The following is a 57,671-nucleotide window of genomic DNA, read 5'->3' on the forward strand; positions in this document are numbered from 1 at the left end:
ATTGCTGCTTTTGCTGTGATTTTATATGTATGTAAAAACAGAGACAACGAGGATATTACAAACTTTCATGGTCTTGGAAAAACAAATCCTTTATTGGCGGCTGTTTTGACTGGAGCTTTGCTTTCTATGGGTGGTATTCCGATCTTTTCTGGATTCTTTGCTAAATTGTTCTTGTTTAATCAGACGATTGAAGCGGGTTATTTGGTTTTAGTGATTGTGGCTGTTGTAAACTCTATCATCAGTATTGGTTACTACTTCAAATTGATTTTGGCAATGTATGGTAAAGAACCAAATGAGGAAAAAACAGGTACTCCAATCCTTTATTATTCGGTTGCTGTAGTTGCAATTGTGATTAATATTGTAATTGGTCTTTTCCCTTCATTAGTTTTGGATTTAATGTAAACATCTACACTTTTATATAAAAACAAGAGCCATTCGAAAGAGTGGCTTTTTTTTTTATGGTCTATAATGGGATAGAACTTCGCAATATCAAGAAGTTCTTTCGGAGCCTCAGAAACTCTTTCGGAACCTCAGAAACATCTCCGGAGCACCAAGAAGTTCTTTCGGAGCATCAGAAACTCTTTCGGAACATCTTGAAACCTTTTCGTAGAGTTAAGAAGCATTTTCGGAGTATTTGGAGGTTCTTCCAAAGCTTTAAGAAATGGTTTTTCATAAAAAAAATCCCAACGACTTTGATACTGTTGGGATCTTTTATTTGGTATTACTTATTATCTATGTTTTAATTGACAACCAGCTTTTTAGTTTGCTTGAAATTATTTTCTGTGGTAATTTCAACCATATAAACCCCTTTTGCTAACGAACCAACATTTAGGTTTGATTGTTTTGAAGAAAGGTTTTTTGTAGAAAGAATCATTTTTCCCAAAACATCATACAAATTAATTTCCTTCAGATTTTCGGTTGTATTTTGAGTGTTGATGTACACCATTCCGTTTGAAGGATTTGGATACATCAAGAGGTTTCCTGAAGTAAACTCTGGAGTTGACAATTGTTCTTCGAATGTTGATGTAAAAGTATTGGTGATGATGGCCGGATTGGTATCAAAATAGATTTCGGCAAAATTAGGGATGATATCGCCAACTTCGAAGCCTGGTTTTACTTTAATTTTGAACGTTAAATATCCATTGCTTAGTTCTTCGTTTTCAAGTATACTTGGCAAATAGATATAATCAAATTTCCACACTAGCACATTCCCTACTCGTTCCATCACATAGTTATGACTTGCACTAATCATCCTGATGCTTTCTTCATCCAATTGAGCATCTAACACATCTTCTATCCTAATGTTTATGGCATTGGCAGTACCTGTGTTTTGGAAACGGATGGTATAAAACAAGTAATCATCCTGGCTAAAGTTATTGATGTCCAATTTCTCGCCATGGGCTTCCATCTTGTCATTTGGATCATAGGAAGCTACTACGATTTGAGAATTCACATATGTATTATTGTTGAGATTGATATCGTCTGAAGGAGCTGAAATTGCTACACTACCCTCTAAAACATCATCGATATTTACAACCGGAATCGATGGAACATTTATCGAAATATTGAAAGAGCGGGTTTCATAGGGTGCCAAATTTGAAAAATCAAAAGTAAAACCCTCAGTAGTAGCAACCACTCCTAGCTGATCACTGCTGATTGTTACTGCGTCATCTTTGGTATAAGTAATGGTTCCAGAAGTTGCTGCAGTACCCAGATTGGTATAGAAAATTTTATTGGTGTAGCTGAAACCGGCAGTTGGCTGACCCACTGGAACGATGGAAACCGTCACATCATTGTATCCTTGAATTTGCGTTATTGGAAAATACAAGGTTTGTGTTCCGCTTCCAACGGCGATACTGATGTCGTTATGGTTAATGGTTCCTGCAGAAAAATAAGTAGCATATTCTGGATGCACTTCATAACTGAAGTCATAACTGTTCAATGGATTTTCATCATAAATGGTGTAGTTTCCGATTGGCGAAGAAATATTGTTAATATCTCCTCCATTATTGAGCTTATATACAAATGATCCATACGTAAAACTGCTTTCGGTGTCTTCCTTTGTTCCATTATTGTTTGCATCAATAAAAGCTACAAGCTGTACTTTATCCGTGCATTGAGGTGGACCTGAAGAGAAACTTCCGGCTTGGATGAAAACAGCGGAGTCGTAGGCAGAATCTGATCTATCTGCTATAACCATCTTGATATGGTAGGGATTATTTGAAACAATGGCAGAAGAAGCCGACATTAATTCGGTTTGACCATTAAAATTTGTTGCTGCAGTTTGAGCCAAAAGATCATCAAAATAAGTATCAAAAAAAGCCTCATTAACAGAACTACAATCTGGATTGTTTTCTGAATTACGAATTGTAATAACCGAAACTGGACTGGCTGTTCCTGGAACAACCGCTAAATTTGTAGTAATACCTGTGGTTAAATCGGTCAATAAAAAAGCGAATGCATCGGCATAACTACACTGAAAAGTGCCATATTCTTCTGAAGCAAACAAAAAGTTAAAGCTCATAAATTCATTTTGACTTGTAAAGTCGAATTCTAGTTTTGTAGCATTATATAAATTTCCACTAATTGGTGGTATTTGGGTAGCTTGAATGGCTGACAAATCATCATCACCAAGCCATGTGTTTATTCCATCACCTAAAATAGTAAGATTAGGTCCTCCAACATTAGAGGCATTCCCCGTTGAAAGTACAACACCAGAAGTTATTGGAAAGAAAGGATTCGTATTTGTAAAATAACCAATACCATTCACATTATTAAAATTAGACCCTGTACTAGAGGTAATATTAGATATATCAACACATGGATTATTCACCAGCACATTGGTGACTAATTGTTCATTTGTAAATTGAGTAGTTGTGGCAACTAATGGAGGATAAATGTTGGATACTGAAATCTCAAAACTTACTTCAACTTGTGTATTTGATACTGACCAAACTCTAATTTTATAGTCCTGTCCTAAAGTTAGGTTCTCAAGAATGGCTGAAGTATCTGAATAGCAATTTATTAAAGCCAAATTATTGCAGTCAGTATTTGAAAATACGGCAAAATTTAAATCTATGGAAGATAATTGAATGTTATTAATAGAAATTAAATGTCGTGGTCCTGTTGCTACAAACTGAAACCAAACATCATCATCTTCCATACCAGGACAAGTACTTGGTTGAATAGAAGCTGTAGCTCTAGTCAATTCTCCTTCAACTGAAGTTTGATTCAGAATAGATTGACTTATTGGGATAACGGTAGCGATAGAACATTCGTCATTTGTTAGAGGTGATGGCGTTTTGATACACAAATCAAAGGTTGCATTTTTAGGATTACTACCATTTGCTGGTGCTACTTCTCTTGTAAAAACCCTAATCAAATAGGTTTGCCCTATAGTTAAATTTTTTGCAATGCTACTATTCGGATCACTGCAATAGAGCTGTTCCATAGTTCCGCAATCGAAACCTTCGTATACTGCGTGATCAATGTTTGTTGAAGTTCCAACTATATTACTAAAAGAAATTATATGTACATCAGAACTCGAAACAAAACTGTACCAAATATCATCGTCTTTTCCGCCTGTACAGGATGTTATCTCGACCGATCCTGTAGCTCCAAACGTACTTCCTGAGATAAAATTCGTGCAATCATTTACAGCATTTACAGGCACTGGAATTGCCGCACTACAATCATCATTTAAAGGTTTTGTGATAAATTTTTTAGGACTCAATATTGTCCAAGTGCCAATTTCATTTGGAGAACAAATTGATCTTACATAATAAACGTATTCCACTCCAGGTTGTAATCCTGTAACTGTAAATGGATTTGCAGTTGCTAGATAATAACCTTCAACACCAATATTTAATGGCGTTTCATTAACTGGTAGTGTTGATTCTACAGGAACTGCATATACTTCCCATTGTGTTGCATCTCCTGTTTCTGTCCAAGATAATTCTGCAGAAACTTGTGTAATCAAATCTGCTGTTACCGAAAGTAATGTTGGTTTAGGACAAGCCGGTGGTGTGCAGTCTCCCTCAGATTGATATAAAATGGTTGATGGATTACTTTGACCTGGAAGCATTGTATACAAAATGTCTTGAAATGGACTTTGAATTTGCACTCCAATAGTTTCCGGACTAAACCCTCCTTCACTCCAATATAAATCAAATGGGACTTCATCACATAAATTAACGAGGATTCCGTTAGAATTATTAATATAGTTAGCTCCTAAATTTGCTACAACAATTCCGTTTTGCCGGACTTGCATTGTAGCACCATTCCAAGTATTTTGATTCGTAGTACTTAAAACAAATCTATAGGTGCATTTATCTTCTTCATTGCAAATTGAAGTATAAAATAGATATGGAGTTGTCCAAGCACTTTTATCTGTATCAGAACAAACGGTTCTTATATAGCATATATAAACTGTTGCTTGAACTAAATCTGTAAAATTTTTAAAAGTAGTATTTCCTGTAACCGTTGTTAAAGTAGCTCCATTTTCCAAAACAGGATTTTCTGAAGGAACAGTCGTAGGGATTTCTGATGTTAGTGATGGAATCATTAAAATCTCCCAAGAATTGTCTGTTGGCATTCCTTTTGTCCAATTTAATTTTGCCGATGTAGTAGTGACTTGGTCAACACTTAGATTTGTTGGTTCATAACATGTAATAAAAACTGAAAAATAGCCAACCGAAGACCAAGGTGTTTTTAAATACGAAGTACAGTTTGACCTAACATATATTTGGTAACTCGTATTAGGACTTAAATCATAAAAAGTAAACGGTTTTTGAACATTTGCATAGGTTGGCACAGAATCAGCATTTGGGCTTGACTCGTCCAACGGAACTAAAAAAATATCCCAAGATTCTGCAGTAGCACTTGTCCAATCTGCAACTGCACTAGTAGAACTTAACTGGGTAACGCTAATGTTCGAAGGAGACACTTGACAAATTGGAGCCACACAAGTTACCGCACCTCCTGTAAAAATAGTCTCACCTGGCATATCGCTAGGTTGCTTTACATATAAAGTTTGCCCAAAAGAATTTTTTATCGTTAATCCGCATTCTTCGGGAGCTGTTCCTGGAACTGTCCAAACTACTTCGAAGGGAATATTTTTGCATAGTTGCACTTGGCTTTGATTCCAAGAATTTTCAGAAGTATAATTCGTACCGATTGTACCTCTTAGGTATCCATTTTGCCTCACTTCCATTACCGCACCGTTCCAACCATTATTCTGTTCACTAGAAAAGACAAAAGTATAAGCACATGTATTTGGATAATCACAAAGTCCAGTTCGGAAAACATAAGGGCCTGACCATTGCGAAAAAGCTCCATTTCCTGATGGACAAAGACCTCTAACCCAAAACTGATAAGAAGTATCTGCACTCAAACCGGTCTTAACTAAAAAAGGGTTTGTAACGGTTACTCCATCTTCAACAGGAATTGTAGCACCTTCGTCTTGAAACGCAACTTGCCACGAAGCATAGTTTCCAGTGTTTGCCCAAGTTAATTTAGCTCCTACACTAGTAATATTTGACACGCCTAAACCAGTAGGTTTTGGTGAACAATCTTCTTTTTGGATGATTAAATCATATGCTATGGTTTGCGTTTGAGAACTTGAAGAAATTACAATTGTATAAGTCTGCCCTTCAAAAACTAAAAGATTTAATTCTCGCAAATCAGTGGTAGTATTAGCAACTCCTGATAAACACGCTGTTCCCACATTAGAACAACCTTCATAAATAAATAATGAAGAATTGGTAGATGAATCATCCAAAGGGTTCATTGTAATTGTGATATTCGATGTAAATGGAGCTGTAAAGTTGTAAAACACCTCATTTCCTTCTAGGTAATTTGTTCCCGACCAATCACCACAAGATACTCCTTGTGAAAAATCAATTATGTCACCATAATTTGCAGTATTATCGATGGATTGATAAGGTAAAGATGGGATTTGAATGGGATTATCACAAGTAAAACCAACTTGTGCATTAGCTGAAAAACTTAGAAAAGAAAGAATAAAAAAAGTAAAAAGTAGTTGTTTTTTCATGTTTTGGGTTTTTGCTTCCCAAATATACATTGATTTATAATCAATTAACTTAAAATAGTAAGATTTTTTTTCAAAAAAAACCGATTATTTATGATAATCGGTTTTTTGAAAAAATGTAGATATCTATTGTTTTTTAATTCACCACAAGTTTTTTGATTTGCTTGAAATTATTTTCTGTGGTAATTTCAACCATATAAACCCCTTTTGCTAACGAACCAACATTTAGGCTTGATTGTTTTGAAGAAAGGTTTTTTGTAGAAAGAATGATTTTTCCCAAAACATCATGCACATTAATTTCCTTCAGATTTTCGGTTGTATTTTGAGTGTTAATGTACACCATCCCGTTTGAAGGATTTGGATAGACAAGCAAATCAGCGGCATTAAATTGTTGCGTTTCTAAAGTTTCTGTAAACTCAGTATTGAACGTATTGGTAATAATTGCCGGATTATAATCAAAATAAATTTCGGCTGTATTTGGAATAATATCCCCAATAACAAAGCCCGGTTTTGGCTTTATTTTAAATTGAACAAAACCGTTACTCCCTGCTGCATCATTCATTTCTGGAGGAAGATTGATGGCATCAAATTTCCAAACCAAATTTGCTTCATTCCGTGTCAAGGCATATTCATGGCTTGCATTGATCATTCGCAAAGTGGTTTCATCTAATTGGGCATCTAAATTATCAACAAGTCGAACAAATTGTGCATTTGCCGTTCCCGTGTTTTGAAAACGGATGGTATAAAACAGATAATCATTTTCATCAAATGTATCAAATTCAATTGCTCCACCATGTGCTTCTAATTTATCGTTTGGATCATAAGACCCAACTACAGTTTGACTAAGCTCGAAAATATTATTATCTGACTCGATATCACTTGAATTTATAGACTGGGCGGTATTTGAAAGCACTTGACCTAAACTAACCGTTGGTATCGTAGCCACTGTTAAATCTACTACAATGGACCTAATTTCATTCGGCAGAAGATCCGTGTATGAATACGTAAATCCATTTGGCGTTGATGTTGTTCCTTCTTGTGAAATATTGGAAAGCGTTAAAGCAGTGTCATGAGTAAATTCCAGTGTTCCCGAAGCGGCAGTAACGCCATTATTTTTATAGCTAATCGTATTGCTATAGGTAAATCCGGGAACTGGATCCTGAGAAGGAACTATGGAAACCTCAACATCTGTATAAGGTTGGATATTGGCAATTGGAAAATAATAGATATTCGTGCTTTCACTATCATAGACAACATTACCAAATCCAGTGCCAGAGCTAAAATATTCTTGCAGTTCAGGAAAGACAACGAAGCTTAGGATATAGCTATCACTCAAATTTTCGGGGAAAATATAAAAATTGCCATTTGAAGTTTGGCTTACGACCTCTACTTCCGAATCATTGACGATATAATTAAAGGTACCTTTATTGTAATTGATCTCATTTGCCTCTTTTATGCCATTATTGTTTTCATCCACAAAAGCTACTAATTGAATACTCTGGCATTGATTCGTAAAAGAAAAACTTCCTCCTTCAATAAAAACTGCCGAATCAAATTGAGTATCTTGATAATCTCCAACAGCAAACTTCAAAGAATACTCTTTGTTAGGAATTAATGTAGCAGAGGCTGTCATAGGAACGGTTTGACCAATAAAATTGATACGACTGTCGGCATTCTCCACATTATAGCTTCCAAAATATTCTGGATTTACCGAAGTACAAGACGGATTGTAAAGTGAATTTCGAATAGTTGTGGTAGAAACTGGCATTGAAGTATTTGGGACTATTGCAATATTTTGTTTTTGTCCTGTTTCTAAATCTGTTAGAATAAATCCAAAAACATCAGAATAATTACATTGAAATTGCCCATATTCATTAGATGCAAAAAGAAAATTAAAACTCAATTCATTGCTTAAAGCAGTAAAATTAAATTTGATAAACGAAACATCATTTACAGTTCCTATTTGACCCGATGAAGCAATGATAGTGTTTAAATCAGCATCACCCAGTTGTGAACACACAGAAGAATTATTGTTTCCCGTATAAGTTCCTGCTGCTAAATGAACTTGTCCCGAACGAATAACCAAACCTTGTTCGAATGGAAAACTTCCATTGTTACTATCAAAAGCACCAATACCGCAAATTCCTTGAGTAGTAATGTTGCTGACATTTACACAGGCATTGTTAAGCAAAACATCAGTAACAAGTTCAGTTGGTGTAAAATCTGTATCAACCGAAACGGCAGTGCTGCAACTTGCTGTTTGAAAAAAAAAGGGTCCAACCCAATCCGATAGTTCCATTCCGCAAATAGATCTTATGTAAAAAACATAACTTGTACTACATTCAAGATCATTAACCAGAAGTGATTCGGTTTCACTAATAACTCCCGTTGAAGTTAAAGTTGGAGGCTGACTTCCTGCTTCAGCCAAAAAAATTTCTGCTCCTATGAAAGGATTATAGTTTGACCAATAAATTTCTACAGAAGTACCAGTTATATTAGCGGCTTCTAAGTTTGCTGGATTTAAACATTGCCCGAAACCATTAAACACGCTAAAGAATAGAAAAAGTTGTAGTAAAGTTTTTTTCATATTTGTAGATATTTACACCAAATATAATTGAATTTTAAACAATTAGCTTAAAATCGTAAGATTTTTTCTAAACTATAGCATTTGCTACAATAAACCCACTTGTCCAAGCATTTTGAAAATTGAAACCTCCTGTGATCGCATCAATGTTTACAATCTCTCCGGCAAAATATAAATTTTCATGCTTCTTACTTTCCATCGTTTTGAAATTTATTTCTTTTAAATCGATTCCGCCAGCGGTTACAAATTCCTCTTTGAAGGTGCTTTTTCCGTTCACTTGAAATTGTCCGTTTGTGAGTTGATTTGATAAATTTTGAAGTTGTGCTTTTGACAAATCAGCCCATTTTGTTTCTTCTGAAATTCCTGAAGCCAAAACTAAACTTTCCCAAAGACGATTCGGAAATTCAAAAGGCGATTTTTTGGAGACGGTTTTCTTGGAATGTTCTTGTTTTAATTCTTTCAGGATTTTTTCGGCATCTTCCGAGTCAATATCGTTGAGCCAGTTTACGAAAATGGTGAATTGATAATTTTTTTCGAATAGAATCCTAGCTCCCCAAGCCGATAGTTTTAAAATAGCAGGTCCGCTCATTCCCCAATGCGTCACCAACAAAGGTCCTGTTGAAGCTAATTTCGTGTCTTTTACCTTTACAGAAACTTGTGCAGAAACACCTGGCAATTCTTTTATTCGAGAATCTTTGATGTTGAAGGTAAATAATGACGGAACGGGACTCACAATTGTATGTCCAAAATCCTGAATCATTTCCCACATTTTTGGATTACTTCCAGTTGCCAAAACCAACTTTTCACAATTGTATTGCCCATTTTGGGTTTCAATTTTCCAGAAATTTCCATCAGGAGTTTCCGATTTATAAATCGATTGAACGCTTTGTCCTGTCAAGACCTGAATTCCAAGTTTTTTTGTAGCCGATGTAAAACAATCGATTATGGTTTGGGAAGAATTTGAAACTGGAAACATCCTTCCATCTTCTTCAATTTTCAATTCAACGCCATGTTTTTCGAACCATTCGATCGTATCGCCCGAACAGAATTGATGAAACGGCCCTCGAAGTTCTTTTTCGCCTCGCGGATAAAACTTGACCAACTCGTTAGGTTCGAAACACGCATGCGTGACATTGCATCTTCCGCCTCCAGAAATTCTGACTTTCGTCAAAACTTCCTTGCCTCGTTCCAAAATGGCGATTTTCAATTTTGGATTCTTTTCTGCAATGTTGATGGCAGTAAAAAAACCTCCGGCTCCTCCGCCAACGATGATGATGTCAAAATTCTGGCTCATATTCTTTCTGGGAAATCGGTGATGATTCCGTTTACGTTATAGGTTTTTATTCGTTCAATGTCTTCGGTTTCATTTATTGTCCAAGTGTAAACTTTGAAACCTTGTTCTTGTGCTTTTTTGACATTTTCTTCGGTCAAAAGACTGAAATGCGGATGTATGGCTTTCGCCGAAAAAGTACTAGCCCATTCCAAAGCTTGCGTCACGCTTGCCTGTGTCAGGATGCCAAGATGGATATTTGGATTTATGGCAAACATCATTTCTAATTCTTCTCGTTGGAAACTTGAAACGATAAAATCATCATAGGAATAGTCGCCTTCAAGAATGTATTTTTCTATCAGATGTGAAACTGGTTTTGCGGTATGTCTTCCCTTTAATTCGATGTTGAGGAAACACTTTCTTCCAATCAAATCTAAAACTTCTTCCAACGTTGGGACTTGAATTTCATCGTTGATTCGTAATGCTTTTATCTCGGAAAGTGATAATTCTGAAACAGCTCCCGAACCGTTTGTGGTTCTATCGACTGTGAAATCGTGAATGACAATTAATTCTCCGGTTTTGCAAACATGTACATCGAACTCGATTCCATCAACATTGTAGTCCAATGCTTTTTGGAAGGAAGGAAGTGTGTTTTCGGGTTCGTGACCTTTGGCTCCTCGGTGTCCGATGTTGAGTATTTTTTTCAATGGAAGAATTTTAGCAAAAGTAATGTTTTTATTTTTTTGCCACAGATTAAACAGACTATAGGAATTTTGATGGATTTTTAGACAAAGATTGGTAGAAAGATTAAAAGAAGCCTAAAGATTGTTTTTCTAACCCTGACTGGAGGGAAAATTCTTTTATTTTTTTTCTTTAAAAAAATAAAAGATTTGGAAGGAAGGCAGGAACATGGATTAAAAAACTCCTTTTGTTTTGTTTCAAAATAAAAAAGCACAAACCAAGAAGATTTGTGCTTTCTACTTTTTGAACCATTAAGAGATTAAATTCAATCTTAACTTTTCTTAATCTCTTAATGGTTCAAATGTTTTTCTATCTCAATTCCAAAATCAAAACCGATTTTCCTTCCAATGAAATTTCATTTGAAACCTCAACGATTTTTCCTGAAAGCACATCTTTTCCTGATTTGAAATTTTTGATGTTTTCCTGAAAACGATTGGTTTTGATGGTTTTCGCTTCCGCAGAATTGTTCATCACGACCATAACAGTTTCCTTTTCGTCGTGTCTGAAATAGACATAGACGTTTTCTTGCGGAATGTAATGCGTCATTTTCCCGAAGTGGACTACGTTTTTATTTTTTCTCCATTGGAATAATTTTGACGTCACCTCAAAGAATTTATTTTGCTCTTCGGTTCTGCCCGATTTGGTGAAAGCATTATTTTTGTCACCTTCCCAACCTCCAGGAAAATCCTGACGGATATCGGCATCACCTTTTCCTTTGTCGCCCGCCATTCCGATTTCTGAACCATAATACAACTGCGGAATTCCACGAACGGTAGCCAACAACGCCATTGCCATTGTGTATTTCTTGAGGTCATTTTTATAGTTTTGGTTGAAACGTCCCGTGTCATGATTTTCAGCAAAAATCAGCAGATTGTTCACGTTTGGATACAGAAAATCGTTGGTAAAATTGTCATATACTTTAATCATTCCGTCGTTCCAGCCGTCTTTGTCTTCGTTGAAAACATTTCCGAAAGCGTCGTGCAAGGTAAAATCCATCACACTCGGGCAATAGGAATTATAACTTTGAATTTCTGCGATTTTGCTATCTTTTTGCCAATAGGACATTTGGGCTTGGTCGTGCATCCAAACTTCTCCAACAATGTTAAAATGTGGATATTCATCGGTGATTGCTTTTGTCCATTTTGCGATTCCAACCTTGTCGTTATACGAATAGGTATCAACTCTAAAACCATCCAAATCAGCATATTCAATCCACCAAATGGCATTTTGCGTGATGTAATTCAACACCAAAGGATTCGATTGATTCAAATCGGGCATTGAAGGAACGAACCATCCGTCCATGCAATTTTTAGCATCAATTGCAGAAGCATTCGGGTCGAATTGTGTCGTCATTCTGTAATTGGATTGTGAATAACCTGGAAATTGATGTACCCAATCATAGGTTGGCAAATCTTTATACATCCAGTGTTCGGCACCCCAATGGTTGGTTACATAATCCTTGATGAGTTTCATTCCTCGTTTTTTCAGTTCTGCCGAAAGGCGAACATACTCTTCGTTGGTTCCATAACGTGGGTCGATTTTATAAACGTCCGATTGTCCGTAACCGTGATAGGAATAACCTTTGTCGTTGTCTTCGCAAAGTGGCGTACTCCAAAGTGCCGTTACACCCAATTCTGAGAGATAATCTAGGTTTTTAATGATTCCTGCGATGTCACCACCGTGACGACCTCCAGGCAAACTTCTGTTGGCTTTTTCGGTCGTAGCCGAATGGCTGTCGTTGTTTGGATTTCCATTGGCAAAACGGTCGGGCATAATGAGATACATCATATCCGAGGAATCGTAACTTTTACGTTCTGCGGAATTGGCTCGTCTTTGTTTTAGGGAATAATTTTTAGTAAATGCTACCTTGTTTTTGTTCTTGAAAGAGAAAACAAAATCAGAAGCAGGAAGATTTTTCGTGTCGATGGTGATGAAAATGTAGTTAGGATTTTCGGTTTTGACTACGTTTTTGATCACGACATTATTGGAAACCGAAGCTTCGTATTGTGCGATATTTTTTCCGTAGAACATGATTTGTAATTCTGGATTGTGCATTCCCGCATACCAGAAAGGAGGCTCTACTTTATCAATTTGGGCGAAAGCTGAAATGGATAGAAGTAAAAGTAGGATTGTTTTTTTCATTGTTGTTGTAGTTTTTGAACCATTAAGATATTAAGTTTCATTAAGCATTGTCTTAACTTTTCTTAATACCTTAATGGTTTAAATTTTAATATAGCCGAGCAAAATATTCATTGACAAAAGGTTTCATCGATTTGGTAATATTTGTGGTAAAGAAATTGATAAGCAGACCCTGTGGTTTTCTAAGCAATTTCATATAAGTTAATAATTGTGCTTCGTGAATGGGTAGAATACTTTCTACCGTTTTTAGTTCCACGACTACGCAATCATTAACAAGTAAATCAATTTTCATATCGGTTTCAAATTCAATATCTTCATAATTTACTTTTACAATCAATTGTTGTTTCACGTCATAACCATTAGATTCTAACTCGTACTGTAGACAGCGTTCGTAAACACTTTCTAAAAGTCCAGGACCTAAAATTTTATGAACTTTGATTGCTAATCCTGTTATCTCATATGATAATTGCGTAACTTCTTTTTGGGTCATATTTTTATTTTTTGGCTTTATTTTTTTTAAACCATTAAGAGATTAAGAAAAGTCAAGGCAATTATCGAATTACTTAATGAAACTTAATATCTTAATGGTTTAAATTTAATTAGAACTTCTTATACCGTAACCAAAGTATTCGGTTCGACCAAAACAGCTTTCCCATTCACAAAAACCGTAAGCTCTTTTGCACCTTCGAGATTGAAATTTGTTTCGTTGGCTTTAACCGAAACTTGTAAAATCTGGTTTCTGAAATTGATCTTGAACGAATAACCCGTCCATTGTTCTGGGATTCTTGGTTCGAAATGTAACGCATCGTTTTTTACACGCATTCCGCCGAAACCTTCTACAATACTCATCCAAGTTCCCGCCATTGAAGTGATGTGTAAACCTTCTTCAACTTCTTTGTTGTAATCATCCAAATCCAATCGGGAAGTTCTCAAATAAAACGTGTAAGCTTGCTCCATTCTTCCCAAACCTGCCGCTTGAATAGAGTGAACACAAGGTGACAGTGATGATTCATGAACGGTAAATGGCTCATAAAAATCAAAATGTTTCTCCAATTGCTCTTTCGAAAAATGATCTTCAAAGAAATAAAACCCTTGTAAAACATCAGCTTGCTTGATATATGGCGAACGAAGGATTCTGTCCCAAGACCATTTTTGGTTGATTGGTCGTTGGCTTTTGTCTAAATCGTGTACTTTTACCAATTCCTTGTCCAAGAAACCGTCCTGTTGCAAATAAACATCATGCTCTTCTGAAAAAGGAAGGTACATTTTGTCGGCCACTTTCTTCCATTGACTCATTTCGCCTTTGTCTAAATTGACTTTTGACATGATTCTCGAGTGGTCAGAAGCATATTCTTTTTCTACTTTTTCGATTTGTTCCAACGTGTAGTCGATACACCATTTGGCCAAATAATTCGTATAGAAATTATTATTTACATTGTTTTCATATTCATTCGGACCCGTAACACCAAGAATTACAAACTGGTCTTTTTGAGCAGAAAAAGTCGCTCTTTGGTGCCAAAAACGTGCAATTCCGATCAAGACTTCCAATCCTTTTTCTGGAATATAGCTATAATCGCCCGTGAATCTGAAATAGTTGAAAATCGCAAAAGCAATCGCACCATTTCTGTGGATTTCCTCAAACGTAATTTCCCATTCGTTGTGGCATTCTTCACCGTTCATTGTTACCATCGGATATAAAGCGGCACCATTTGTAAAACCTAATTTACCAGCATTTTCAATGGCTTTATCCAATTGATTATATCTGTAAGTCAACAAATTTCTCGCAACTTGCTGATCTTTTGTAGCCATATAAAACGGAATGCAATAGGCTTCGGTGTCCCAATAAGTTGAACCGCCATATTTTTCGCCTGTGAAACCTTTTGGTCCAATATTCAAGCGAGAATCTTTACCCAAATAAGTTTGATTTAATTGAAAAATATTGAAACGGATTCCTTGTTGTGCCTTAACATCGCCATCGATTGTGATGTCTGACATTTCCCAGATTTTTGACCAAGCTTGCTTTTGATTTTCCAATAGAGTTGAATATCCTATTTTCAAACCTTCAGCAATCACATTTTGAGCTGCATTTTGCGTATTTTCGTGGTTTAAAGAAACCGTGTAACCTCCTAATTTTTGGAATGAAACCGTTTCTTTATTTCCAACTTTTACTTCGTAAGAAAACTGGATTTTATCCGAAGTTATTTGAACTTCCGAAGGATTTAGCTTCTCTGCAATTCCATTCAACAAAATGGCATTTTGCATAAATGTAGTAGCCGTAAAATGCGTCTTGAATGTTCTTGCCGTTACAAAAGCTTGATTTTCTGAATAGTTTACATCAAGTGGTTCCCAGAATTTCTCTTCCCAGTTGGCATCTTCGTTGTGAACTCCGGCGTCAACATAAGGTTTGAAAACTATTACTGCATCTCCATTTAAAGGTGTGATTTCATAATTGATAACACCCAATTCGTCATTATCTAATGAAAGAAAACGGATGATTTTGGCTGAAATTTCAATTCCATTTTGCAAAGTGGCTTCAAAAGAACGGTAGTAAACACCTTCTTTCATATTCAATTCCCGCTTGAAATTAGAAACCGATCTACATTTTGCCAAATCAAAATTTTCACCGTTGATTTCAATTTCAATTCCAATCCAATTTGGAGCGTTCAATACCTTTGCAAAATATTCAGGATAGCCGTTTTTCCACCAGCCTACTTTTGTCTTATCGGGATAATAGATTCCTGCAATGTAACTTCCTTGAAAGGTTTCGCCTGAATAATTTTCTTCAAAATTGGCACGCTGTCCCATAGCTCCGTTTCCGATGCTGAACAAACTCTCGGATGATTTTACTCGCTCTGCATCAAATCCTTCTTCTATGACGGACCAATTATTTGGTATGATATAATCTTGGTTCATTTTGTTTTTTTGTTTAAAGTTTAATGTTTAAAGTGGAAGGTTACGTAACTTGAAACCTTAAACTTTAAACCTTTAACAGTGATTTATTTGATTAATGATTCTATGAATTGCTCATCAATATGGGTAAAATCGGGGAAGATAAATTTTGCTTCATGCAAAATTGTGGCATCGCCAATTCCAACACTTGTCATGTTAGCAATGTTTGCTGCTTGAACTCCTGCAACAGAATCTTCAAAAACGATTGCTTCTTCTGGTGCAACATTCAAAAGCTTAGCTGCTCTTAAAAAAACTTCGGGGTCTGGTTTTGCATTTGTAACATCATTTCCGTCCACAATCGCATCGAAATAGCTGATTATTCCTGTTTTTTCTAAAATTGGTCGCGCATTTTTACTGGCAGAACCTAAGGCAATCAACTGATTATTTTCTTTTAAAAATTTTAGAACTGGAACAACTCCGCTTAAAATTTCGCTCTCATCCATATCCACCAAATAGGATAGATAATCTTCATTTTTTTGAACCAGCCATTTGTCTTTATGTTCTTGGTCGGCTTCGATTTTTCCTAATTCGAGGATGATGTCGAGCGAACGAACGCGACTGACACCTTTTAATTCTTCGTTGTGTTCTGGGGTAAACTCGATTCCAAGCTGGTTGGCAATTTTTTGCCAGGCCAGATAATGGTATTTTGCGGTGTCAACGATTACACCGTCAAGGTCGAATATGAATGCTTTTTTATTCATTAATTGTAATTTTTGTTCTTTCGTTTACACGTAAAGTAAGTAGTCCGGCGATTATCATTGAGATTCCACCAATAATTAAGGCGTAAATAGGTTCGTCATCAAAAAATTGTTTTACTATAAACCCTAAAATTGTTGCAGCAACAATTTGAGGAATTACTACGAAGAAATTAAAAACCCCCATGTAATAGCCCATTTTTGCTGCAGGAAGTGATCCTGATAGCATAGCGTAAGGCATTGATAAAATACTTGCCCAAGCGATCCCGACACCAATCATTGGCAACAATAAAACACCTTTGTCTCCGATAAAATAAATTGAAATTAGACCGATTCCACCAGCAACTAAGGCTAACAAATGCGTCATTCTGATTCCGACTTTTTTGGCAATTACGGGAAGTAAAAATGCTACCGCTGCTGCAACTCCGTTATAAACAGTAAATAACACAGAAACCCAATCGGCAGCATCGTTGTATAACTTTGAGGTCGTATCTGTGGTTCCAAAAACATGTCCAGTAACAGCTTGAGTGGTATAAATCCACATTGAAAACAAGGCAAACCAAGAGAAAAATTGCACTAAGGCCAGTTTTTTCATAGTGGTTGGCATATTCAATAAATCGGTCATGATAATGGTAAAACCATTTTTTAGTTTTTTATTTCTCATCACGGAACTCATCATAAACAAAAGTCCAATAACAATTAATCCGATAAAGAGAATGTAAAGCTCTTTGGTAAGGTTTTCTTCATAAATATAAAAGGACACCAATGCTCCAAGAACCGTCATCAAAACACCAAAATTCAATTGCTTGCTGATGTTTTTCTTGGTTTCAAAATCCTCAACTTCTACTTTTCCCAACGCTTCTTTTTCTTGTTGTTCAAATGCATGAAGTTCTTCGGGAGAATATTCTTTCGATTTAAAAACGGTCCATAGAACGGCTAGTAAAAAAACTACTCCACCGATATAAAACGACCATTTTACAGAATCAGGAATAATTCCAGCTTCGGCAGTATTGCTAACGCCAAAAAGATTGGTAAATAAATAAGGAAGTAGAGAACCAACAACAGCACCCGTTCCGATAAAGAAACTTTGCATAGCAAAACCAAGAGTTCGTTGTTTTGTTGGCAAATTATCTCCCACGAAAGCCCTGAAAGGTTCCATCGAAACGTTGATGGAGGCATCCATAATCCATAAGGTTCCAGCTGCAATCCAAAGAGTTGGTGAATTTGGCATGATGAACAATGCAATTGAGGAAAGAATAGCACCTATTAAAAAATAAGGTCTTCTTCTTCCTAATCGGGTCCAAGTTCGATCGCTGAAATAACCAATAATAGGTTGAATAACTAAACCTGTAACCGGAGCTGCAATCCATAAGATTGGAATTTCATCGACCTTAGCACCTAATGTTTCGAATATTCGGGAAGTATTTGCATTCTGCAGAGCAAAACCAAACTGTATTCCTAAGAAACCGAAACTCATGTTCCAAATTTCCCAGAAACTTAATTTACGCTTTTCCATTATCGTAATGTGTTGATTTATTTACGATAAGCGATGTGCTTATCAAAACTTTATTTTGTTTTCGAAGTAAAAGTATAAGCTTTGATAATTGCTGTAAATATATAAAAGATTTTAGATTCTAGATTTTAGATTTTAGATTTTTTGCATTTTAACATTTACATTAGATTAAAAAACATTATTTTAAATACCTGAATTTAAGAATATTACAAAAAACTACAACGTTGGCGTAGATTCTCTAATTACCAAGTGTGTTTCGATGACTTCTGTTTTGTAATGTTCCTCTTCTTCCTCTTCAGATTCTAACCGTTCAATAAGCATTTTTGCAGCCTTTCCCCCCATTTTGATTCCGTTTTGGCTTACGGTTGTAATACTTGGAGAGGAATACTTAGATATGATTCCGTCTGTAAAACCGATAACAGATATTTCTTCTGGAACATTTCGTCCTAATTTTTTAGCAGCTTTAATGGCTGTTACCGCAAAAAGTTCGTTTACAGCAAAAACGGCATCCACTTCATTATTGTCCAGTAATTCTTCTATTTGAAGATCACACAAATCGATGTCCTCAATTTTCAGAATCAAGTTAGGATTCACCTCAATCGAATTGGTTTTTAATGCTTTGACATATCCATCAGTCCTTAATTTACCAACACTTACATAGTCAACAGTAGTAATCAAAGCAATTTTTCTAAACCCTTTATCAATTAAGGTCTGAACCGCTTCATAGGCAGCCAAGTTATCGTCGATAATCACTTTGTCACACAAAACATCATTTGTGACCCTGTCAAACATTACCACCGGCATTCCTTGATTCATTACCTCAGTAATGTGGTGAAAATCTTTTTTATGTTGGGTTTCTTTTGACAAGGACATAATAAAACCGTCGATTGTTCCATTGGCCAACATTTCCATATTAATCACCTCTTTATCAAAAGATTCATCCGAAAGCGTAACGATAACATTATAGCCGTGTTCATTGGCAACATGTTCAATTCCGCTGATTACGGTTGCAAAAAAATGATGCACGATTTCAGGAATTATAATCCCGATGGTTTTCGTTTTTTTGTTCTTTAAACTTAGAGCGATAAGGTTCGGCTTGTAGTTGTATAATTTTGCAAAAGCTTGCACTTTTTGACGTGTATCTTCACTTATTTCTGGACTGTCTCTTAACGATTTTGAAACAGTGGAAATGGACACATCTAATTCTTTTGCAATTTGTTTAAGGGTAACTTTTCTTCTCATGGTTTTTATAGTAATATGGTGTTTTCTGAATAAAGATAAATTTATTTTTTATTAATCTGATTTAAATGCCTGAAAATCTACATTTTCATTAAAGTTTTCAACACGAAAACGTTTTCGGTAGGTCGTTTCGCGAAAACGATTTTTTAGTTCAAAATATTTACATAAATTTAACATTCGAAGTAAAGATATAGGCGATTTTAACTAACAAAACTCAATTTTTAACCTAAACAAAATGTATGAAAACAATTTATAAAAAGTTGTTACTTTTATTACTGCTACTCCCTTTTAGCGTTCTGGCACAGAGCACGTTAAGCGGAACGGTTTTGGAAAAAACTTCCAACCTACCTCTCCCTGGAGTAAATGTAACAGTTGAAGGCTCTCAAAATGGCACTTCAACAGATTTTGATGGTAAATTTAATTTATCGAATGTAAAGAAAGGCGACAAAATCGTTTTTTCTTATATTGGATATAAAGATTTTTCTATCGTTTATGAAGCCCAAACCAATATTACGGTTTCCCTGGAAGAAGATGCTTCTGAATTGGATGAAGTAGTGGTAATTGGTTATGGATCTGTGAAAAAGAAAGACAACACAGGTGCTGTTTCAAAAGTTTCTGCAGAAAACTTGAATCAAGGAACTTTAGTAGATCCTATTCAGGGTCTTCAAGGGAAAGCAGCAGGTGTAACCATTACTAAACAAGGAGGTGATCCTAATGCTGGATTTAATGTCAGAATTCGTGGTGCAGCTGGATTTGCAGCTGGCGGAGGACCACTTTATGTTGTAGATGGAGTTAGAGGTGTTGATATTACTGCTATAGCTCCAGAGGACATTATATCTTATGACATCCTAAAAGATGCCGCTTCAACCGCTATTTATGGTGCAGATGGAGCAAATGGTGTGATTTTTATCACAACAAAAAGAGGAAGAGATGGAAAAACCAATATCGAATACAACACTTATGTTGCTATTGATGAAGTTGCTAATAAATTAGATTTACTTTCTGCTAGTCAATACAGAAAGGCTATTGCAGATAAAGGAGTAGCTTTTACAGATAATGGTGGAAATACTGATTGGCAAGACCAAATTTACAGAAGTGGAATTACGACCAACCATCAATTTGCGATTTCAGGCGGTAATGAATCTAGCAATTATAGAGCTTCTATAGCTCATACTGACTTTGAAGGTGTTATATCAGGTTCTGGAAAAACAAGAACTATTGGTAGATTAAATGTTACTCAAAAATCATTTAATGACAAATTAGTAGTTGATATGGGAATTTCAGGAACTATAGAAGGAAACTCTTATGTAAATTATGGTGGCAACGGACAAAATGATGTATTGTTCCAATCATTCCAAAGAGTTCCGACTGATCCTGTTTATAATGAAAATGGATCTCTTTTTGAAACAAATAGTGTTTTCAATTATTATAATCCTTTGGCATCTTTACAACAAATCGAAAACAATAGAGATGCTAAAAGATATACTGGAAACTTAAGTTTAGACTATGAACTAACAAAAGGATTGAATGCTAAAGTTGCTTTAACCTATTTAAGAAATGATGATGAATCAACTTATTTTGAGCCAACTTATGCTACAGTATATTCAGGACAAACTCTTTCAACTGAATTAAGAAGAGGATTTGGAAGAAGAACTTACAACAATTGGGAACAAAGTATGCTGGAAGCTACTTTAACTTACAAGAAAACGTTTGGTGAATCTCATAATCTTACATTATTAGGTGGTTACTCTTTCAGAGGAACAAATTGGAACGGTTTTAGTGCACAAGGTAGAAATCCTATTTCTAATCAATTAGGATCGGATGACTTACAGAATTTCGAAGATGTTTTATTAGGCGACATTGACTCTAACAAAGGAGAAAGAAAAGACATTGGTATGTTTGCGAGAGCAATGTATGATTATGATTCTAAATATTACCTGACGGGTATGATTAGAAGAGATGGTTCATCTGTATTTGGTAGAAATAATCAATGGGGTTATTTCCCATCTGTTCAGGCAGCTTGGAATGTTGCCAATGAAAGTTTTATAGCAGATAACTTAGAAAGCCTAAACCTTTTGAAATTTAGAGCGACTTGGGGTATTTCTGGAAACAGTAACATTCCTGCTGGAGTTCAAGATTTTCGTGTTGGTTATGTTGGAACTGGTATTGATACTGAAACAGGAAATCCTATCGTAAATTTAGGATATTACAACAATCCTAATCCAGATTTGAAATGGGATGAAAACCAAGAGATAAATTTAGGTTTAGATTTTGGATTATTTAAAAATAAAGTGAATGGTTCTGTAGAGTATTACAAAAAGACTTTAGATCAATTACTTATTGCAAATAATAATATTCCGATTGAAACTAACTTTTCGAATACTACGTATATAAATGGTGGTAAGATTGAGAATGAAGGTATCGAAGCAACTTTGAATATTAATTTAGTTGAAAGTAAGAATTTCACTTGGAATACTACATTAGTATATTCTACAAATAAACAAACTGTTGAAGCTTTAGGTAATGGTTATTATGACTATGATTTTATAGATGTAGACTTTATTTCTGGGCCGGGGTTAGTTGGAGTATCAACACAAAGAATGCAAGTAGGTTATGAACTAGGAACCTTTTTTGGTTTTGAATATGCAGGAGTTTCCGAAGGAAAATGGTTGATTAGAGGAAATGATGGGGAAATACATTACTTAGACGATGTGGGTCAATCTGATGAGCATAAAAAAGTAATTGGTAATGCACTTCCTGATTTTGAAGCTGGATGGAGTAACTATTTTACCTTTAAAAATTGGGATATGAGTATGTCCTTTAGAGCTGTTGTTGGTCATGATATCTATAACGCAACTAACATGGTTTTTGGAAATCCTGACTATTTAGGATCAAGAAATGTTAATAACGAAGCGGTATTGTTGAATGGAACTGTTGGAGGTGCCTATCAAACAATGGACTACTATATTGAAGATGGAAGTTTCATTCGTTTAGACAATATCAACTTAGGATATAGTTTTAACAATCCATCTTTTGCAAAAGGCATCAGCAAGTTGCGTCTTTATGCCTCTATGAATAACGTTTTTACACTAACAAATTATGGAGGAATTGATCCTGAAATTAATTTTTCTGGAGGAAATGGAAGTAATGAGATCTTTTTTGGAACAGATAAATACAACATCTATCCAAAAACTAGGACATTTACATTTGGTTTAAATATTGCATTTTAATTAAAAAGTTATGAAAATAAAAAACAAATTAGGGATATTAGCAATAAGCTTTTTAGCATTCGCCTGTACTGATTTAGAAACAGAAAACAGCGATTATTTATTAGCTGATCAATACCCGGAAAATCAAGAACAGGCTATTCGAGTTGCGAATCCTGTTTTCGCTAGAACACAAGGTCATGCCGATTGGGGCGGATGGTGGTTTCTTCAAGAAATAACTTCGGATGAAGCAACAGCACCGACAAGAGGTGGCGACTGGGATGATGGTGGAAAATGGAGAGCACTTCACCAACACAGTTGGGGACCTACAACCGAAGCGGTAGAACAAATGTATCGTTTTGTTTATGAAACAATGCCTCGTGCCAACAGAGCTATCGAATTACTTGAATTGGGTGCAGAATCAGACCCTGCTGTTCAAAGAGTACTATCTCAAACAATCGTTGCGAGAGCCTATTTTTATTACTTAGCAATTGACAACTTTGGAGATGTAGCCTTCCCTAGAACTTTTACGGGAGCTGATGAATTTCCTTCAAGAACACCAAGAGAAGAAGTTTTTGCAGCTATTGTTCAAGACATTAATGATAATATAGAATTTTTGCCAAATCCAGTACCCGGAGTTTCTTCAAGCTCTATCAATAAAGGTACAGCTTACGCATTATTAGCAAAACTATATCTTAATGCAGAAGTTTACACTGGAACTCCAATGTGGCAAGAAGCAATAGATGCATGTGATATGGTAATGTCTTTTGGCTACGCTTTAGAAGCAGATCCAAAAACACCATTTTTATCAGATAATGCAGCTACAAAAGAAAACATTTATACAGTTCCTTATGATGAAGATACATTTACAGGTTTTAACCTCCATATGAGAACCTTAAATTATCAGAATCAATTAACATTTGGAATGGGAATTCAGCCTTGGAACGGTTTTGCAACATTAGAAGACCATTACAATACATTTACTACAAATGACGCTAGAAAATATGCTTTATTAGAAGGTCAACAATTTGACATAAATGGAGTAGCTTTAACTGATGCTGATGCTGATGGTGCCAATGTAGTCTTAACGCCAAATATTCCAGCTTTATTAATGCCTGCGAATGTTTTCAACAAACAACAAATCAGAATGTCTGGAGTTAGAGTTGTAAAATGGGAAATTCCTGTTGGAGCTAGAGAAAATTTGAGTACAGATTTTCCAATATTTAGACTTGCCGATTTTATGCTTATGAAAGCTGAGGCACTAGTAAGGCTAAGTGGTCCTGGTGCTGGAGACGCATTAGTTAATCAAATTAAAGGAAGAGCTAACGCTCCAATCACTGGAGGATACAATTTGGATGACATTCTTGCTGAAAGAGGAAGAGAAATGATGTGGGAAGGACACAGACGCCAGGATTTAATTCGTTTTGGAAAATTCCAAAACCAATGGTGGGAGAAAACAAACACAGATCCAACCAGAAAATTATTCCCAATTCCACAATTTGCTATAAACGCAAACGACAATTTATTACCACAAAACGACGGATATTAAAAATATAAAAATATAAAGAAAATGAAAAAATTAACTTTTTTATTAGTTGGATTACTAGCATTTACGATAACATCTTGTAGTGATGAAGATCCAGATATTAATGTTTTAGGAAGTGAACAAATGACTGTCGCTCCTGTTTTAGAAATGCCTGCAACAATGGATTACGTTGTTACAAAAACAATTGATGATATAGTTGGAAATGAAACTATGGAAGCAGGAATTTTTACATGGTCGGCTGCTGACTCAGAATATAACGGTGAAATTCAATATTTTGTTCAATTAGCTCCGGCCGGTTCAAACTTTGTTGACTCATCTCGTTTATTTACTGCAGGCGTGACTGACTTATCAAAAGCATTCACTTTTGGAGATCTAAATAATGCTATTAACAGACTAGATGATCTTCTTGTAGCTAATGGCGCAGAGGGTTTTTCTTTTGGAGAATCAAATGCTGTTGATGTAAGAATTGTAGCAGTAGCAGGAGTATCACAAGCTACAATTTATTCTGAACCAATTACAATTAATGTAACTCCTTATGAACTTATTGTTGCAGAAACACCAAAATTATTTTTAGTTGGTGCTCCTCAAGCTTATTATGGTTTGGGTGCATGGGATAACACAACAGCTATAGAAATGAGATATATTGGATCTGGTGGGACTTTAGTTTTTGAAGCTTACGTGAAAGTTGGTACTGATGAAGGTTTTAAATTTATTGGACAACAAGGTTCTTGGGACAATGGTAATTATGGAACAATTGGTGGATCTCAAGATGGAAATCTAGAAAATTCTGGAGGAAGTGGTGACATAAAAGTTTCTGGAACAGATGGACCTGGTTTATACTACGTTCAAGTAGATATTGATGCTCTTACTTACAAAGCTGTAAAAATGGATTGGGGTATCATCGGTTCTGCTACTGCTGGCGGATGGGACAATGAAACTTCTATGACCTACGATTTTGCATCTAATAAATATTCCATTTCAGCTTCATTAGCAGATGGAGAATTAAAATTCAGATCAGCAAACACTGGTAATTTTATTTATAATGATGCTTGGAAATTTAACGTAGGTGTTAGTGATCCAAATGTTACCTACAATCCTGCTGCTACTAACTTCCCAATAACAGGAGGAACTTACAACCTCGAACTAACAATAAACTTCGACGGTACCGCAGTTGTAGGTGGCCTATAATAAACAATTAATTTCAAAGGCTGTTTCTTAAATGAAACAGCCTTTTTTAAATAAAATGCAATGAGAAAAATTACACTTTTATTATTTTTCCTTTACAGTGCTTTAGGATTGGCACAGATAACAACTGTACCATCTCCTCCCGAAGCAGGTGGAGCAGTAACAATCAAATTCAACAAGACAGGTACTCCTTTGGCAAGTTACACCGGAACTATTTATGCCCATATCGGACTAACTGTTAATGGTGTTATTTGGCAAAATGTTATTGGAAACTGGGGAAATAATGCTACACAGCCCGCCTTAGTTCTAGAATCGGGAACTACTTACAAGTTAGACATAACTCCAGATTTATATACTTATTTTGGCGTACCCACAACCAGTACAATTACCCAAATCTGTGTTGTTTTTAGAGGTGCAGCAGGTAGCCCACAAACTACTGATAACTTTATCAATGTTGGTGCCTTTCAAGTAAACTTGACAGCTCCAGTTGAAAACAGTACTGCGATTTTAGCATCAGGCAGCAACATTACAGTTTCTGCAACTAACACGGGTGGAAACGCCAGTTACACCTTGAAATCAAATGGTGTGACGATCAATACAAACGCTAGTACTTCGAACTATTCTTATACGCATTCTGGGCTAACCGCGAACCAAAGTTATACTCTGGAAGTGGTGCAGGGAACATCAACTATTACGAAGAAATTTTCTGCAATTGTGAATCCGGGAATAATAAGTCAAGCCCTTCCTGCTGGAGTGGTAGATGGAATTAATTATAATCCTACGGATGACACCAAAGCAACATTGGTACTGAATGCTCCTTTTAAGGATTTCGTATATGTTGCAGGTAGCTTCAACAATTGGCAGCCAGTTGGTACTCATGCCATGAAAAAAGATCCTACTTCAGGTAAATTTTGGTTGGAATTAACTGGATTAACCTCTGGAACTTCCTATTCGTATCAATATTGGATTGGAGATCAAACGAATCTTCCAGCCAATTCACCTGCTTTGGTAAAAACTGCTGACCCTTTTTCTACTTTGGTATTGAGTCCTTTTGATGATCCTGAAATTCAAACTTTAGGGGTTTATCCAAATTTACCACAATATCCAGAAGGTCAAGAAAGAGAAGTTACGGTTTTGCAAACTGGTCCAAATGCACATCACGCTTATACTTGGAGTGAAGCTACTACCAATTTCGTAAAACCTAGCAAAAAAGACTTGGTAATTTATGAGGTATTGGTTAGGGATTTTGATGCAAACAGAACGTATCAAAACTTGATTGACAGAATTGATTATTTCAAAAATCTGAATATCAATGCGATTCAGTTAATGCCTGTTATGGAATTTGAAGGCAACGAAAGCTGGGGATACAATACCGTTTTTCACATGGCTCTTGACAAAAGATACGGTTCGGAAGCTAAGCTGAAAGAATTCATTGACTTATGCCATCAAAATGGTATTGCAGTTATCTTGGACATTGCTTTAAACCACGTGTATGGCCGTTCTCCACTCGAAAGAATGTGGATGCTTGATTCAAACGGAGATGGTTGGGCAAACGACAACCCTAGAGTTTCTGCCGAAAATCCATATGCCAATCAAAGTGCAAGACATTCGTACAACGTAGGTACCGATTTGAATCATTTTAATGAACCAAACAACCTTACCAACACCTATGTTCAACGAACAATCCAACACTGGATGAACAATTTTAAAATCGATGGTTTTAGATGGGATTTGACCAAAGGTTTTACACAGAATTGTCCTTATACAGGAAGCGGAACTGCACAAGATGCTTGTACCAATAACTATCAAACTGATCGTGTTGCAAAACTAAAATGGTATGCTGATATGCAATGGGCTATCGATCCAAATTTCTATGTAATTTTCGAACATCTTGGCAACGGAGGTTCTTATACCGAAGAAGTAGAATGGGCAAATTATAGAAAAACGGGTGAGGCCGATGGAATTTCAAAAGGAATCATGCAATGGAGAAAAATGACAGATCCTTATGCTAATTTCTTGAAAGGAAACAGTACCAACCTTTCAGGTGTTGCTGATGCGACTGAACGATTTATCGGTTATGCCGAAAGTCATGATGAAGAAAGAGTAATGTATAAAGCTTTGACCGAAACTGGACAAACTCAAAACAATCTTTCAAAAGCACTTAAAAGATTATCCGCTTTGGGTGCCGTGCATCTTTTGGTTCCAGGTCCTAAAATGATTTATCACTTTGGGTCTTTAGGTTATGATGATTCGATTTTTACTTGTAACAACGGAACTGTAAATCCTCCTGGTTCAGGAACTGGAAACCCAACAGGAGATTGCAAACTGGACTCTAAACCACAACCGCAATGGACAGAAAACTGGTTAGGAGATGTGGCAAGAAAGCAAGTATATGATGACTGGGCAAAAATGATCGCTTTTAGAACAAATGAAAATGTTTTTGAAACTGGACAACATGCTTGGAACTTTTCTACAACTGGAAAACCTAGATTAGATATTTGGACAAGTACTGTTCAAACGGAAGACTTGAGTTATGTTTTTGTACTAACCAATGCTACAAATAGTATTTCAAACACCCCAGGAGGTTTTCCTTACACAGGAACTTGGTATAATTTGATGGATGGAACTCCACTTATTGTGACAAACACAACCATGAACATTTCAATCGAGGCAGACGGTTTCAGAGTTTTTGGTAACAAACAAGCTCTATTGGACAAAAATGAATTTAATGTGACTAAAGCTACATTATATCCAAACCCTTCCAGCAACACATTTCAAATCAATGTGACAACCAAAGAAGTCACTATTTATTCGATTACCGGACAATTGGTAGTAAATTTTAAAGGTGGTTTCGAAAGCAACCATACCTATGCAATTGACGGATTAAATCAAGGAATTTATTTGGTAAAAGTAACAGACGAAAACGACAATCATACTTCCATAAAGTTGATTAAAAAATAAGGTTTGATTAGTTAAATTAGGTTTGAAAATGCCTTTCCAATTCGTTTTGGGAAGGCATTTTTTTTAAAGCAGAATCTTCACCAATCCTTCGGCTATGCAACGCCATAAAAAATTATAAAAAGATTTTTCTTGGATTCTTTTTAACTCCACCTCTGTTTCCTTGAGTTCTCCATTTGAATCATTTTTGATAAAAAGATTTCCAATAGCACTTTTGATCTTACTTTCCTTTTCAGGTTTTTTCTTCTTGTATAACTTGACTTTAAAATCGTGGTATTCTAGAGCAAAATCACCTTTTGCATTAACATCATTTCCTGTAAAATTAAAATATACCTTGTCCAAAATTCCTTTCGTAGTTGCATTGATGTAAGGTTTGGAAAAAACCGAAATCTGATCGGTATCAAAATTCAAGATGCTTCCTTTGATATTGAATCCGTCAGATTTATCCAAAATATTGAAGCTCCAGTCTACTTTCATTGGCGAAGTATTCATAAACTTGCAATCGACCTTGATTTTTACATCGGGCATTTTTTGTTGTCCAAAGCCGCTTCCAAGATTTCGAGCAGTTAGATTGAAATTATTAAAGGTCAACAACCCCGCTCCTTTCTCGAAGGTTTTTTCTTCTTCATATTCCAGCAAAGCATTTTTAACCATCAACGTATCGACTTTCAGGGAAAAGGGCAAATCACGAAGCAGTTTATTGTATAATTTTTTCTTGCTCAAGTCATCTTCAGGAATCTTACTTCGGTAGATATTGGCATAGACTTTATCTAGGGTAATATTGGAAGTATTGAAGAAAAAACGATCATCCTTGAAACCCCAATCCATATTGGCAACCGAAATATCATCCGCTTTTAGCGTAAATAAATCTTTCTCTTTCGCCAATTGACGAACAAATTGTTGCCTATTGAATTCTGAAACCATCGAGAAATTTTTCATTGCCAATCCAGTGTTCGTCGTTTTCACATTACTCGCTCGAATGTAATATTGCTGATTGGTCAGAAAAAAAAGACTATCACAATCGAAGGCATAACTTTCATATGAGAATGGGATTTTTTGTTCCAAAATTTCATCGGAAATCAAAATACCATCCAATTGAACCATTACGTTTTTGACACTCAAAACAGGCGTGTTATCCTTTACATAAATAATTTTAAAATCACCTCTGTTCAAATTCACGTTGGAAACAACAATCAACTTCTGGAAAGGTTCCACGACTTGGTTCCGAATACTCTTATAATTGTTGATTGCTTTTTTTTCCCTCTTATACAACACCACTTCAGGTTGATTCACTGTTATAGCATACGCCTTAATTTTATCATTGAAAAGAATACCCGAAATACTGAAATCGGTTATTTCTATAGATTCAATTTTAGAATAAATTCCGGCCTTGTTCACAGTATCGTTCAAGGATGATTTTGGCACGACTGTAATGCCTGTAGCTTTAATTGTTCTTGAAAGCAAGGAAACTTCAAGCTGATCATAAGTGATATGATAAGGTGTTTCATTTTTCTCCGAAATTATTTTCGGTAATTGGGTGTTGATCCAAATATTAAGTCCAAAATTGACCAAAAATGCCAAAATCAGTACACTGATGGCAACAATTGCAATCTTCAGGTATAGCGGTTTCTTTTTCATACTTAGGGGTGATAGCTATATAAATGTAGGAACTTAAAATTTAGTTGGTGTTTATATTATCATAAAATTAAGATCGAAGTGCTCAGAACAAGGTAAGTGGCTGGTTATTTTCAATATGAAAACCTGCCTTTAAGTTTCCCGTTCTAAAAAGATTTACCTTTTCGTGTGCCAAGCGTGTTGGTTCTGGAATTCGGTATTTTCCCATGCAATTTTTCATTATCGCAAGACTTTCTTCGGGAGTAATTAGATTTCCGGGTGCAATATAAACAGGCTGAACGTTCTTTTTTGTTCGAAGGGCATAACCCAATAATTCCCCTTTATTAAAAATAGCTTCACTTGAAAAAGCTTCCATCCCGAGAGTATCAAATTTTCCATAAAGTATACTTTTTGCACAACCAATTGTAGGCTGGTTATGCAATACTCCAAAATGGGATGCGATTCCCATTCTCCTGGGATGCGTTATTCCTTGTCCGTCGAGAACAAGCAAGTCGGGTTTTTGAGGTAATTGTTGCCAGGCAAGCATCAAAGAAGGGACTTCCCGAAAAGCCAAATATCCAGGAACATACGGAAAAGTAGTTACAGAAGAAATGAGTGAATAGGATTGAAGAATCATTTCCGGATAGCTCAAAATCACGATTCCAGCATAAACAGTTGTACTGTATTTATTGAAAGAAATATCAGCTCCGCCGATAGTCTTTATTTCTTTTTCAAGCGGTTGCAATAGGACTTGTTCACGCATTTCCAATTGGAGGCGAGTGGCTTCAGTTATTGTAAAATGATCGTATGTAAACATTGGCATTTAGTGTTCTTATAAATATAGGAACAAAAAACATCTGTTATTGTTTAATTTATCTTAAATAAAAAAGCTGCAAATAAAATTTACAGCCTTCTATTATCTTAAAAAAAACATATTCTAATAATCAAAATACCAGTTGAAGATGTCAGCTCTCAAACCTATTGTAAACCAGGTAGTATCTTCCTTAAAAACTGTTGGCGTATCAGTTTCTGGACTAAAGCTTCTATAGATTAAACTTCCAAAAAGCTTCAAATTTGTAGCCGGATTGATCAAATATCCCGCTTGCAAATCAGCAATCATGATATTGGTTTTATTTCCTTGACCGATGACAACACCATTGTCAAAAGGTCTATTTTCTTCGTAGGTCTTGTAGATATTTCCTCCATAATTGAATCCATCCTCGGCAGTATCAAAATCCAAGCCTCTAACTCCCAGCGTCAATTTTGCATCAGCAAAATACCTTCCTTTGTGGTATCGGGCTATGGCAATAAATTCCTTCATATTCCCTCCCCATTGGTGCCCTAAACTCTGGTTATTGTGTCCATAATTCGTGATGGCTTCACTGTGAGAATACACATACGGACGAAGGTGGTTGTATTCTACCTGAAGTAACAGGTTTTTTATATTTAAGGCGTTGAAATATTTCAGCCCGATTTGGTATCCATATTTGTTTCCCCAACTTTTATTTTGCTCCTTGATGTCGGCTAACGAGAATTCATCCAAGATAAATTGTCCATAAAGATTGAATTGGTTATTCAATTTGTATTTCGCAGTCATTCCTAAAACGGCATTTCCACTTCTGGAAGAAGATGTAAATTCTACTGTCCTGTAAAAAATAATCGGATTTACGAAGTTCATATCAAAACCTCTATCATTTGAATTGGTCCAAATCACCGATTCGAAAAAACCGATGTTCATTCGCTTGCTAAGATTCCAACTCAAGTAATGATTAGCCATAAATTTAGTGGCATACGTTCGCTCTTCAGTCACTTCGGGACGAACATCTTTTAGCCACATATAGGTATTGGTATATTTTATTTTCCAAAAAGTAGTATTGATTTTAAAGAAAGGATACGGACTTGCTCCATCACCCATCAATAAAGATCTATAACCGTCACCCAGGAAATTCCTGCCATAACCCAATTGTAAATTGATGGCATTACTTGGCGTAAAGGTTAAAGTGGCATCTGCCGAAGGAAAATCATAGGCATCTTCCTTGAATCGTTTTCCAATTCCAATACCTGGAATAATACCCGGATTTCCACCATCTGGCGGAATGGACTCGATATAGCGATTGTAATAATCTGCAAACCGACCTTGACTTTCATAGATAGTCGAGGTCAGAACTAGATTTTTACCTAAACCTGCTTGAACTTGAAGTCCTCTCGTGTTTTGATAAGTATAACTGACATCACTCGGGCTGCTTTTCCCAACTCGAAGATCAACAATGGGATTTAAAGTAATCCAATAATCTTCACCTTGCATTTGAAAAAAGTGTTCGTTCCAAAGTTTCTTACCCCACCAGCCTTCTTTGTTTTTCATCAGCTTTTGATTCTCTGCTTTCAAATCATAATATTTGGCAACTTCAGCATAAGTATAAGGTTTCGAAGCGGTGTGGTTATTGCTTCCCACTTGATTCATTTCGTCATCAAATTGAGCATAAAAACTATGAGACAAGGGAATATTCAAATTACTTGTTAAGACTGGATTATCAAATTTTTTATAGACGATACTGTCAAATTCCGTGAGTTCCTTATTCCTGTTTTCCTTAATTATTGTAGCTTCATCTTTTTCAACAACCAAGGTGTCACTTTGATTTTGAAGCGGAATGGCAATTTTGTAGATATATTTTGAATAGGTGGCATTACCATTAAATGTTGGTGGTTTCACTTTTGGAAGCATCCCAAAAACACGCTTGCTTTCCTTTACCAATTCTGGATAAATCGCATCCACATATTGTACTTTAAATGTTCCTGTTGTATCCACTTCAAAAAGCACTTTGACATTTCCCTTGTAATTGTTTTGCTTCAAATCATCGGGAACTTGAAAATTATTAAATACAAAATCCTGCAATTGCGAATAAAAACAATTTTCTAATTCGACACCATTTAGGTTTTCACAGTTACTAAAAACGGGGAACTTTTCTGAACTACGGCTTTGCGAAAACACAAAAAACGTATTTAGAAAAAACAATACCAGTAGGCTCTTCTTCATTTTATTTTTTTATTTCAGAAATTAGTACTCCTTATTTGAAACTCCTCCGTTTGCAATTGCTTTCGCAGATGAAGTTCCGATTCTTTTCACGCCAAGTTTAATCATTTGAACTGCTTCTTCATATGTTCTAACACCTCCTGCAGCTTTGATGGGCAACGGACAAGCATTTTCAAGCATCATGATAATAGTTGGGATTGTAGCACCATTCGGCTCATTATTAATTGTTTTATAAAAACCTGTAGAGGATTTTACAAAAACCGAACTATAAAATTCTTCCTTGAAATTCGACATCACGATATTTTTTATGAGTGCCGAAAGTTGCACAATTTGCTGATGGTTTAAAGCCGCAACTTCGATGATCCATTTCACAATTTTATGATGTTCCAAACCTAGTTTTGTGCATTCCAGAAGCTCTTCTTTTACCAATGCGAGATTTCCATCCTTAAAAGCTTCGTAGTTGCATACAAAATCCAAATCATCGGCTCCATCCAAAATCGCTTGATTGGCTTCCTTTAATTTTTCTTCTAATGAAGATTGTCCTAGGGGAAAATCAATAACGGTTCCAATATGCACTTTCGATTTGGACTCAACAATCATTTCTTTGGCGGAAGGTACCATTTCTGGACGAATCATGATGAGTTTAAACTGTTCATCCATGGCTTCCTGAATAAATTGCTGGACGACTTTTTTATTCTCAACTTCGCTAAGTCCTGCTTGTTCGGCAGTTTTCAAATAGGTGGAGTCTAAATATTGTTTGATGTTCATCTGATAAAAATAAAAAAATCCCAGCGAATGGGACTGTTTTTCTAGTTTATTTTTTTAGAAGTTTTTTAAAGTAGCTTAATGCAATTTGGATTACAATTATCGCCAATATACTTCCTGAAGTATTTGCCAAAACATCCAAAGGATCACCACTTCTAGTCACGGTAAATTGGTCTTGGCAAATTTCAATTGTTACTCCATAAAAAAATGAAAATAAAAAAGCCTTGATTAATGCGTTTCTATTTTCATTTAAAAAATAAAATTTAAAGGTCAAAAACCACAAGAATGTCATTCCGAAGTGGAATGTAATGTGACCTATCTTATCAAAGTGATCTGCTTCTATTTTGGGCAGATCATTAAAACTAGCCAAACAGAAAAAAGTAACTATGGCTGTCCAAATAATGGTTAGCCATAGTACTAGTTTTTTATGCTCCAATAAGTTCTTTATAAGCTTCACTTGATAGTAATTCATTAAAATCATCTACATTCGAAACTTTTACTTTGATCATCCAGCCATCTCCATAAGGATCTTTGTTTACTTTTTCTGGATCGCTTTCTAGAGAATCATTGAATTCGATGATTTCTCCAGCCAATGGCAAGAACAAATCCGAAACTGTTTTTACAGCCTCAACCGTTCCAAAAACCTCATCTTTTTCAAGGGTTTGGTCCAAGGTTTCTACCTCAACATAAACGATATCTCCTAATTCTTTTTGAGCAAATTCTGTAATTCCTACAGTTGCAACATCGCCATCTAGGCTAACCCATTCGTGGTCTTTAGTGTATTTTAAATTCGATGGAATATTCATTGTTATAGTGTTTTGTTGTTTGAAAAAGCAAATGTATAGCTTACTATTATATTTTTAAAATGTTTTGGTTACTAAGTTTCAATTAAAAATTAAAAATTACAACTTAAATGTGAAATTACAACTCGATAATCTTCTTTAATTAATTCTATTAATTTCCAAAATTGTATCGTAATGTAATCCAAGATCTGATATTCGTTATTGGGAAAGCGGTTGAAATAACAGCTTTCGAGAACGAATGGTCATAAGAGAAAATCGCAGTAAGGTTTTTACTGAAAGAATAATCGGCAATTAATTTCACTGACCAAAGGTTTTGCCCGCCTGCCAATTGGTTATTGTCATAATCCAAATATCTCACAATCGTCTGACTGTTTCGCAATGAAAAATCAGCTCTTAAATTGATATCACTTTTAATAACTCCTGTTGGATTATCAGCTAAAGCCGAATTGAGAATAACATCCTTGATGCGGTATCCTAAACCTACAATATATTCCATTCCTTGCACTTCAGTCAATAAATTATTGTCGAAACTCATCGATAAAGCTCGGTCTTTTTTAAGTTCTCCTACTACCTTGAATGAGTTTTTCATCTCCATTTCAACCTTTATCAATGGATTAAATTGTTCCACCAAGTTGATATTGGAAATCAAGATTCTATTTTGGAAATTTCCTCCTGCATCCAAAGGTGCTGTTGGTCCAAAATCAAGATTTGAACGGTAGGAATTCACGGTATAGGAAGCCCTGTAGGCATGTTGCAAAGAAAAACGTTTGAACCTGTCCTTGAAGAATTTATAACGCATCAATCCTGTATATTTTACCGTCCAGTTTGGTAACGGCATGCTTCTAAGGGCTCCCAACGTAATTCCCGAAGCTTCTTTTCCTGTATAAGCCGCGAGGAAGGAAGGCAATAAAACGGCTTGATTGTTTTTGCCAAACCCGACTGGATAGCCTAGATTAGAAACCACTCTTTGATAATTTGGATCATTTGGATCTGCAGGAATAGGCACGTCCGTTCCATATCTCGGAATTGGATTCCCTCCATAATGGCTTGCTGCCAAACGATTCGCAATAGTCAGCCTGTTCTCTCTAAATTCATCAAAAGCTGCCGAACCATTTTCATCACTTTGGCTAAAAGCTGTTCCTATCATTATGGTTGAGATGGAGAAATTACCGAAGTTATAAGGCGATTGAGGAGTATATTGTCCGTCAACTACATTAAATTGTTCTGAAGCATTATCAACATAATTTCTGTTGGCAACCAAATCAATCTTAAAATCTGGAAATAAATCCACATTGGCGGTCATGTCTAAAGTCTTAGAAGTAACTTGTGTAAAATTTTGATTAAACTTACTATAATCTGTTAACCATCCGTTTCTTGCAGCTTCGTATCTTACATCGGATTGATCCCCAAAAACAAAACCTAAACTTGGTCGAGCCGTTCCAAAAAATCCTAATCCTGGAGTATAACCTGGCAATACGGTTCCGCCTGTTTCGGCATAATTGATTTGAACATTCTTGATACTGGTCACCACACCAATCAATCCATCAAGAAACACATTTCCTTCTTTTTGAACGGTAGCCCTTGCATTGTTTACTCTTTCACCTGGTTTTGGTGGAGCCTGATTCGCTGGTCTAGCTGGTTGTTTTTTATTGGCACTTTTAACCAAACCAATATATTTATACAACAAATCCATATTGAAAGCCGTATTCAATCGGTGGGCTCCATTGTTTTGAATCGTATTTCCAAGGTTATAGGTTAGACCATCATCTGGATCAACATAATCAGAAAACGCGATTGAAGCTCTTTGCCAGTTGAAATCTCCCGTGTAAGTGTAAGTAGATTTCACAAAGCTCAACAATGGAATCTTGTTGATTGGCAAATCATAATTTACCGTCAATTGCTGGTTATGTTGATTGGCTTCTCCAATGTTCCAATAATCGTCCCAAATTGTGAAAGTATCGATTGACTCACCATTATCATTCAAATAGTTTCGAACAATATTGCTGGTTGATGCAGTATAATTCAATTTCAATGATTTGGTCAAATTATAATTGAAACCGTATTGATAATTGAATAAGAAATTCCTTCTGTAAAGCGGATCGAGTTCAAGACCCAGATTTTCCACTTGGCGGAATTGCTGACGGTTGTATTGTCTTAAAATACTGGTGCTGAAATTAATATTGGTAGGCAAATAATTAAAGTTGAAATCACTCAGCAATTTCCAATACGAACTTTTCTTCATAAACTTGGTTTGCTTGAAAGGTTCAATCGGTTTTGACTGGAAAGTATAAGCATAATCAACAGCTGTTCGAAGTTGCTGATCTACATAATCTTCAATTTCATAATCATGTTTTTCGATCTCATTAAAAGAATACGAAAGTGTTAGATTTTCAGGATCATAAATATGGGGCTTCTGTTCTGGAGCTCGTTCTTTTCTAACTCCAATGAAGTTGATACTCGTAGTTTTAGTATAATCAATCGCCCTGTTTTTAATATTCTCTCTGTCAGATGCATCAGTTGTAATGTCCAACAACTGATCTAATTTAATATCTTGGTTAAAAGGATCATATTGTGGTGTAATCGTTTCTTCCCCAACAGAATAATTGAACGGAAGTGTGATGCCCCATTTCTTAGGCAATAATTTCCCTAAACTAAGATTGGTGACAATATTATATTGCTGCACATCTTCTCGGCTTCTCTCGTTTGGACCATCTTCCAGAGCTCCAAAACCAATGGTGCTGATTCTTCCTGTTGCTGAGATGGTAGCAAAATCGGCAATATTCGAATCTACACTCAAAACTGCAGCCATACCACCTTTGTTGTCCATTCCTGCAAGTCGAAGCTCGTTGAACCAAACTTCTCCTCTCACCGGTCTTTCAGGCAAATTTAAAGGATCTGTTCCGGTATTGTTTTTCACCCCAATCATCAAGGTCCGAACCAAACCAAAATTTGGATTTCCTTTGATACTTAATTTTATTCTGCTATTTTCTGGAGCAATATTGTCATCAAGTTCATAATCATACTTACTGTAAACTCCATCAACAGATACCTCGCCTTCTTGAGCATTCATTGCCTGAATTTTCAACTTGGTAAGCAAGGCCATTTGAATATCCAACTCATTTTCGGCAGGCCAAACTTTTTCTTGTGTGGAGGCATCAAGTGAATCGGTTACTTTTAATGCTTTTTCTACCTGATAGTAATTTTGTGTAAAATCATTACCAAAACGTATAAAGGCTGCCATCTCATAGTCTTCTAATGGATCATTGTCTTTTTGAAGCACTTCGGCATGCAGAAACATTTTTAAATTTTTAAACTGACGCATGTCAACACTAACATTCTTGAACACTGCTCTCGAATCCTGAGGAATCAATCCATCACCCGAAATTCGTAATGCTAACGATTGTTCATTTTGGTTGATAACGGTATTGTTGTTGTATAATTGTTCCCTAACAACTCCCGGAGGTGTAACATAATTGATAGGTTTCTTTTCGCCATTTTCTTGAATGTTAACGGCTAAAACGTCAAAAGAAGTATTGTCAATTGGCGGTTCAGGAACATCAGATGGAAGTAGTGAATTAGTAAATCTTCTCCATTCACCTCTAACTAAATCTAAGGTTCCGAAACGCAATGTAATATCTTCTGTAAATCCTGTCAAAAACATTCTCATAAAACGGATCGACTTGAAGTCTTCCATTCCGCCAATGTTTTCTTTCAACGGACCATCAATTGGAATTTTAAACTGGATCCATCTTGCTGGAATGGTGGAACCTGATGCTCCACCCGGTATAGTAGCTTCGGTTTCTCTAATATCGGTAACGAAGTTTTGACCTACCGTCATGTTTGGAAACAAATCAATGCTGTATTGATAATAGGCATTAATCGTGTTCATTGTATTGTCCCGGTTGATGTCTTCTACATCTGGAATAGTAGAATTCCCTCTATTATTATCCGTTACATCAACAGGAGAGTTTCGTTCTAGACCATTATAATTTCGATAACGTTCCAAAACATTTCCTTGAGCATCCAAATAAAATTCATAATTATCAGCTGCAGGATCTGGAAGTCCGGCAAAAGCACTTGCTCCAGCTAATGTTGCTTCTTGTACATCACTCAAACCATCCAATCCAACATCTTGAACATTTCTATTCGCATCACTGGTATCAAATGCATAAATCAACGATTGTGATGCAGGAACTCTTCCCCAAACTGATGTTACAGTGTTTTGATTGGAAGTGGCTTCAGGCAAGCCATTTTCATATTGTTTCCTACCATCTTTCAGTACATCTTCTGATATTTCCCCAAGATTGAAATATACCTTTCCTGTATTTGTACCAACCGTTTCATTGTTGTGATAAGGATCCATCATCCAAAACTGAATATACTCCACATTCCCTTGCTCGAAATTGGTTGAACTGATCGATCTCATGATTCCACCAAAATTATCCTGTGGATTGGGAAGCGTATTTCCTGTAGCTGTATCGCTAAAATTATAAGGGCCTCTTTCGGTTGGATAATAACTTAAATCTAAGGTATTGATAACGGTTTGTTGGCCATCGGCAATATCCGTTACAGGAAACAACTCATTGATGTAAACTCTTCTTGTTTTGTTAGTAGCTAAATCAGCATCGGTGACACCACCCGGTCTTTGACTTGAGTAGAATATTGGGTCAATTGTATACCAAGCTAATTTTGCCCTTTTAAATCCATAACGCAAATCATCCAAAAACTCTGCTCCAAAGGATGGATGTGCATTCGAGGGACTATCGCTTGGCACTGAAGCTAAACTCCAAGCCAATGCCGATCTCATGTCGATTGTAGTTTGAGAGCCTTCAAAATCATCTACATAAATAGTAGCCTCTCCCTCAAAACGATCTCCTTTTGGTGCATCAGGTTTCAAGAAGGCTACTTCTCCCCTCAAGGATAAATTTGAAGGAACATCCGTATCAATATTTGGTAATTTATTGACCAATCGTGTCAAAAGCGGTACTTCAGTAGAAAAGTTACCGTTCAATCCAAAAATAGTATTGTTTACTGATTCTTGTCCAAAACTTGATTTTTGTGTAAAAGGTCTTTCAGACATACGAAGAAAAGTTCCGCCTAATACAAATTTATCCGAAAATTTATGCTCGACATTCATACCAAAAAACCTTCTGGTTTGTTGTCCAAAAACGGCATTGTTTTCAGTAGTAATTTCAATTGGAGCGCCAGAAGCCTGTAGTGCCGGGTCTAAAATTTGAACCGTTCCTCTTTGATAGTTCACCGAATAATCAATTCCTTCTACTAAACGTCTTCCTCCCGCAGTTACCGTTACAGAACCTTGCGGCACGTTGAATGCTCCAATAGAAATTCCGTCTCCACCAGTAGATTTATACCTTCCACGAAGTTGGAATTTATTCTTTTCACTTTCCTGCAAAGCCCTGGCTTGCGAATTGCTATAAAGTGTTCTAAAAACATATTTTGCCTGATTGGCATTATACGTGGTTGGATCGTTATAATTTTCAGGAAAAGTAGGATTCTCTGATCGTAATTTTTCAAACAGATGCTTCCCGAAAGGTTCTACCGTCGTGAAAATGATTCTTCCATATTGAGTATCGACTGTCAACCCTGGAACAAAATCGAAGAAACCGTCACCCTTGCCATTTTCTTCAGGGTCATTTGTATAATTTAAACGGTCAACATTAAACACTTTCAACAAAGGAGTTTCCTGAACATCTTCGGGAAGCGGAATTGAAGGTTGACCAAGACTTCCGGCAGCTTGAGTAATATAATTTAAAGGCGAAGGGTCACTGTATAAAATGTTGAACCTAAAATCTTCCTGTTCAAGCTGTCCTCCTGGAGCAATTTGATAGATATTTTTCATCATCAAATTCCAAATTGGTCGTGTAAATCCAGTTTGCGGATTTGTAACCGTTGTGATACTGCTTTTCAACATCTTCAAAATCAAGCTCTGTGTAGAAATCACTTGATTCTCTGGAGCAGGTTGATTATTTGGATCAGCTCCGTTGGTTACGGTTGTAGATTCAACCCCGCCATTTCCAAATTCTCCCACTTGATAAACGTCATTTCCAATCGTATATTGGTAGGCTACAGCCAAAACCTCATCATTTGCCAAACGTTGTTGTAATGAGATATATCCCAATTGTGGATGAAAAGTATATTCGTTTGGAGATAATTTTCGAGCATTTTCTAATTTTGCATAATCCTGGCCTTCTGTAATGGTGGCTCCTGGAGCGGTAAATGAATCATTCCCGGTAGTAACAATCTCTCTGATGGATGGATTCAAGATACCACCGGCACCAATCAGTCCTGGATCAAAGCTATTGTTTTCGTTATCTGAAGGAGCATCAGGTCCTGTTCTAAAAAAACCTGGTGGTATAACAGGTCCGATGTTAACGATTTCATTTTCTAAAAAACCATTCAATGGAGCCTCTCCTAAATCCTGAAGTGCAATAATATTTCTTGAGTTATTGTCAGTAGTACTCACTCTATTTTGCCTGTTGGTTACCCAAACTTCTAGCCTTGTAATTTGAACTCTGCTACTAATAACTGGATAATTAGCCAAAGAAGAATCATATTTATTTCTGAAATATTGCGAAAGGAAGAAGTGTCGATCAGCATCATAATCTAACGAAAAGATGTCGAATTCCTGAACCGTTCCGCCACCTTGTGCAGTAACTGATTTTGATTGTGATTTTTGTTCGGAGAAAATTCCTGTAATCGTGGTTTTCCCAAATTGGAACTGGGCTTTAACACCAAATAAACTTTGAGCTCCACGAATCAATGAACTGTTTAATGGCAAGCTAACGTTACCGACTTCTATTTTTTGAAGGATATCGTCTTCAGTTGGAGTATATTCTAATTTGATAAGATTCTGAAAGGCAAAGGTAGATTCAGTATCATAGTTCGCATTCACATTCAATCGGGTTCCCACTTTCCCCATCAAGCTCAAACTGATTCTCTGGTCGAAATCGAAAGTGGTTATCGCTCTATTTCGTGGAGAAAAGGAAGGATTATCTTGTTTGGTATACCGAACTCCTAAGTCCATTTCTACCGATCCTGTTGGTTTTACATCAATTGTATTACTTCCAAAAATCGTTTCGAAGAAACTGGAATTCACATAATAACGTGGCAATAAATCTTTTTTGGCCTCTTCCGATCCTTCTTTTTTTCCGTCGATAGCATCGGCTTTTTCTTTGAAATATTTTTTCATCGATTCCCGCATCACAAGATCTTCATACTCTTTTGGAGTTAGAATGGCTGGATAATTGATGTTATATTCACCTACTTTACTGTTGTAAATATACCGATCGGTGACAGGATCATAGGTATAGGCAGAAACCACACTTGGTGGATTTTGAATTTCTAATTTTCCCGTATTATAACCAATGGTATCCTTAACTTCTTGGTCATCTTCGTCCTCTTCAACTTGGGCTTGTACATCGAATGCGGCAAAGAAAACAAGTAAAAAAATACCCATTTTCATGATTGCTTCAGTTCCTTTAAGATAGAATGTCTTCAACTACTATAAATTTTTTAATGCTTGTTTTATTATCGTCTCTACGGAAGCATCTGGCTGCTCTTTCACAATTTTTTCAACCACCTTTTCAGCCGATTTCCTGATGAAACCTAAAACCTCCAAAGCAGATAACGCTTCATCTCGATTTGTATTGTTTTGTACTATAGAAACTTCGTCCAAATCATACAACTTTAACACCTTGTCCTTTAAATCCAAGATAGCCCGTTGTGCGGTTTTGGCTCCAATCCCTTTAATAGACTGGATTGTAGCTACATCACCCGAAGCAATTGCCTGGATGATCTGTTTTGGGTCGAGCGAAGAAAGCATTGTTCTGGCAATACTGGCCCCAATTCCCGAAACAGAGAGTAGCATTTTAAAGATCTCTCGCTCAGACTTTTCTACGAAACCAAATAAAGTATGGGCATCTTCCTTGATTTGGAGATACGTAAATAGCTTAATATGGTCCGATGACGGAAGTAATGAATAAGTATGTAACGAAATATTAATATGATAACCCACACCTGAACAGTCTATTACAACTTCGGTTGGCGTTTTTTCTACTAATTTACCTTGTATATGTGCAATCATTAGTGTTAAGTAATTGCCAAATGTAGCAAAAATCTTTTATTGTACTGAATGTAATTGAGTATCAACGAAAAAAAAATCCAAACTATACCGTAGCAATCTTGTTTCGCTTCTCTTTTTCCTGTGCATCCACAACGGCAACGGCTGCCATATTAACCATTTCTTCTACACTAGCACCTAGCTGAAAGACGTGAACTGGCTTGTCCATTCCAAGTATAATAGGTCCAATCGAATCTACTTTATACAGTTCTTTTAGCATTTTATAGTTGATATTCGCTGCTTCCAGATTTGGAAAAATAAGGGTGTTCACTTTCTTTCCTGCCAATTTTGAAAACGGGAATTTCTTTTGAAGCATTTCAGGATTCAGGGCAAAATCGGTCTGGATTTCTCCATCAACAATCAGATCTGGATAATATTTATGCAAATAGGCAACCGCCTCTCTCACTTTTGAAGCACTTGCATTTGGCGAAGATCCAAAATTTGAATAGGAAACCATTGCCATAACAGGTTGCATCCCGAACATTTTTACGGTTTTGGCAGTCATCAAAGCAATTTTTGCCAAATCATCTGCAGATGGATCGGGATTGATGGCGGTATCAGACAGAAACATTGGCCCTCGATTGGTCATCATCATATTGGCAGTGGCAATCAACGAGATACCCGGAGCCTTGTCGATCAGTTGCATCATAGGTTTTATAACCGATGGATAACTTCTCGAATAACCCGTCACCAAAGCATCGGCTTCGCCTTCATTGACCATCATGGCGGCAAAATAATTTCGTTCACGCATCCATTTTTGGGCATCCAGTAGCGAAATTCCTCTTCGCTGTCTCGACTTCCAAAAAATATCTGCAAATCGTAATCTTCTTTCGTCTTCCTCTGATTTTTTTGGATCAAAAATAGGCACATCGGCATCAAAGCCAAGTTCTTCTTTTAGTTCCAAAATTACTTCCTTGTCTCCTAAAAGAATTGGGTGCCCTATTCCCTCTTCCAATACGATTTGGGCAGCTTTCAGCACATCCAAATGATCGGCTTCTGCAAAAACAATACGTTTTGGATCGGTTTTCGCCCTGTTGGTCAATAACCTCACCATCTTATTATCAGACCCTAATCGCTCTAAAAGTTCTTCTTCATATTTTTCCCAATCATGGATAGGATGTGTCGCCACGCCAGATTCCATTGCTGCTTTTGCAACAGCTGGAGCCACAACGGCAATCAATCGTGGATCGAATGGTTTTGGAATGATATAATCGCGTCCAAAATTCAGTTTGGTTTCGCCATAGGCAATATTCACTTGTTCTGGAACCGATTCTTTAGCCAATGAAGCCAAAGCTCGAACGGCTGCCATTTTCATCGCCTCGTTGATTTTGGTAGCACGAACATCCAGAGCTCCTCTAAAAATATAAGGAAAACCCAAAACGTTGTTCACCTGGTTAGGATGATCGGATCTTCCGGTTGCCATAATAATATCATGGCGAGTGGCGATGGCCAAATCATAATCGATTTCCGGAACTGGATTGGCCATGGCAAAAACAATCGGATCGTTTGCCATTTCCAGCAACATATCAGGAGTTAGGATATTTCCGGCCGAAAGTCCCAGGAATACATCAGCACCTTTCAAGGCGTGTTTCAAGTCGATAGCTGGGATTCCGTTGGCATATTTTTGTTGTAAAGCGGATAAATCCTGACGGTCTTTCGACAAGACCCCATCTTTATCAAACATGATGATATTTTTGACATTCACACCTAGAAGTACATATAGATTGGCACAAGCCAAAGCGGCCGAACCTGCTCCAGAAACCACTACTTTTATATCTTCAATCTTTTTATCAGCTAATTCTAAGGCATTCAACAAGGCTGCCGACGAGATAATCGCCGTTCCGTGTTGGTCATCATGCATCACCGGAATGTTCAATTCCTCCACCAGGCGTCTTTCGATTTCAAAAGATTCGGGTGCCTTGATGTCTTCAAGGTTGATGCCGCCAAAAGTTGGAGCAATATTCTTAACCGTTTCGATAAAAGCATCGATGTCTTTTGTACCCACTTCGATGTCAAAAACATCAATATCGGCAAAAATCTTAAACAATAAAGCCTTTCCCTCCATAACCGGTTTTGAGGCTTCGGGACCAATGTCACCCAGACCTAAAACTGCGGTTCCGTTGGTGATCACGGCTACAAGATTTCCTTTGGCAGTATATTTATAAACGTTGTTGACGTCTTTTGCAATTTCAAGGCAAGGTTCCGCAACTCCTGGCGAATAGGCCAAGGACAAGTCCCTTTGGGTGGCATATTTCTTGGTTGGTACTACTTGAATTTTCCCAGGGGTGGGTTTGGCGTGGTATAATAAAGCTTCTCTTCTTTTGCTGTACTTGTTCATTTAGAATCGTTTTTATTCCGACTTACAAAGGTAAAAGTCTGAATGTAAAAAGGAAACTTTTGGGGGCTTATTTATTGAATATTTATTGGAGTCCAAACTTGGTTAACTATGGAAAATAGTATTCTTGAAATTTTATAGCTTTACAGCTTTGCCAATTTAACTCCAAAAATATATTTTCAATACAAAAACCAAAACAATCAAACTTTTGCTGAAGCAGATAGCCCTCCTATTCAATCTTTTCAGATGGGTTCTCAATGTTAGATTATTCCTTTCAATATGATTCGTACCAAAATTCCCCTCCTGTGGAGGGTTGTTCGCCGCGGCGAATGGGGTGGCCTTTCTGGTAAAATCCCGACAGTACTTACACATCTCATCAACTTCACAGGCTTTTCCCTTACTGATAATGGGCTGTTGAATGCTTTTGGCAATCGAAACAATCCTTTTCAACAATGTGGTAGCCGAAATTTTTAATACCCTTGCAGTGCTTCTTATTCCCAGGCCTTCCTTGGTTATCTGATTGAGGTCTGACTAATAAGCATTGTAGCCATAGCAAGACTGTTGCCGCTTTTGACAGATACAACATTTATAACGTTGCTTCTCATTGTTTTGAAATCCATTCTTTATGCATTTACCACTACAAAAATTACATTTTATTTCCATGACCTATTTTGATACATTAAGATACAAGAAAAGCATTTTTAGTCCTTATCCGACCTTAAAAATAGAAGAGGCGACCTGTTGGGTCACCTCTAATTGGTTTGGAATTTCAAAATACATACTGTTTTTCAAGGAATTAAAGTGGTGTTTTTGAAAAACACCTAATCTGAAACATTACCTACCCGCTCGATACATTACTGGTGTTTAGAAATATTATATTTTTCATCAACTTTATTTTCTTTAATAAATTCATTAAAAAATTTATAATTTAAAGGCCTTGACAAAGTATCCTTTTTAATATCATGAATATAATAACTTAATAACTTCGTCGATACTTTTTTTGGTTCCTTAGAATTTGTACTATCTACTGAAAAGAAAATATAATTATCGGTAAAACTGTATTCAACTACTCCTTTATGGATTATTAGCTCATTATTTCTAAGTATGGAATTTGTAGATCCTCCTCCTTTATAAAATAAATATCCACTAGGCAGAACGTATTCTTGATTAGAAAGATTACAACTAAAAGCTAAAAATAAACTAAATATTGAAACTATTTTTTTCATGGATATTGTTTATATAAATAAGGTTGTGGTATAATTGAAGGTGCCTCTATGGTATTTAAACCTTTAAATACAAAATCAAAGGGGGTTCCTTCCCCAGCATAGACTTCTCCTAATGCTGTAAGAAAATTTCTTGGTGAAAGAAATTCAGAAACTTTAAGAGGATTAGAAAACTCCATATTAAAGTCATAAGTATTAGCAACTATTTCTACTTGATTGTTACCTTTATAAGTAACAAGTAGTTTTCCAAATACTTTACCCTGTTGCGAATTAAGTAAAGTACGTATCAAATATGTTTTTCCTACAATCCAGTTTTTAGTTTTAGTATGTAAAAAATTTAAATCAACAGTTGACGCATCAACATAATATGGATCCCCACCACCATTTCTATAATGTTCATTTGCCTGGTCTAAAGTTGGCGCTTTTTCACCTTTTCCAGAATTTGTTCTTTTCTTTTTTGGGTCTTCCTGGTCATCTTGACTGTAAATACCTCCATCCTCACTACCTGCAAATTGCGTCCCATTATTCTTGGCTGTCCAGTGAAATTCAGTACCAGTCATATTATTCAATATATTTTCAAAAAAAGCTTTAGATACCATTCCATCAGGATCTATAAAGTAAACTGGATTATTCAGAGCATAAGTATAAGGACTAAACCTTCTACTTGTCTCCGCCAGCGGGTCAATATTCATCCATCTACCAATCGCAGGGTCGTAATTCCTCGCCCCATAGTCGTAGAAGTTAAGCCCCAGCTCGTCCTGATACTCTTTACCATTGTACTTATACTGATAGTTACCCCTTCTTACTTCCTCCACTATTGCATAGATCCCACCTGTTCCTGGGGAGCCTCCCCAATCCCGAATCTCTCGGTTGTAGTTGTGCTTCATCCCAAAGGGATAATAATGGTTCTCCTCCAATATTCGTGTAGCGGTGCCTTCCTTGGTATAACTCAGCCTGATGTTGCCCAGATGGTCGGTATAATTATACACATAGTTAAAGAGGTTTCCATTGGTTACCCTGACATATCCTTCTGCTGTTGGAAAAAATTCTAAAACTGTAGCTATATACTGATAGCCATCCAAATAATCCGTCATCACGTTTTGTTGTTCGCCATTTGGCGATTGGTTCAGAACGTGCTTCATAACTTTCTGCCCCAATGCATTATAAAGATAGGAAATAAATTTTTGTCCCGCATCAACCTTGAAGTTGATTCTTGTTGGGAGATTCAAATGGTTATAGGTAATCCCCTGGATTCCCTTGTTCCAGTCAGCGGTCATGTTGCCATTGGCATCATACTCAAAATCATAATCCTTGTGGGTGGGGTTAAACGCCTTGTTTTTATTACCATCTAAAAAGCCATCAAGGCTATTGCTGTTATCATCGACCCTCCTGAGCACGTTAGAATCGGTGTCATATATATAGTTCAAATCATCTATGGGATAGACGCTACCATCATCCTTATCCAAATAACCGTTTCTATAAAGATGGAAGATATTGCCGTTTTTGTCGTAACTGATTTCTTCGTTGTAGGCAGCCGTATAGGATTGCGTTAGTCCCGGCTTTTGATAATAGGCATCCGTCAGACGGTTCAAATCGTCATACTCATAGCTGTATTTCCTTAACACGTTCTCGGGATGTGTCTTCCAATAGGTTTCTCCTATATTGCCGTTATACAAGGGTGTAGTTGTGCCTTCCACTTCATTGTAGCCAATCTTGAAGGCAAAAAGATCCGTTGGCGAGCCACTTTCAGTAAAGCTTTGTGTGTTGTTGATGCCCTTGAGCCAGCCCCGGATATTATACGTAAAATCTACCTTCTGCAAACCTTGTCCCGTCAAAAGGCCACCAACACGCTTGTTCTTCAATTGACCCAACGCGTCATATTCATTCTTGGTGATAAGTTCCTCTGTCCCACCATTTACTTTGTGCCTTTGCTCCAGCAGCCTGCCTTGGTCGGTATAGGTAAAATAGTCGTTTACTTCCAACTCCTGGGATGTGCCTGCCAATCGCTTATGCAAGGTTTGCGTTTGCAATACCTTCCCTTCAAAGTCATATTTGGTAAGTGCTCTTGTGTAGCCTCCCAGATAATTTACCTTATGGCTCATCACTACACTAGCCTTCCTGTCATACAGCATATAGGAAAGCTCATTTTTATACATCGTAGAGGTTTCCAGCACTCGCACCCAGGAACCAGTTGCCAGCCCCTTGGGTTTCTTATCCGTATTATTGTAATGTACTTGTTCTGTAGTGCCATCCCACATAACAGAAAAGGTTACTGGAGCATTAGGAAAACTGTAATTATCATAATAGATAACGGTCAGCACATGATAGCCTACAGTGGGTTCGGCCACATTGGTATAATTAAAAGCAACTCCGTTCACTGTTGAATTCACCGTTGCAGATGTGGTTCGCTTTTCACTTATCGTGGTGGCGGCAGCTCCATTGTATATACCCTGCAATGTGTTTCTCGTACTGCTGGTAACAGTTGCCTCTTTCCAAGCCGTCAGTATTGGTCGGTTATAGGCGTCATACTTGGTTATAAGCCAGCCCGAAGCTGTTATATTGCTAAAAGGCGAGTTGGCAGGCCCAGTAGCCACCACCCTGTCGAGCTTGTCGTAGACGATAAATTCCCATTGCTTTCCTGGAAGCTTCCTTTCCACAAGGCGGTTGCGTGAGTCATACTTGTACTGATAACATACGCCTTCCAATACGGGGTTAGTAATACTTCCGTTGGCTAACGGAGGCAAAACATAGGTCAGGTTGCCAAACTGGTCATTTACATAGTAAGTGTCGTGAGCAATGTTTTCATTATATGTCCTTTTTAATACAACTTCGCCACTTTTATTCTTAAATTCCTCGCTTGTATTATTTTTTCCATCGGCAAGAATCCAGTTCTCATTCTTCATTACTGTCTTATATAATCGGCCAGCAGGATAATAATTATAATTTGATAGTGATATGTTATATAAACCTGCAGATGGACTTGTCGCTGTAGCTGCAAACATTTTCACTTCATCCTGTTCAGTATTCACAAGATAGCTATATCTGACAGAATGATCCGGATCAGATGATGTAATTGGCAACATCCAATCATTACCAGGTGCCCCTTCCTTTAGCACCCTATTTAAGGGAGAATCTTCATATTTTTTTTCAGAATATGGGTTTAATGTATTTTCGTATTGCGTAGTATCATAAAAATCCAGCGTATTCGATTCTGCCGATGGATCATAGGCAAGTGTAGTGTTTGCACTTTCATAAGGCAAAAAATCTTTCGATTGCCTGCCTAAGTTATCATAGGATATATGTGTAAGGATGTCTCTACCGTTATTCGAGGCTCTTCCATTTACCAACTGTTTAGGCCTTCCTAATCCATCATAATAGGTAACTGTCTCTGTCTTATTTGCATTTGGAACAGATAATGTACTTGTCACAGGAACCTTGTAGATAGTATTCTTTATATAATTTTGGGTAGTGGTTTGCGCAAAAGAGAATAAAGGAAACAATAGGAATATTACTTTTTTCATATCTTAATTGTTAAAGTTTATATTTATATTCATTACAAGAAAGTATATTAAAAGTTCCTGCAACGGCTCCCCTTTCTTTTATGCACGTTAATCGCTGAAAATTATCGTAGGTATAGTAAAGCGTATAACCTTTTTCATCCGTTTTACTGGTTATACCTATGTTAGGATCATAGGTATAAGTTGTAATCATATCGTTGGGAAACTGCGTTCTTAAATTATTCAAAGCCACTCTTAAATTTTCTTCAGATACTGCATCAACATCTAAATTGGAAAGATTCTGCAAATTGACTACATAACTATTTATAAAAGCATATGACATTGTAACGGCCTTTATTTCTGCAATTGGATACTTTTTTTGATACCCCCAAATTACAACCGTACTAATATCATCTGTTTTCCTAAACTCGAGAGGATTTCCGTTACTATCATTGAACAAATATTTCACCCTGCTCTCAAATGGATTATTAAATTTTGCAAAAAACACCTCTAAAGGCTGTTGAATGTTACTTTGCAACGAGTAATTTTTTTTTGATTTATCTACTATAGTTCCATTCCGATACTTACTTGTATAAACAACTTCATTAAGTCTATTTGCATTATATAAGGCCTGTAAATTAGTTGTACTTCCATAGTCCGCTGGCCACGAATTGTCGCCAGAATAATAAGTAGACTCCAATACTACATTTCCTTGTGAATCAATATGTTGAACACTACTAGGAAGATCAATTTTTCTTCCTATAGTGTTTGAATATCCATAGGTATAAAGGTTCTCTATTTCTTGTCCATTTTCGTATTCCGTAATTTTTTTAGTTTGCAATCGATAGCTTTTGGAAACCAGACTATAAAATCTATAGAAATGCATACGAGATTCCCACGTAGCGTTCCCATTATAGAAACTTCTGGAAGAAGCTGTTAATGTTCCTTTTATTTGTCTAGGATCTGCATAATCTTCATAACTATAATCTACTCTATGCAGTAAGGTGCCTTCCGAGTTACGTATTTCCTCATAGATGGGTTTGCCATATAATCCATTTTCTTCCCGAATAGCGGGATACTTATCTATCCAGCTAAGATAACTAGGCCTATGAAAAGTATAGTTTTTGCTACCTTTGAATACGCCATTATCCATATTCTTGACTGTTACAGATCCATAAATAGGAGAAGCAAAATTAGGCACATTAACAGACAGTATTGGAGCAGATGATCTAACGGATAAAATACGGAAGTCCTGGGTGCCCAGCGATATGTAATTTGGATTCCCCTGCAAATGAAAAGCATTATTGTATGGATGTGGCCCTGTGGCTAAACTATAACAACCGGGTCCAGAATCTCCGGGTTCCATTCCAAGTACCGTAACATCAGCAATATTTGCAGTGTTTTGAAAATCGTATGAGTGTACGACATTTAATAAGGTTCCTAAATCATAGGAATAATGTTGTTCGATTAGTCCAATTTCTGTCGGATCCTTCATTTTAATCTTATCAAGACGTAATCCTGCCAAATAACCGTATTCAAATGAGTGGATACCACCTGTTGGGTACTTAACTTGTTTTAACATAAAAGCTTTGGCTACAGTGCTGTTTGAGCTTCGGTCTGCAGGTTGAGAACAGAGAGGCAATAACCGTGCATTATTAATGCTGTTAAAATACCCCCATGAATCTTTAGCAAAACTCATCCTTCTTGGTAGCCATCCCACATCTGATTGATCATAATAACTAAAAGTATAGGAAGGTAGTGCAGTATCGTCACTGCCTATTTCCGTGATACTATTTAAACGCAATCTTTTAATATCTGAATTGGTATCACTAATTTGTAAATAAGAAGATTTAGTAGTAGCTGAAACAAAATAATTATAGTTTAGAAGGTATTTTTTTAAAACCTGATTGTGCCACTTATCATAAATTTCTATTTCGTCAATTATCTTTGCATTGGTATTTATACTTTCTTGCAAGTTTATATTGTACTGATCTACATCCTGTCTATTGGCAACTCCTTTAAATTTAACCCTTACTTTACTGCTGTTGATTTCATCAATTACAAAACTTTTAATCGAACTATATCTTCTGCTAAATGTGTTGTAATTAAGCTGTGCCATGTAGTTACATATATCGTATAGAGGACTTCTTGCATAACTATAAAATTCATCATTAACAGATTGATAGGTATAGTTGTGCTGGTAATACGTGAAAGTAATTTCTTCTTTACTTACGGGATTATAAATTCGGGTCAAGTACCAAGCGGTAATTTGTTCTCTATTATATATTTCTTCGTTATTCGTTGAACGGTTATGTGTGATTTCTTTTGTTGAATTCTGCCCGAAATAATACTTCATGCCATCCGGAGTTGTAATTTCCCACTCTTGAATTATGTTCATGTTGTATAATTGCCCTTGAGGAGTTGTAAAAGGTGAATAGATCCCCATCACTTTTCTAATTTTCAAATCTTTCCTCATAGGAAAAAAAACAGGCGCTACATCACCTGTAACATTATCAATTCCATTCTCAAACATAAACTTGCCAGAATAGCCGTTGAAATTAAAATAAAATACATCTGCTTCTAAATCCTGATCGTTATACTGATAATTATTGTAAGAATGCGTGTCAAAATATTCACATCCGTATGAAAGGTCCGTTATACCCGCAAGATGTCTTTGATAACCAATATCAACGGTAGCATATCCTGTCAGCATGGACATGTCATCGAAATCTTCAGGTTTTTTTCTAACAGATGCCTCGTCCATAATACCTCTCACTTCTCTTGTAATAACTCCCCCGGCTATAAGATTCCAACCTAAACCGTATGAAGAAGCAAGTTCATCTACCTTTACTCCCCCTGATCCATAATTAAATGTCACTGGCAGTGTAATGCCCGGTTCATTTATTGTATATATTGGTATTGTTACATCTGGCCTTCCTCCAGATGTGTTAATAGGAGCATCGGTATATTTGATCATACTAAAAGCTGTTGGAGAAGGTAAGGTTACTTTTGGCAATGCATTGCTGATGGTTTGAGCAATTGAGTTTTGAAAAAACAAAAGGCATAATAACCATATTGTTAAACTACCTATTCTCTTCTCAATATTTACGAAGGAAATATTTCTCATAATAATTATAGCTAATTTGTTCTGTTTTTAATTGTCATTCTTGATTACCTTCACGCTTCCCTCACCCTTGTTGGTCTGGATATTCACGATATACACCCCCACCGGATATCCTGAGAGGTTTACAGGAACCGTCCGGCTGTCGATCTCGAACTTCTGGAGCTCGCGACCCCCTATGTCATACAGGCGTGCCGTGCCAATGTCAAAGTCAAAGCCAACAATCACGTTCGTATAGCTTATTACAGGATTGGGAATGGCCTCGATCTTGATCTTTTCCTTCAACGGCTTGTCCTTGTCCTTGATCTTCACCACCCAGAAATCCTTCCCGCCATAGTTTAGCTTCTTGTCCCGTGAGATCTTCGCACCCGGCTTTGGCCCAAGATTTTCCATCGGTACCGCACCTCCCTGGCTGCCGCCATTGCCTCCGCCTGAGTTGGTAGGGTTCAGCAGGTTGCCTACTGGGGAGTTCACCCCAAGCTTGAAGCCCGAGTCGTTGGTATTCCCCAAGGCCTCGTTAATGTCCTTGGTTGCCGAGTCCAATTGGCCTGCAACGGCTTCATTGACCTGCGAAGCGGTATCGTTTACCATAGTATCCAGTTCCTGCTGAGCCTTCTGTGCTCCGGCAAGCTGCTGGCTGCTGTCCAAGGGGCTAAGTCCTTCCACCAGTCCCTTTTTCTTCTGTTGCCTCCTGTGGGCAAAGCCCTTGAACTCGGGATTGGAAGTACCCGCCATCAGGTAGCCGCCATCGCGGGACATTACCACCTTCCGAAGAATGTCCTCGCCCTCACTTCCGATGGATTGCCTCCAGAGTTCTTCCCCCTTTTCAGAGATCTTGATCGCCATATAGTCGTTAAGGCCTTCATTGCCTTGCTCCTCATTGTTGGAAATCGGACTGTAGGCACCAATAAGGAAGCTGCCGTCCTGGTTTTCCACTAGGGAAGTCAGGATATCCACCGAGCCGATGTCATACGCCTCTTCCCAGAGCGTCTCGCCGTTTTCCCCAAGCCGAACCACCCAAAGGTCGGTTCCCTTCTTCGAGGTACGGGTCTGGCTGTTGGAACTTCCCGCCACCATATAGCCAAGGTCCGACGTCTGGTGGATGGCGTAGGGCTGGTCGTCATGTGCACCACCGATAGTCTGCTGCCACTCGATATTGCCGTTTTCATCCAATTTCAGTATCCAGAAGTCGCCGCCCTGACCCAGGTTCTCCTGCAATTTCTCGCCCGAGGTCGGACTGTTGGAATAGCCCGCCACGATAAAGCCGCCGTCCCTGGTCTGTTCCACATCCCGCAGCTGGTCGGCATATTGCCCGCCATAGGTCTTCTGCCACTGCTCATTCCCATCGGCATCGATCTTGACCAACCAATAGTCGGTATTCCCCCTTGTCTTTTCCTTTTTTACCCCAATATTGGATTCCCCTCCTTTGGAGGGGTGGCCGTAGGGCGGGGTGGATGAATTCGAAGTACCACCCAGCAAATACCCCCCATCCTTGGTCACCACCACGGTCTGCAGGTCATCCTGCCCAATACCACCAAAACACTTCTGCCACATCGGGTCGCCCTTTGCATTGAGCTTGATCACCCAATAATCATTGCCACCATGTCCCTCAGCTGTCTTTTGATAGCCTACTGTACTGTTAGAAGTTCCGGCCAACAAAAAACCACCATCATGTGTCGTCTTGATGCTGTGCAACAAATCACTTGCCCCTCCGCCAAAGCTCTTCTGCCATTCGGCACTCCCATGCTCGTCCATCTTCCAGATCCAGTAGTCCAAATCCCCGCTTCCGGGATCGGTCTTGTTGCCCGACTTCATCGAGAGGGAGCTTCCCCCAAGGATAAAGCCATAGTCGGCAGTGGGCTGGATGTCGTTCAGGTACTCGGCATGGCGTCCCCCGAAGGATTTCTCCCAGAGGATCTCCTGGGCAGAAAGCCCCAGGGGCAGTAGCAAAAAGGGAAGCAATTTTCTCATAATGTGCAGCTTAAAAATAGTATTCCTGTGTATTATCTTACGATTGCTGAAAATTAACAAAATATTTGGAAAGCATTAGTAAGAATTTCGCAAAAATTCAATAGGTAGTTTTACGGTTTTTGGAAGGGATTGAAAACTTTAAATGTTAATTTTTTACGAATAATGAATAATAGTCCACTTTGCCCTTTAGGGCATTCATTTTCCAAGACCTACTTCAACATTTTAAAACACAAAAAGACAGGTGTCTAAATACTTGATATTGTAATCGTATAAAGAGTAGGTATCCTGTGCTGGCTATACATTATAGTTGTATAAAAATCACTATGGAGATCCAATTTGAAATATTCCTCAAGCTCTTGGAAGTTGTAAATTTCAACCAGGCAGAACTTTCCAGGAGGACAGGCAAACCTGTTGAAAGGATAAAGGAATGGAAAAACGGGAAGCATTTGCCCTCATTCAGGCAATTGGTGGCAAAGACTGAAAAGTTAGGATATAATCTGAATGTGGAATTGGTAAAAAATAGGGAATAGGTTTTCTACAGAAATTAAATAGAGTAGTGTTACAGTATCAAAGGGGTGGCGCACTGTCTTTTAGTATAAAAAGTGCTACTTCTGTGGATTTTGTTATCAAATGTTAGATGTTTTGAAAGCTGACAAGAGAAATATTATTGTCTATTTACCAAGTTTAGAGACTGTTTTTTAAACTTATAATGGTAATTCAAAACCTAAGTGTTTACATATTAATTTAGCTTTTTTAATTGAAATATCCCAGCCACCACAACACTCAGGGCTTAAACAAATTGTAATAACGGCTATGTGTTTTCTCGCCTCGTTAATATTTTTACAAAGTTCTATGATATATTCATCGGTGAGCATTTGGTATTTTCCATCTTCAGAAGCTGCAAAAAAATAATCGATATCTAAATTTAGGATCCATTTATTTTCTTTTTGGCTCATCCAATATTCCACATTGGTAGAAAGATCTTTAATTTCATATTCACGGTCTATAAAACCTTCAAGGACTGTACCGTCATTATGTGTCGCAAAATACTTTATTCCAAATAAATTTGGGTAAACTAAATGTAGATTTCCAATATAATTGTCCCATCTGAATAAAGCAGCGTCTTGAACTCCCCGCATTGGTTGTCTTAATGCAACATATTCCTCTAATGACAGATTATTTAATTGAACACCAGTATCAATTATTTGAGTTTGGACAGTATTTGGATAATGTAATAAATCATAGTGTCTGTCTATGTGGAAGAGATTATGTACTGTTGCAACATCAATACTATCCATCCAACACCAACTTGCTGCTAAATGATTATCCATTACATAAATGTTTTCATGTTTTAAAACAAAGTTTAATGTTTCGTGATGAGATACTCCAAGAGGAACCTCCGGCTTTTTAATCCACATAGTTGATTGATTTAAAAGAATTTATTTTTAGATTTATTTTGTCTACTTTTTCTGTGCAACCTTTATGCTTAAATAAATGAACTAAAATTTGGTACATAAATAATAAATATTCACTATTTTCTAATTTCATATTTTCAAGTGTTTTTACGGCATTTTCTTGGTGTATTATTGCAAAATCAATATTATTGTCAAGTAAGTATAATTGGGACAAGTAGTTATAACAAGCACTTAAATAAAAATCATTTCTTTTTCCTTGATCTAAAGTATAATGTAATTTTATCCCTTCACTCATATATTTAATAGCTGATTTAATATCACCACAAATTTTATAACTGTCTGCTATTATTCGATACTCAATCACAAGTTGTTGATCATCGTATAAACTATGCTTCTTTCTAAACTTCTGAATATTTTTAAAATTTTCTAATGCTTTTTCAACATCTTTATTTTTTAAGTATGTATTAGAGATATTGTTTAAAGTTATAATAATTTCATTTTTTAATTTCATTTCATTTTGTTCGAAAAGACCTAAAGCTTTTTTAAATTGTGAGATTGCTTGGTTAGAATCTGTATAAGCATAAGCTAAACCTAAATTAACATAAATTACTCCAAGATTAATTTTATCAAGCATCGGATACTTTTCAGCTCTTGAAGCTAAATCAATCCAAAGATTTAAATCATTTTCAGAATTAAAATAAAAACGATATGAGTATAATAATTCGTTTTCTAACATTATTAATGGTTGATATACTGCATTTCTATATTCTTCTTTTATGGAGCTTAGAATGGATTGTGCATACCTTAAATATTTGAATGAAACAGCTGGATTATTTTGACCTTCTTTAATTCTTACTGTTAGCCATGTGATATAAAATAAATTTCCAAAAAAAGGTAAAGCAATTTTTCTTTGATTATATAAAAGTACTTCTTTTATTATTTTATGAATATTAATTCTTTGCTGGTCATCTGCAAATTCTATTAGTCCTTTTTTATCCAAACTTATTAATAAGTTTATAATATGAACTTTATTCTCTTTATAATGCTCTAATCCATTTATTAATATAATATCTTCAATTATTATGTCTCTTGAAGGTAAAATTGAAAGAAATTCCAAATATCCTTTTTCATGTGAATTAAGATTTTCAAAACTAAATTTCTTAATCAAGTAATTAAAAATTTTGATGCTATCATTCTCCTCTAAAATATCAATGTCAATTTTATATTCATCATCATCCAAATCTTGTTCTTTTAATGAATTATAGAAGTACTCAAGAGTTAAGTCAAAACTATTTTCAATTGTTTTTGCAACTAGTTCAATGACAAGAATGTTAAAATCAACATATTCAATGAATTCAGTCAATATTGATGAGTCCGTTTTTTGTTGCCTGCTTATATATGAGTTAAAAATATTTTTGCAGTTTTGAATGCTTATTTGAGGTAATTTTACACAAGGAACTGTTTTGATCTTACTTCTCGATAATATCAATTTCTCCCAATTTGTCAAGCTTAAAAACTTATTTAGTGAAGCCTTATCTTCTTCAAATTCTTGAATATCAACAATAATTAAATTTTTTCCTTCAATTTTATTTAGTTCGTTTAAAATATTTACAAATCTACATTCAACTTCATGTATAGAGGAAAATTCAAGATTAAGATTTTTTATAAGTATTTCATCAAAT

General features: G+C 36.5%; 31 protein-coding genes and 1 pseudogene (2 of these 32 only partly in view). 6 read left to right on the forward strand and 26 right to left on the reverse strand.

Annotated features, from left to right (window positions below; all coding sequences use genetic code 11):
• Positions 1-402 carry the final stretch of an NADH-quinone oxidoreductase subunit N gene (locus G508_RS0106540; RefSeq protein ID WP_026704565.1) on the forward strand. 966 nt of this gene lie to the left of the window's left edge, so 402 of the gene's 1,368 nt are visible here — the last part of the coding sequence; the start codon falls outside the window, past its left edge; it ends in the stop codon at positions 400-402.
• 337 nt (positions 403-739) lie between these two features.
• Here the strand turns inward: G508_RS0106540 and G508_RS19480 are convergent, their stop codons facing one another.
• From G508_RS19480 to G508_RS0106590, 10 genes are all read right to left on the reverse strand, one after another.
• Positions 740-6,052 carry a DUF7619 domain-containing protein gene (locus G508_RS19480; RefSeq protein ID WP_169628015.1) on the reverse strand — a complete coding sequence of 1,771 codons (5,313 nt, stop codon included), beginning with the start codon at positions 6,050-6,052 and terminating at the stop codon, positions 740-742.
• 133 nt (positions 6,053-6,185) lie between these two features.
• Complete coding sequence (locus G508_RS0106550) at positions 6,186-8,636, reverse strand: DUF7619 domain-containing protein (protein ID WP_026704567.1); 2,451 nt, start codon at positions 8,634-8,636, stop codon at positions 6,186-6,188.
• A 67-nt stretch (positions 8,637-8,703) separates the two neighbouring features.
• Positions 8,704-9,927, reverse strand: a complete 1,224-nt coding sequence (locus G508_RS0106555; protein WP_026704568.1) for a BaiN/RdsA family NAD(P)/FAD-dependent oxidoreductase — start codon at positions 9,925-9,927, stop codon at positions 8,704-8,706.
• The gene (locus tag G508_RS0106560) at positions 9,924-10,610 is read right to left on the reverse strand and encodes a glycerophosphodiester phosphodiesterase (RefSeq protein ID WP_035694319.1); all 687 of its coding nucleotides are present in this window, start codon (positions 10,608-10,610) and stop codon (positions 9,924-9,926) included. Before G508_RS0106560 ends, G508_RS0106555 begins: the two co-directional genes overlap by 4 nt.
• Before the next feature lie 343 nt (positions 10,611-10,953).
• The gene (locus G508_RS0106565) at positions 10,954-12,786 is read right to left on the reverse strand and encodes a glycoside hydrolase family 13 protein (protein ID WP_026704570.1); all 1,833 of its coding nucleotides are present in this window, start codon (positions 12,784-12,786) and stop codon (positions 10,954-10,956) included.
• Between the two features lie 85 nt (positions 12,787-12,871).
• Positions 12,872-13,273, reverse strand: coding sequence for a GxxExxY protein (locus tag G508_RS0106570; RefSeq protein WP_026704571.1), 402 nt, complete (start codon positions 13,271-13,273; stop codon positions 12,872-12,874).
• A gap of 119 nt (positions 13,274-13,392) precedes the next feature.
• A complete protein-coding gene (locus G508_RS0106575) occupies positions 13,393-15,696 on the reverse strand; it encodes a glycoside hydrolase family 65 protein (RefSeq protein ID WP_026704572.1) in 2,304 nt (767 codons plus the stop codon).
• Positions 15,697-15,779: 83 nt separating this feature from the next.
• A complete protein-coding gene (pgmB, locus tag G508_RS0106580) occupies positions 15,780-16,433 on the reverse strand; it encodes a beta-phosphoglucomutase (protein WP_026704573.1) in 654 nt (217 codons plus the stop codon).
• On the reverse strand, positions 16,426-17,943 hold the full coding sequence (locus G508_RS0106585) for an MFS transporter (RefSeq protein ID WP_026704574.1): 1,518 nt from the start codon (positions 17,941-17,943) through the stop codon (positions 16,426-16,428). The genes pgmB and G508_RS0106585 overlap by 8 nt, the downstream gene beginning before the upstream one ends.
• 213 nt (positions 17,944-18,156) lie before the next feature.
• On the reverse strand, positions 18,157-19,182 hold the full coding sequence (locus tag G508_RS0106590; RefSeq protein WP_026704575.1) for a LacI family DNA-binding transcriptional regulator: 1,026 nt from the start codon (positions 19,180-19,182) through the stop codon (positions 18,157-18,159).
• 236 nt (positions 19,183-19,418) lie between these two features.
• Here G508_RS0106590 and G508_RS0106600 point away from each other — a divergent pair, with 236 nt between their 5' ends.
• The 4 genes from G508_RS0106600 to G508_RS0106615 are packed head-to-tail and all read left to right on the forward strand — an operon-like array spanning position 19,419 to position 28,077.
• On the forward strand, positions 19,419-22,409 hold the full coding sequence (locus G508_RS0106600) for a SusC/RagA family TonB-linked outer membrane protein (RefSeq protein ID WP_026704576.1): 2,991 nt from the start codon (positions 19,419-19,421) through the stop codon (positions 22,407-22,409).
• Positions 22,410-22,419: 10 nt separating this feature from the next.
• Positions 22,420-23,934, forward strand: coding sequence for a RagB/SusD family nutrient uptake outer membrane protein (locus G508_RS0106605; RefSeq protein ID WP_026704577.1), 1,515 nt, complete (start codon positions 22,420-22,422; stop codon positions 23,932-23,934).
• A 21-nt stretch (positions 23,935-23,955) separates the two neighbouring features.
• Positions 23,956-25,119 (forward strand): SusE domain-containing protein, encoded by a 1,164-nt coding sequence (locus tag G508_RS0106610; protein WP_026704578.1) that lies wholly within the window; start codon positions 23,956-23,958, stop codon positions 25,117-25,119.
• Positions 25,120-25,179: 60 nt separating this feature from the next.
• Entirely contained in the window at positions 25,180-28,077 is a 2,898-nt protein-coding gene (locus G508_RS0106615; RefSeq protein ID WP_026704579.1) for an alpha-amylase family glycosyl hydrolase, read from the forward strand.
• A gap of 63 nt (positions 28,078-28,140) precedes the next feature.
• On the opposite strand, the gene G508_RS0106620 is transcribed toward G508_RS0106615, so the two are convergent.
• From G508_RS0106620 to G508_RS19490, 14 genes and pseudogenes are all read right to left on the reverse strand, one after another.
• Positions 28,141-29,712: a hypothetical protein gene (locus tag G508_RS0106620; protein WP_026704580.1), complete on the reverse strand. Its 1,572-nt coding sequence runs from the start codon at positions 29,710-29,712 to the stop codon at positions 28,141-28,143.
• Between the two features lie 82 nt (positions 29,713-29,794).
• On the reverse strand, positions 29,795-30,505 hold the full coding sequence (gene nfi / locus G508_RS0106625; protein WP_084625934.1) for a deoxyribonuclease V: 711 nt from the start codon (positions 30,503-30,505) through the stop codon (positions 29,795-29,797).
• A 120-nt stretch (positions 30,506-30,625) separates the two neighbouring features.
• Positions 30,626-32,722: a gliding motility protein RemB gene (locus G508_RS0106630; protein ID WP_026704582.1), complete on the reverse strand. Its 2,097-nt coding sequence runs from the start codon at positions 32,720-32,722 to the stop codon at positions 30,626-30,628.
• A 21-nt stretch (positions 32,723-32,743) separates the two neighbouring features.
• The gene (gene deoC / locus G508_RS0106635) at positions 32,744-33,487 is read right to left on the reverse strand and encodes a deoxyribose-phosphate aldolase (protein ID WP_026704583.1); all 744 of its coding nucleotides are present in this window, start codon (positions 33,485-33,487) and stop codon (positions 32,744-32,746) included.
• A gap of 46 nt (positions 33,488-33,533) precedes the next feature.
• A complete protein-coding gene (locus G508_RS19770; protein ID WP_084625924.1) occupies positions 33,534-33,956 on the reverse strand; it encodes a VanZ family protein in 423 nt (140 codons plus the stop codon).
• On the reverse strand, positions 33,910-34,290 hold the full coding sequence (gene gcvH, locus G508_RS0106645; protein ID WP_026704585.1) for a glycine cleavage system protein GcvH: 381 nt from the start codon (positions 34,288-34,290) through the stop codon (positions 33,910-33,912). Before gcvH ends, G508_RS19770 begins: the two co-directional genes overlap by 47 nt.
• Before the next feature lie 148 nt (positions 34,291-34,438).
• Complete coding sequence (gene sov, locus G508_RS0106650) at positions 34,439-41,773, reverse strand: T9SS outer membrane translocon Sov/SprA (protein WP_026704586.1); 7,335 nt, start codon at positions 41,771-41,773, stop codon at positions 34,439-34,441.
• 36 nt (positions 41,774-41,809) lie between these two features.
• The gene (ruvA, locus tag G508_RS0106655) at positions 41,810-42,391 is read right to left on the reverse strand and encodes a Holliday junction branch migration protein RuvA (protein WP_026704587.1); all 582 of its coding nucleotides are present in this window, start codon (positions 42,389-42,391) and stop codon (positions 41,810-41,812) included.
• Positions 42,392-42,473: 82 nt separating this feature from the next.
• Complete coding sequence (locus G508_RS0106660) at positions 42,474-44,765, reverse strand: NADP-dependent malic enzyme (RefSeq protein WP_026704588.1); 2,292 nt, start codon at positions 44,763-44,765, stop codon at positions 42,474-42,476.
• A 156-nt stretch (positions 44,766-44,921) separates the two neighbouring features.
• A pseudogene (locus G508_RS20650) lies at positions 44,922-45,425 on the reverse strand (IS1 family transposase).
• A 191-nt stretch (positions 45,426-45,616) separates the two neighbouring features.
• Positions 45,617-45,988: a hypothetical protein gene (locus tag G508_RS0106670; RefSeq protein WP_026704589.1), complete on the reverse strand. Its 372-nt coding sequence runs from the start codon at positions 45,986-45,988 to the stop codon at positions 45,617-45,619.
• Positions 45,985-49,506 (reverse strand): DUF6443 domain-containing protein, encoded by a 3,522-nt coding sequence (locus G508_RS0106675; RefSeq protein ID WP_026704590.1) that lies wholly within the window; start codon positions 49,504-49,506, stop codon positions 45,985-45,987. The genes G508_RS0106670 and G508_RS0106675 overlap by 4 nt, the downstream gene beginning before the upstream one ends.
• 10 nt (positions 49,507-49,516) lie before the next feature.
• Positions 49,517-52,540, reverse strand: a complete 3,024-nt coding sequence (locus G508_RS0106680; RefSeq protein ID WP_026704591.1) for a hypothetical protein — start codon at positions 52,538-52,540, stop codon at positions 49,517-49,519.
• A 96-nt stretch (positions 52,541-52,636) separates the two neighbouring features.
• On the reverse strand, positions 52,637-54,574 hold the full coding sequence (locus tag G508_RS19490; protein WP_051197485.1) for a T9SS type A sorting domain-containing protein: 1,938 nt from the start codon (positions 54,572-54,574) through the stop codon (positions 52,637-52,639).
• 323 nt (positions 54,575-54,897) lie between these two features.
• Here G508_RS19490 and G508_RS0106690 point away from each other — a divergent pair, with 323 nt between their 5' ends.
• Positions 54,898-55,104 (forward strand): hypothetical protein, encoded by a 207-nt coding sequence (locus tag G508_RS0106690; protein ID WP_026704593.1) that lies wholly within the window; start codon positions 54,898-54,900, stop codon positions 55,102-55,104.
• Between the two features lie 174 nt (positions 55,105-55,278).
• Here G508_RS0106690 and G508_RS0106695 read toward each other — a convergent pair whose 3' ends face one another.
• Together G508_RS0106695 and G508_RS0106700 are read right to left on the reverse strand one after the other, a co-directional pair.
• Complete coding sequence (locus G508_RS0106695) at positions 55,279-55,992, reverse strand: peptide arginase family protein (protein ID WP_026704594.1); 714 nt, start codon at positions 55,990-55,992, stop codon at positions 55,279-55,281.
• Positions 55,982-57,671, reverse strand: partial view of a tetratricopeptide repeat protein gene (locus G508_RS0106700; protein ID WP_026704595.1) — the 3' portion only. 1,175 nt of this gene lie beyond the right edge of the window; the window shows 1,690 of its 2,865 coding nt (coding positions 1,176-2,865); its start codon lies beyond the right edge, outside the window — the gene reads right to left on this strand; the stop codon is at positions 55,982-55,984. Before G508_RS0106700 ends, G508_RS0106695 begins: the two co-directional genes overlap by 11 nt.

The organism is Flavobacterium soli DSM 19725 (genome assembly GCF_000422705.1).
Classification (GTDB): Bacteria; Bacteroidota; Bacteroidia; order Flavobacteriales; family Flavobacteriaceae; genus Flavobacterium; species Flavobacterium soli.

What these genes read in the sequence shown, in the direction of transcription:
- G508_RS0106605 (WP_026704577.1), top strand. Translation starts at nt 22,420, where the DNA reads ATGAAAATAAAAAACAAATTAGGGATATTAGCAATAAGCTTTTTAGCA.
- G508_RS0106675 (WP_026704590.1), bottom strand. Translation starts at nt 49,506, where the DNA reads ATGAAAAAAGTAATATTCCTATTGTTTCCTTTATTCTCTTTTGCGCAA.
- G508_RS0106610 (WP_026704578.1), top strand. Translation starts at nt 23,956, where the DNA reads ATGAAAAAATTAACTTTTTTATTAGTTGGATTACTAGCATTTACGATA.
- pgmB (WP_026704573.1), bottom strand. Translation starts at nt 16,433, where the DNA reads ATGAATAAAAAAGCATTCATATTCGACCTTGACGGTGTAATCGTTGAC.
- G508_RS0106630 (WP_026704582.1), bottom strand. Translation starts at nt 32,722, where the DNA reads ATGAAGAAGAGCCTACTGGTATTGTTTTTTCTAAATACGTTTTTTGTG.
- G508_RS0106585 (WP_026704574.1), bottom strand. Translation starts at nt 17,943, where the DNA reads ATGGAAAAGCGTAAATTAAGTTTCTGGGAAATTTGGAACATGAGTTTC.
- nfi (WP_084625934.1), bottom strand. Translation starts at nt 30,505, where the DNA reads ATGTTTACATACGATCATTTTACAATAACTGAAGCCACTCGCCTCCAA.
- G508_RS19770 (WP_084625924.1), bottom strand. Translation starts at nt 33,956, where the DNA reads ATGAATTACTATCAAGTGAAGCTTATAAAGAACTTATTGGAGCATAAA.
- G508_RS0106690 (WP_026704593.1), top strand. Translation starts at nt 54,898, where the DNA reads ATGGAGATCCAATTTGAAATATTCCTCAAGCTCTTGGAAGTTGTAAAT.
- G508_RS0106695 (WP_026704594.1), bottom strand. Translation starts at nt 55,992, where the DNA reads ATGTGGATTAAAAAGCCGGAGGTTCCTCTTGGAGTATCTCATCACGAA.
- G508_RS0106555 (WP_026704568.1), bottom strand. Translation starts at nt 9,927, where the DNA reads ATGAGCCAGAATTTTGACATCATCATCGTTGGCGGAGGAGCCGGAGGT.
- G508_RS0106660 (WP_026704588.1), bottom strand. Translation starts at nt 44,765, where the DNA reads ATGAACAAGTACAGCAAAAGAAGAGAAGCTTTATTATACCACGCCAAA.
- G508_RS0106590 (WP_026704575.1), bottom strand. Translation starts at nt 19,182, where the DNA reads ATGAGAAGAAAAGTTACCCTTAAACAAATTGCAAAAGAATTAGATGTG.
- G508_RS0106615 (WP_026704579.1), top strand. Translation starts at nt 25,180, where the DNA reads ATGAGAAAAATTACACTTTTATTATTTTTCCTTTACAGTGCTTTAGGA.
- G508_RS0106670 (WP_026704589.1), bottom strand. Translation starts at nt 45,988, where the DNA reads ATGAAAAAAATAGTTTCAATATTTAGTTTATTTTTAGCTTTTAGTTGT.
- ruvA (WP_026704587.1), bottom strand. Translation starts at nt 42,391, where the DNA reads ATGATTGCACATATACAAGGTAAATTAGTAGAAAAAACGCCAACCGAA.
- gcvH (WP_026704585.1), bottom strand. Translation starts at nt 34,290, where the DNA reads ATGAATATTCCATCGAATTTAAAATACACTAAAGACCACGAATGGGTT.
- G508_RS0106550 (WP_026704567.1), bottom strand. Translation starts at nt 8,636, where the DNA reads ATGAAAAAAACTTTACTACAACTTTTTCTATTCTTTAGCGTGTTTAAT.
- G508_RS0106565 (WP_026704570.1), bottom strand. Translation starts at nt 12,786, where the DNA reads ATGAAAAAAACAATCCTACTTTTACTTCTATCCATTTCAGCTTTCGCC.
- G508_RS0106570 (WP_026704571.1), bottom strand. Translation starts at nt 13,273, where the DNA reads ATGACCCAAAAAGAAGTTACGCAATTATCATATGAGATAACAGGATTA.
- G508_RS0106620 (WP_026704580.1), bottom strand. Translation starts at nt 29,712, where the DNA reads ATGAAAAAGAAACCGCTATACCTGAAGATTGCAATTGTTGCCATCAGT.
- deoC (WP_026704583.1), bottom strand. Translation starts at nt 33,487, where the DNA reads ATGAACATCAAACAATATTTAGACTCCACCTATTTGAAAACTGCCGAA.
- G508_RS0106575 (WP_026704572.1), bottom strand. Translation starts at nt 15,696, where the DNA reads ATGAACCAAGATTATATCATACCAAATAATTGGTCCGTCATAGAAGAA.
- G508_RS19490 (WP_051197485.1), bottom strand. Translation starts at nt 54,574, where the DNA reads ATGAGAAAATTGCTTCCCTTTTTGCTACTGCCCCTGGGGCTTTCTGCC.
- G508_RS0106600 (WP_026704576.1), top strand. Translation starts at nt 19,419, where the DNA reads ATGAAAACAATTTATAAAAAGTTGTTACTTTTATTACTGCTACTCCCT.
- G508_RS19480 (WP_169628015.1), bottom strand. Translation starts at nt 6,052, where the DNA reads ATGAAAAAACAACTACTTTTTACTTTTTTTATTCTTTCTTTTCTAAGT.